Here is a 56,590-nt window from a genome sequence, read left to right as displayed (position 1 = left end):
GAACTTCCTCGGCGCGGGCCGCTGCGTGACCGACCAGGACGGCCGCTATCGCTTCCTCACGATCAAGCCCGGCGCGTACCCGTGGGGCAATCATCCGAACGCGTGGCGCCCGAATCACATCCATTTCTCGCTGTTCGGCGACTACTTCGGTTCGCGCCTCGTCACGCAGATGTATTTCCCCGGCGATCCGCTGCTCGCGTTCGATCCGATCTACCAGGGCACGCCTGCGGACGCGCGCGAACGGTTGATCTCGCGCTTCTCGCTCGACGTCACCGAAGAAGGCTTCGCGCTCGGCTACGAATTCGACATCGTGCTGCGTGGCCGCGACGAAACCCCGCTGGAGCGCTGAACATGACGACGCTGAAACAGACGCCCTCGCAAACCGTCGGTCCGTACTTCGCGTACGGCCTGTGTCCGCAGCAATACGATTTCGCTTTTCGCAGCCTGTTCACCGCGACGCTCGCCGACCGCGAAGCGAAGGGCGAACACATCACGATCGTGGGCCAGGTGTTCGACGGCAACGGCGAAGCGGTGTTCGACGCGATGCTCGAGGTGTCGCAGGTGGATAGCGACGGCCGCTATCCGGCTTCGCGCGAAGAGTGCATCGCGAGCGGCTTTCGCGGGTTTGCGCGCGTCGGCACGGGCACCGATCCGCAGCGGCGCTTTATCGTCGAGACGGTGAAGCCCGGCCGCACGGCACCGGACGAAGCGCCGCATCTGAATGTGATCGTGACGATGCGCGGCATGTTGCTGCACACGTTCACGCGCATCTATTTCGACGACGAGACGGCCGCGAACGAACGCGACCCGGTGCTGACGAGTGTGCCGGCCGAACGGCACGCGACGCTGATCGCGCGGCGCGAGCCCGGTGATGGAGCGGCGGTGTATCGCTTCGACATCCACATGCAGGGCGAAGGCGAGACGGTTTTCTTCGACCTGTGAACGCGGCGCAGCGGGATATTCAACCGCCGAACTTTTCACGAGGCTTTCACATGGATCGCCTACGATGCGATCTGCGATGAACTCGCAACTCCGGTAACAGTTCGGCCCGCTATCAAGCGGGCCTTTTTTCTGGCGCGTTCTTCGCATCCAGCGTGCGCAGGAACGTCCACGGATAGATACCTTGCGCGTGCCCGTCGCTGAACGCGATCTGCACGCCGTACCCCATCGGCTGCACGTCGACGATTGCAACGTCTTGCGGCACGTGCAATGTCCGATCGCCAGCAAGCCTTGCGCGCCGGCATGCTGCGCACGGACACTGCGCGCGCAGCAGCGCATGAGCGAGCGTCTGCGCGTACGCGTCGTCCCATTCGAGCGTCAGCGTGCGCGCACGCCCGTCGACGCTCACGCGCTGCAGCACAATCATCGCGCAGCTCCGTCGATCTGCGCGAGCGCAATGCGCACCGCTTTGCGCACCTCGGGGTCCGCATCGGACATCGCGGTTTCGAGCGCGGGCCGCGCTTGCGCGTCGCCTAGTTCGCCAAGCGCAAGCGCCGCCTCTTTACGCAGATTGCTGATCGCGTGCGCGAGCAGCGCGGCAACCTGCACGACCGCGCGCCCGTCGCGCAACTTGCCCAACGCACGTACGGCCTGCAGACGCACCTGCCAGTATTCATCGTCGAGCGCGGCGAGCAACGCGTCGCATGCATGCGGCGCGCGCAGTTTGCCGAGCGTCGTCGCAGCGGCTTCACGCACCTGCCACACGTCATCGCGCAACGCGCGCAGCAACGCACCGACCACCTGCACATCCGCCCCATCCGCTGCATCCGTCGCTCCGGCGAGACCGAGCGCGCCAGCCGCCGCACGCCGCACGTCCGCGTCAGGATCGTCGGCGGCGAGTTCGGTCAGCGGGCCGAGCGCTCGGCCATCCTTGAGCCAGCCAAGCACGCTCACGGCTTCGAGACGCACAGCCGCGTCAGCCGCATGCAACGCGGCGAGCGCGGGCTCGAACGCGCCTGCATAGCGCAATTCGCGCAATGCCCGCAGCGCAGCCGCGCGCACGAACGGCGCGTCGTGCGTGCTCCAGCGCGCGACGATCGGCGCATAGCGCACGTCCTTCAGTTGCGACAAGCTCAGCGCAGCGGCATCGCGCACGTCGTCGGCCGGATCGACGAGCGCCGCGCACAGCGCTTCGACGACGTCGTCGCGCTCCCACGCGCCGAGCACGTACGCGGCCTCCGCACGCACTTCGTCGGCAGGGTCCGCACGCAACAGCGCGACGATCGGCGCGAGTGCGCTTTCGTCTTCGAGATCCGCGAGCGCAAGCAGCGCGATGCGGCGCACCGCCGCATCCGTCGATGCGAGGCGCGGCAGCAACGCCGCCGCTTCGGGATCGAGCGAAGCAGGATCGAACAGCAGTGGAATCGATGCGCTATCGGTCATAGCAGTCATATCGGTCAGCGCAGCAGATAAGGAATCTCGACCTTCACCGCACCCGTCGGGCAATCCTTCTCGCACGGCATGCAGTACCAGCATTCGTCGAACTTCATGTACGCCTTGCCCTTCGATACGTCGATCGCGAGCAGATCGAGCGGGCACACGTCGACGCACACTGTGCAGCCCTTGTCCGCGATGCAGCGGTCTTCGTCGATCGTAACGGGCGCGGTGCTGCGCTGGAAAATGTCGTGCGGCGTGGTGGACATCGTGGGTTCCTCGTGTTTCTGGTCAAACGTCGGCAAGCGCGGACTCGCCGATACGCAGATTGCGGTAGGCGTCGCTGTCGCGTGCATCGAGCGGCACCACGTACGGTTCGACCGCGCGCTTCGCGCTCGTCATGCGGCCGGACGCGTCCTTTGTCAGATGCGTATGGCAAAACCAGTTTGCGTCGTCGCGCTGCGGATAGTCGACGCGATGGTGATAAAGCCCCCAGCGGCTCTCAGTGCGAAACAGCGATGCGTGCGCGGCCATCTCCGCGCAATCGCGGATCGCGCGCACTTCGGCGGCACGCATCAGCTCGTGCGGGTTGTCGGCCTTGATCGCGTCGATATCGTCGGCGATGTCAGCGAAGCGCTGCAGGCCGATCTCCATCTTGCGTGTGACCTTCGGCGGTTGCAGATAATCGTTCACCATCCGCCGCAGCTTGTATTCGACCTGGGCGGGTGCAAGGCCCGTCGTACGTTCGAGCGGTGCGTAGATGCGCGCGCGTTCGGCGGCGATCTGCGCGTCGTCGAGCGGCGCATGCTCGCGGCCCGCGACGTAGCGCGCCGCGTTCGTGCCGGCAAACCAGCCGTACGTGAACGCGCCGAGCATGTAGTTGTGCGGCACCGCGGCCATGTCGCCCGCCGCGTAGAGACCGGGCACCGTCGTCTCCGCGCGCTCGTTCACGTACACGCCCGATGCGCTATGCCCGCTACAAAAGCCGATCTCCGAAATGTGCATCTCGACCATCTGCTGCCGGTAATCGGTGCCGCGTCCTGCGTGGAAACGTCCGCGACTCGGACGTTCGTTGGTGTGCAGAATCTGCTCGATGGTCTGGATGGTCTCTTCGGCAAGATGGTCGAGCTTCAGGAATACCGGCCCGTTGCCACTCTGCAGTTCCTGATAGAACTCCCACATCATCTGCCCGCTCCAGTAATCGCATTCGATGAAGCGCTCGCCCTTGCCGTTCGCGGTAAACCCGCCGAGCGGCCCGGTCACGTACGCACACGCGGGACCGTTATAGTCCTTGATCAACGGATTGATCTGGAAGCACTCCAGATTCGCGAGCGCCGCGCCCGCGTGATAAGCCATCGCATAGCCGTCGCCAGCGTTGGTCGGGTTTTCATACGTGCCCATCAGATAGCCCGATGACGGCAGACCGAGCCGGCCGGCCGCGCCACAGCACAGGATCACCGCCTTCGCGCGAATCACATGAAACTCCGCGGTGCGGCAGTCGAAACCGAGCACGCCGCATACGTGCCCCTGCGCGTCCAGCAGCAGCCGCGTCGCGACGACGCGATTGGTGATCGCGACACGCGCGCGCTTCAGTTGCCGGTACAACACCTTCTTGATATCGCGCCCTTCGGGCATCGGCAGCACGTATGAGCCCATGTGATGCACTTTCTTCACCGCGTAGTCGCCGGTGCCGTCCTTCTCGAACTTCACGCCCCAGCGGTCGAGTTCCTCGATCGTCGCGAAGCTGTGCCGCGCGTACGCATAGACCGCCGACTGATCGACGATGCCGTCGTTCGCGATCGTGATCTCCTTCGTGTACTGCTCGGGTGTCGCGTGGCCTGGAATCACCGCGTTGTTCAGGCCGTCCATTCCCATCGAGATTGCGCCGCTGCGCTTGACGTTCGCCTTTTCCAGCAACAGCACCTTCAGCGACGGGTCCGCCTCTTTCGCCTTGATGGCCGCCATCGGGCCCGCCGTGCCGCCGCCTACCACCACGACGTCGTATTCGCTCACCTGCGTGTTCATCGTGCCGCCCTCGTGTTGCGATCCGCTTTCTGACGGTCGACGCGCAAGCGGTACTGGAATGCGTCGCCGCGAAAATACAGGTGCTCGTAGTCGACCGGTGTGCCGTCGGCCGTGTGCGTGAGCCGTTCGATGCGCAGCACGGGACCACCCTCCTCGATATTCAACGCATCGACGAGTTCGTCATCGGCGAGAATCGCATCGATCGATACATCGGCGTGACCGAGCGCGAGCCCGCAGTCGTTCTCGAGAATCAGGAAGATGTCGCGCGTGACGAGGTCCGCGTTCGCGAGCCGCTTGCCGAGTGCTTCGGGCACCCACGTGACCTCGAGCGACACCGGCTCGCGATTGAGCAGCCGCACGCGATGAATCTCCGCGACGCGCGCCCCTTCCGGCAACGCGAGCCGTTCAGCAATGCGGCGGTCCGCCTGCACGAAACGCAGCGAGCGCAACTGGTTGACGATCTCGTAGCCCATCGACGACATCGCCTCCGCAAAGCCTTGCAACGCGGTGACGTTCTGAAACGCCTTCGGCTTCGACACGAACGTACCCTTCCCGTGCAGGCGGAACACGAGCCCCTCCTTCTGCAGATCGCCGAGCGCCTGACGCACCGTGATGCGGCTCACGCCGAAGCTCGCGCACAGTTCGCTTTCGGACGGCATGCGGCTGTGCGGTGCGTAGGTGCCGTCGAGGATGCGCGCGCGCAGCGCCGTCTTGATCTGCTCGTAGAGCGGCGGCGGGGACAGCTGGATGAGGTTTGCGGAGAGGTTTGGCACGTTGTGCGTCAACTTGTTATGACAAGATGACGCACAGTGTAGGGAGCGAGGTCGGGCGGGCCAACGAAGTTTTCGTGCTATGTATTTCTGCAGAAAGGCTATGGCATGATGTAGCGGATACTCACCGGATCTCGTCTCATGCAGCGCCGCCCTACTCCCCACCTCGATTTCGACGACGCGACGCTAAAGGCCACATTCGCGATCGAAACGTTGAAGCTCCTGAACGACAGCAACGAACCTTGTTGATGAGCGACACTCCCTCGCAACTTACCCAACCAGTGCTGACGGGCCAACGTGTGGAACTCCGTCCACTGGAACGCGAACACGCACCCGGTCTGCTCGAAGCGGCTGCGGACGGCGAACTGTGGAACCTGAAGATCACGGTCGTGCCCAGCCCCGCCACCGTCGACGCATACATCGCGACCGCACTGGAAGGACAGCGTGCCGGCACGGTGATACCGTTCGTCATCGTCGATCGCAACAGCGGACGGATCGTCGGCAGCACGCGGTTCTGGAAGATCGATCGCGCGAACCGGAAGCTGGAAATCGGTCATACGTGGTTGAGTGCGTCGGTGCAGCGGTCCAGCGTCAATACCGAGGCCAAGTACCTGCTGCTGGCTTATGCGTTTGACACGATGGAATGCGTGCGCGTCCAGTTCACGACCGACGAACTCAACGAAAAATCGCGCACCGCGATTCTGCGCATCGGCGCGAAACAGGAAGGTATCGTTCGACACGAGCGCATCATGCCGGACGGGCGAAAACGCAATTCGGTACGCTTTAGCATCATCGATTCCGAGTGGCCCGACGTGAGGACGATGCTGCTGACGAGGCTTGCAGTTTCATGATCCGCACACCGAAGATCACGCTAGCGTACATCGACGAACCGCCGTTCGGCTGGACGCAAGCGGACGGCTCGGCCACCGGCGCCGACGTCGAACTGGCGGACACGATACTGCGTGCGATCGGCGTGACGACGATCGTCCATCGTCCGACGACGTTCGCCGAGCTGCTGCCCGGCGTGGCAAACGGACGGTGGGACATCAACGTGCCGCTCTTCATCACGGCGGAGCGCGCGACACACGTGAATTTCAGCCTGCCCGTGTGGGCGATCGGCGATGGCTTCCTGGTTCAGGCGGGCAATCCCAAACAGCTGACGGACTATGTTTCTCTGGCCCGTCGCAGCGACGCGCGGCTCGGCATCATCACAGGGCAGGTGCAGCATGACGCGGCGATACGTGCGGGCGTGTCTGCAGAACAGATCGTGCTATTGAGCGAACAGTCCGACGCGATCGACGCGCTACGCAGCGGCGCAATCGATGCATACGCGAGCACGGCGCTGGGCAATCGCATCGTCGCGGAGCGGATCGGCACGGACATCGTGGCCGCGATCGCGCACGACGCGAATCATGTCGAATGCTATTCGGCACCGCGCGGCGCCTTCTCGTTTTCGCAGCGAGATCGCACGCTGCTCGATGCGTTCGACCGGCAATTGCGGATCTATCTGGGTTCGGCGGATCATCGGGAGCGGATGGGGCGGTTCGGATTCACTGCGAGTGAAATAGATCCGGTGGTGCCGCGCTAACGCATACAAGGGAGTCAACCTCAGATGACGAAGCTCTCAAAAGTAAAGCGCCATCGTGGCGTATTCAGGACATTGGCCGCCTCGCTGGCAACAGGCGCAGTCCTGTCCGCGTCCGTTTCGACATCGGCATTCGCGCAGACGAACGACACAAACCCATCGATGGCGGCCGTGTTCGCGCCTGGCGGCACGTTGCGCGCATCGATCAATCTTGGCAACCCGGTCCTCGCGATGCTCGATCCAACGACGGGCAAACCGGTCGGCGTGTCCGTCGATCTCGCGACCGAACTTGCGAAGCGACTTGGCGTGCGGCTGGAACTCGTCGCGGTCAAATCGGCGGGCATGTCGGTCGAGAATGTGAATCAGAACAAGGCGGACATCGGGTTCTTCGCCATCGATCAGAAGCGCGGACAGGAAATCGCGTTCACCAAACCGTATGTGCTGATAGAAGGTTTTTATCTCGTGCGAGACGCTTCGCCGATCATGACCAACGACGAAGTCGATCGCTCCGGTGTGACGGTCGCGGTCGGTGCGGGCAGCGCTTACGATCTCTTTCTGACGCGTGAACTGCATCACGCCACGCTCGTCCGCATTCCGACTTCGCCCGCGGTCGTGCAGAGTTTTCTGGATCAGCATCTGGATGTCGCGGCGGGCGTCAAGCAACAGCTCGAACACGACGCCGCTAAAACGGGCGGACTGCGGATACTCAATCAGCGCTTCATGGTGATCCGTCAGGCGATGGGCGTGCCCAAGGCAAGAGGCGACGAAGCGGCTGCATACCTGTCGAAATTCGTCGAGGACATGAAGGCGTCGGGCTTCGTTGCGGCGTCGCTGGCGCGGCATCGCATTGCGGGTGCGGAGGTCGCGGGCGCCGACGACTGACGTGTGGCGCGCGCAGGTCAGTGAAGCATCAAGGGCACCACGTTATGGTGCTCTCCACCCAAACGACGCCCCGCTTTTTTGCTCCAATCGACAGCGCGAATCACGCAGTGTATAAACGCCTCAGACATAGAGAGGGACGCGCAATCCCAAGGAACCTGTCCGATGATTTCTCAATTGCTGAAGGTTTTCGGTGACTCGAACACGGAGGTACGAAGCAGGCTCTTTGGCATCTACGGCTTGTTGATCGCGATTAACGTCGTTGCGTGGATCTGGGCCGTCGTGGCATTCAGGAATCACCCCGTCCTGCTCGGAACCGCGTTGCTGGCTTACGGGTTCGGACTGCGCCATGCGGTGGACGCGGATCACATCGCCGCAATCGACAACGTCACGCGCAAACTGATGCAGGAGAAAAAGCGTCCGGTCTCGGTGGGTTTCTTTTTTTCGCTCGGCCACTCGACCGTCGTCGTGCTCGCGTCCGTCGCGGTCGCCGTTACCGCGTCCGCGATGGAGTCGCGTTTCAGTCACTACAGGGAAATCGGCGGCATCGTCGGCACGCTGGTGTCGGCGCTGTTCCTGTTTGCGATCGCGTTGATGAACCTCATCATCCTGAGGTCGATCTATCGCGCGTGGCGTCACGTCAGGAGCGGTGGCAAGTACGTCGAAGACGATTTCGACATGCTGCTGGCCGATCGCGGATTTCTGTCCCGGCTCTTTCGCCCGTTGTTCCGCCTGATCACGCGAAGCTGGCACATGTACCCGCTCGGTTTCCTGTTTGGGCTGGGTTTCGATACCGCAACCGAAATCGCGCTGCTCGGCATCGCCGCCACGCAGGCTTCGCACGGCCTTTCGCCGTGGGCCATCATGGTGTTTCCGGTGCTGTTCAGCGCCGGTATGTCGCTGGTCGACACGCTCGACGGCCACATGATGCTGGGCGCCTATGGCTGGGCGTACCTGAAGCCGATTCGCAAGATCTACTACAACATGACCATCACGATGGTGTCGGTGATCGTCGCAATCGTGATCGGGGGTATCGAAGCGCTGGGACTGCTCGCGGACCAGCTAAAGCTTCAAGGTCCATCGTGGGATGCGATCGGTGCGCTGAACGACCACTTCGGCACCCTCGGGTACGTCATCATCGGTATTTTTGCGCTGAGCTGGCTTGCGTCGGTGCTGATCTATCGGGTGAAGCGCTTCGATGAACTCGAGGTCAACCGCTAGTAGCCACTAGCAGCGACACAAAAAAACGGCCTTCCCCATCCGCAAGAACCGCCGCACGGGGAAGGCCCAATTAGCCTTGAACAACATCGAAAACCACTCCGGCCCACCGCGACCGGAGCGCGAAACTGCGGTCGATCAGAACTTGTGCGTCATGCCGATAATAGCGGCCAGCTGGTGGTTGTTCGACGAGTATGACGACCCGCTGAAGTCGGCCACTGCCTGCTTGCCCGTCGAATCGACGCCCGACGCGGTTTCGAAGAAGCCGATCGCGTAGAACGACGTGCGCTTCGACAGCGAGTAGATCGCGCCCAGGTTGAACTGGTTGTACTTCGCGCTACCCACGCCGTCCGCGCCGCTGTTGTGCGTGTAGATGTAAGCGCCTGCCAGCGTCAGTGCCGGCGTCAGGGCGTACTTCACGTTCAGTTCGCCCGAATTGAACGTCGCCGTGCCGCCGTTGTACTTCGTACCGAAGCTACCCACCGCGCTCACCGAACCGAGGTTCTGGAACTGCGTGTTCGAGTACAGCAGCGCGATCGTCGCCGGCCCGACCACGTACGAACCGCCAGCCGTGATGATCTGCTGCGAACCTGCCGATGCGTAGCCGCCGTAAATGCGGCTCGGCATGTTGTTGTTCGCGCCAGTCGCCGACGACGAAGGCGTCGCCGAATTGCCCTGGTCGCCGAACGTCGCGTAGTACGGGTTCTTCGTGAACATGTAGCTCGCGCCGAGCTTGATCGGACCGTTCGCATACGACACGCCCGTATCGATCACTTCGTTCTGCGAGAAGTGCCCCGCCTGACCGCCGAGGCTGTACAGCACGCCGACCTGCAGACCGCGGAAATTCGGGCTCGTGTACTTGATCGAGTTCTGGACGCGGTTCGACGTATCGACGTTATCGACGTCGCCCGCACGCGTGCCGTAGCCGAGACCCGACGCGGCCCAGTCGGCACCCGATGCGAACGTGGAGGTCGCGTCGTTGCTCGCCGAGTACTGGCGACCGGCGGTCACCGTACCCCACGTATCGCTCTTCAAGCCGACGAATGCTTTCCGGCCGAACAGCAGGCCACCCTGGCTCAACCCGCCCGTGCCGAGCGTGTAGCCGTTTTCCAGCGTGAAGATCGCCTTCAGGCCACCGCCGAGGTCTTCGGCACCCGTCAAGCCAAAGCGCGACGACGTGCCGCTGGAAAACGAATATAGCTTGCTGCCCTTGACGTTGTTGTTGAAGAGAATACCGCCGTCGGCGATGCCGTACAGCGTGACGCTGCTTTGCGCGTGCGCGACGCCCGCGAATGTGCCGATCACAAGGAGGGCGGCCGTGGTCTTTTGCATTTTCATCTGGTTTCTTCTTTCAGTTATCAGTGAGGCTCGAGCCTCGTTATTCACGCGAGAAAGGCCGAAGGATCCGGGAAACGCGCGATTATTCGGTCACCTCCTCGAAGGCGGCCAGCCAGAACTTACATAGCGGAAATAATTCGCATACCAAATCTTTCAGCGCACAAGCTACCCGTTCACAAGCGAGAGAATCGTCTTTTATCCCCGGGACGCAAGACAATCGAAGACCCATGAGCGTGCGGCTCCCCGCACGTTAGGGGTCGTCAGTTTCATTCTCGTGAAAACGTATTCAGTAGGCTTTATGCGTAGCGTATCCGGCCGGATGCGTCGGTTCCGGACAACACCTATTTTGAAAAGCTGGCAAATTTTCGGAAATTCAGGTGCGCGACGGCACGAGGACGACGGCTAGCCGAACGGTCGCACGCCGATCCACGAGCCGTGCAGCCAGAACGCGAACAGCGCCCAGGCGACGGCACCGATGATCACCGGCAGGACGTCGCGCGAGAGTCTGCCCGCTGGATACACGATGCTGTCGGCGAAATCGCGACGGCGCGCCGCGGCGAAATCGACGATCGTCCACACGAGAAACGCACCGAACAGCACGAGCGCGTTCAACGTGCCGTTCGCGAGCAGATGCGCGATTGCCCACAGCGCGATGCCGATCACCATCGGATGCTTGAGGATCGCCTTGAAGTGCGTCTCCGGGACGTACGCGGCCGTAAAGAGAATGAAGGCAAACAGTGTGAGCAGCCCGGCGAGATGCGGTGCCCAGGCGGGAGGAGCCCAGAGGACGACCGGTTCGCGCCGCGCGAGACCGTAGCCATAGATCAATACGATGAAGCCGGCGATCGACACGATCGAGTAGACGGTTTTCCAGAGGTTGGCGCCGTACCGCGCGATCTGCGCGCGGCGCCATCCCTCCGCGACAATCCGCACCGAGTGAACGCCCAGAAAAATCAGCAGCCCCAGTATCAGCACCGACATGACCTGCTCCTCGTGACTGGCGAACCCGGATGGCCGCGATTGTCGCCCAGGAGCCGGGGGTTGCCAAGACGCACGGCAACATACGCTTGACTGTTCAATCGGCGGACGGAATCCACGGCGCCTTTGCCGCGTCGCTGTCGCGGAACGCCGGAAACTTCGCGCCGAGTTCGGCGATCGTGTGGATATCGTTCTTCACGAGGTCGTCGCGCGTGATCAGCGCGGGCTTGACAGCGATCCGGCTGCCCGGGTTCTGCCCCGCGACCAGCAGGGCCGCCGCCCGCACCGACACCGCGCCGACCACGGCCGGGTTGGTCGCCGCGGTCGCAACCCAGGCGCTGCCCGGCGCACGGATCGCCTCGATGTCGGCGGTCGAGATGTCGGCGCTGTAGATGCGGATCTTCGACGACAGCTTCGCTTCGTCGGCTGCAAGCTTCGCGCCGCGTGCAAATTCGTCGTAAGGCGCGAACACGACACGAATGTCGGGATGCGCACGATACGCAGCCGCGGACTGATTCGCGACCGACTGCGCGATCGGATTGTCGACGGTGCCCCAGCGCGCCTTTTCCTGCACCTTCGGATGCGCTTCCTTGAAGCTGCGCCACACCGCGTCGCGCCGGTCGAGTGGCGCGAAACCGGCCACGTACACGTAGCCTGCCGAGAACGCATCGCCGTTATCCTTCACCGCGCGATCGAGCAACAGCGTCGCGAGATCGCGATCGCTCTGTTCGATCTGCGGCACTTTCGGGTTGTTCAGGTCGACGTCGAACGCGACGACCTTGATGCCCTTGTCGAGCGCGCGCTGCACGACGTCCTTCAACGACTCCGGCAACCCGTGATTGACGATGATCGCCGACACGCCGAGGCTGATCGCCTGCTGGATCTGCTCGCGCTGTTCGGCCGCGTCCTGACGGCCTTCGTAAATGCGCAGGTCGATGCCGAGCGCTTTCGCCTGTTTCTGCGCGCCGGCCTCGTACGCCTGGAAGAAATCGCCGGTCGACAGATAGTTGACCAGCGCGATCTTCACGCCGCCCTTGTCGAACGGCGCGGGTGCGCCTTGCAGCGAGGCCGCGTGTGCAACCGGTGTCGCGACGCCGAGCGCGGTCAATCCGAATACGGTCAGTACGGCCAATGCAGCAGCAATGCGTTGCGATGCGCGCACGCGGCGCGCAACACGGACGAGCGGTCTCATCGAGAGTCCTTTATGTGTGGGTTGACGCGAAAAAACAGAAAGAGCTATTCGTGCGCGGTCTGCGCTGTCCCTGCTGTATGCATCGCGCGATAGCGCGCGCCCGGATGTGGCTCGGCGAGCCGCGCACCGCCGCCGTGCAGTTTCTCGCGCAGCGTCCCCGGTGCGTAGTCGGTCTTGTAGACACCGCGCCGTTGCAGTTCCGGCACCACCAGGTCGACGAAATCGGTGAACGTTTCGTGCGTCAGCGCATAGGCGAGGTTGAAGCCGTCGACATCGGTCTCGTCGATCCACGACTGCAGTTCGTCGGCGATTTCCTGCGGGTCGCCGACCGACAGCGGCCCCAGCCCGCCAATGCCTCCCCACTTCGCGATCTCGCGCACGGTCCACACGCGCGTCAGGTCGGCGCTCGACAGCGCCTCCACCGCCGACTGCACCGCATTGCTCTCGATATGCCGCAGCGGTTCGTCGAGCGAGTACTTCGACAGATCGATGCCGGTCCAGCCGGACATCAGCGCGAGCGCACCTTCGTCGCTCGCATAGCGGCGATAGTCCGCGTGCTTCGCGTGCGCTTCCGCCGAGGTCTTGCCGGTAATCACCGTATGCAGGTTGAAGATCAGTACGTCGTGCGGATCGCGGCCGAACGACTTCACGCGCGCGCGGATGTCGGTGACGAAATTCTTCAGGATCGTGCGTGAAGGTGCCGCGATGAAAATACATTCCGCGTGCTGCGCGGCGAAGTCCTTGCCGCGTTTCGACGCGCCCGCCTGATACAGCACTGGCGTGCGCTGCGGCGACGGCTCGCACAGATGGATGCCCGGCACGTCGAAGTAGGTACCGTGATGACCGATCGGATGCACCTTCGACGGCTCGGTGAACACGCGACGCTCGACGTCGCGCACTACTGCATCGTCTTCCCACGACGATTCCCACAGCTTGTAGCAGACATCGAGGTATTCGTCGGCGAGCGCATAGCGTTCGTCGTGATTCGCCTGGCTCGGCAGCCCGATGTTGCGCGCCGCGCTGTCCAGATACGACGTGACGATGTTCCAGCCGACACGTCCACCGGTCAGATGATCGAGTGTCGACATGCGGCGGGCGAACGGGTACGGATGCTCGTACGACAGCGAGCACGTCACGCCCAAGCCGAGATGCTCCGTCACGTTGGCCATCGCGGAGACGAGCAGAACCGGGTCGTTGACGGGCACCTGCGCGGCCTGACGGATCGCCGCCTCGCCGCTGCCCTGGAACACGTCGTAGATGCCCAGCACGTCGGCGATAAACAGCCCGTCGAACTTGCCGCGTTCGAGCAGCTTCGCGAGGCTCGTCCAGTAGTCGAGATGTTTGTAGCGCCACGACGTGTCGCGCGGATGCGCCCACAAGCCGGGCGATTGGTGTCCGACGCAGTTCATGTCGAACGCGTTGAGGCGGATCTGTCGGGTCATCGTCGGAATCCAGACTGCGTTATAGCGCGCCATGACGCGGCGGCAGCGCGTCGTTCAGATAGTAGTTGCCGATCGCGATGTACTTCCAGCGCACCGGATCGTGCAGCGTATGCGTGCGCGCGTTGCGCCAGTGGCGATCGAGGTTATGCTCGGCGAGCGTCGCCTGCGTACCCGCGAGTTCGAGCAATCGCGTCGACGCCTGCAACGCGATCTCAGTCGTCGCCGCGCGTGCCTGCGCAACCGCGATCGACGCCGCCGCCACCGTGTGCTCGTCGGAATGCGCAGCCGCCGCATCGACGCTGCGGCCCGCGCGCTCGACAAGCGCATCGGCCGCGTGCAGTTGCAGCGCGAGCTTGCCGAACAGTTCGAGCGTCAGCGGATCGTCGCTGGCCCGTTCGACGCCGCTGTCGATCCACGGCCGCGACCGGTCGCGCACGAAGCGTCGCGCATCGGCGAACGCCGCACGCGCGATGCCGAGATCAACGGCCGCATGAATCAGCTGGCCGAGTGGGCCGACCGTCGTCGGCCGCGCATCGAACGCTGAACTGTACGGCACCACCGCCGCAGCCTCGACGTACACGTTGTCGAGCGTCGTCGTGCCGCTGCCGGTCGTACGCTGACCGAAGCCCGACCAGTCGTCGACGACCGACAGCCCCGGCGCATCGGCCGGCGTGAACGCGACATACAGCGTGTCGTCGGCCGCTTTCGCGACGACCGGAATCCATTGCGCGAACAACGCGCCGGTCGAGTAGTACTTCGTGCCGTTCAGCCGAAAACCGGCACCATCTAGCGTGAGCGTCGTGCGATAGTCGCGCACGGTCTTCGTGCCGCGTTCGGACAGCGCATTGCCGAAGCGATCGCCGGCGAGCGCGCGTTCGAAGTAGAACGCCTGCTGCTCGCGCGTGCCGTTCACGCGCAGCACGTCGAGCATGAAGAAATGGTTTTGCGGAATCTGGCCCAACGCGGGATCGGCAGCGGAGATGATCGCCGTCACTTCGGCGAGCGTCGCGAACGACACCTGCGGGCCGCCGAATTCGCGCGGCACCGCGATGCCCCATAGCCCACTCGCCGAATACGCATCGATCTCGTCGAACGGCAGACGCCGCTCACGATCGCGCTCCGATGCGCCCTGTGCGAACGTGTCCGCTAGCGAGCGCGCGACGTCGAGCGCGTGCGAGTCGTTTTCGATCCGCCCCGCTCGTTGATGTGCATGAGAAACCGGTTGTGGCAATGCGCTCATGACATCAGTTCCACGGATGACGCGCCGGTTTGACGCCGTTCAGATAGTAGTTGCCGACGAGGTGATACTTCCAGCGCACCGGATCGTGCAGCGTATGCGTGCGCGCATTGCGCCAGTGGCGATCGAGGTTGTGCTCGGCGAGCGTCGCCTGGGTGCCCGCCAGTTCGAACAGCTTCTCGCTCGCGAGCAGCGCGATTTCGGTGGTCAGCACCTTCGCCTCGCCGACCGCCACCGATGCGCGTGCGACGTCGTCTTCGCTCGTGTCATGTTGCGCGGCGATGTCGTCGAGCGTGCGCGCCGCGCGTTCGAGCAGCGCCTCGGCCGCATGCAGCTGGATGTGCAGGTGACCGATCTCGCGCAACGTCAAAGGATCGTCGCTTGCGCGTTCGACCTTGCTGTCGATCCACGGCCGCGAGCGCGTGCGTACGAACGTCAGCGTATCGTCGACCGCGGCGCGCGCGATGCCCGCGTCGATCGCGGCCTGGATGATCTGCGAGATCGGACCGTTCAGCGTCGGGAAGTCCGACACGCGATGCGCGGGAAACACATGCGAAGCCGGCACCCGCACGTTCTCCAGCACGACAGTGCCGCTCGCGGTCGTGCGCTGGCCGAAGCCGGACCAGTCGTCGATGACCGACAACCCCGGCGTGCCCTTCGGAATATAGGCGAGCCAGCCCTTGCGATCGTCGTCGAGTCCGAGCACCGGCACGTAGTGCGCGAACAGCGCGCCGGTCGAATAGAACTTCGTACCGTCCACTACGTATTGATCGCCGTCGCGCCGCACACGGGTCTTCAGATCGAGCACGTGCTTCGTGCCCTTCTCGGAGAAGCCGTTACCGAAGCGTCGACCGTTCAGGATCTCGCCGAAGAAGAAGCGCTTCTGCTCGTCCGTACCCGTCAGCGCGATCACGTCGACGAGCCCGTAGTGGTTCTGCGGCAGTTGCCCGAGCGACGGATCGGCTGCGGCGACGATCTTCACGACCTCGGTTAGCGTAACGAACGACACGCCCGCGCCGCCATAGACTTTCGGTACCGTAATCGCCCACAACCCCGACTGCGAGAACCACTCGATTTCCTCGTGCGGCAAACGGCGTTCGCGATCGCGCACCGCTGCATCTTTCACGAGCCGCTGCGCCAGCGCGTGTGCCGCTGCGATAGCGTCGGCGTCGTCTGCAATAACATGTGCCGTGCTAAGCGCATCGGTTCCCACCGCTTGCGACAAAGCCTTTTCGTCGAGCTCGGCCATGCGAATCTCCGCTGTAGTGACTGTGCGCTCAATCTATCAGCGGGGGTCGCGGGCGCAAACTGAACGTTTCGGCAATGAATATTCCTTGCACGGGCAAGGCGGCTTGCATGTGCGCTTATCGTTGCGCGCACGGAACGAGCAAAGATGAATGCTCGAGAGCATAAAAAAAACCGCACGCGTTGTATAACGCGTGCGGTTTTTGCTGACACGACAAACCCGGCGCTTGGCCGGGCCGTGCAATCAGAAGATGTTGCGCAGGCCGATCGCGACGCCGGTCTGGTTGTTGCGGCCCGGGTAGTCGGCGAGGAACGCGCCGTTGCCGCGGGTGAAGTCGACCGTGCCATACACTTCGGTCCGCTTCGACAGCGAGTATTCGGCGAGTACCGTGGCCGAGTAGTTGACGCCGACGCCGAGCGAGCCGTCGAGCTTCGCCGCGTTGCGGGCGTGATCGTAGTAGCCGGCGAACGTCAGCGCCAGCGGCGGCGTGACCTGCCACGTCGAACCGACGTAGAAGCTGTCGTCGATGCGGTTCGGGCTCACGCGCGGCAGCGTCGGCGCGCCGGACTGCTGCATATCGAGGTCGGCGAGACCGGTGTTGTCCTGCGAATGCAGCCAGCCTGCCAGCAGCTTCAGGGTCGGCGTGATCGAATAGGCCGTGCTCACGTTCACGATGTTGAACTTCTTGCCGGAGACGTCGTTCTGCTGGAAGCCCACGTCGGCCGACAGCGGGCCAAACGCGTACGACGCGGTCAGGCCGTACATGCTGTTCTCGCCGGTGCTGCCCGCGACGCCGCCGAAGCCGTACATGCCTTCCACGTGCAGGCCGCCGAACTGGCCGGTGTACTTGACGGAGCTATTGGTGAACAGGAACGGGCCGACCGGGTTGTAGACGTAGCTGTCCTGCCAGTAGTCGGCGACGGTCAACGGGTCATAGACGTTGCCCATCATGTCGAAGAACGGCGTCTGCTGGCGACCGAGGGTCAGCGTGCCGTACTTGTCGTTCGACAGCCCGACGTAAGCATTACGTTGGAAAAGTGTGTTGTTGCTGTTATCGAATTTGCCGGACCACAACTGGAACTGATTCTCCAACTTGAAGATCACCGACGTGCCGCCGCCGAGATCTTCACTGCCTTTCAAGCCGAAGCGGCTGGGTGTTTCAACGCCCTCGCCCATCGAAACCTGACTGTCGTTCTTCGAATTGGCATTGGTCAGATAACGGATGCTCGTATCGACCAGGCCATACAACGTTACTGAACTCTGTGCAAAAGCCGATTGTGCGGAAAGGGTAAGCAGAGCGACGCCAAACGCCGCAGTAGTCTTTTTCATTAATGTCCCCATCATTTTGTTCAGGCCGGCGATGCGCAGAAGCATAAGCGCACGCATTGTGATGAAATTCGATACGCCAGGAGAAATCAGCGCATGAAGTGTGGCGATGATATTTCCGACAAATTCAATTGTTTTATGAATTCGCTTCAATGTTGCCCGACCGCAACATGGAGTTGACTTCTCGACGATGACGCCGTTGATCGACGCAGTTATAACGGGGTGCCGGCGGTTGCCGGCAGATGGGAACGAGCGGGAACGAGCGCTTTTTTTCTAATACTGCCGGCCGATACCCACCGGGCATAAGCGCACTCGCTTAAATCGCCGGCCAATATCGGCCGGCGATGTCCGGTTTATTTTATTTGTCTGTCGTCAGTACGACCCTGAAGCGCGCCTTGCCGCTCATCATCCGGTCGTAGGCCTCTGCTGCACGGGACAGCGGATATTCCTCGATCATCGGCTTCACGCCGGATAACGCGCTGAACGCGAGCGTCTCCTGCGAATCCGCCGCGGTACCGGACGGCCAGCCCTGAACCGAATTGCGACCCATGACGAACTGCGTGACAGGGACTTCGACAGGCTCCTGCGATACACCGACCATGATCAGCTTGCCGTTGCGACCGAGGCCGCCGAGCGCGGCGCTCATCGCCTTGCCGCTCGTGACTGTCGCAAGAATGACGCGCGCGCCGCCGAGTGCCTGCAACGCTTCGCCGACGTTCTGCGATTCGCTGTCGACGTAATGATGTGCGCCGAGCTGTTTCGCGAGCGGCGCCTTGTCCTGTCCGCGCGCGATGGCCACCGTGACGAAGCCCATCTTGCGCGCGAACTGCACGCCGAGATGGCCGAGTCCGCCGATCCCGAGTATCCCAACCACATCGCCCGCGCGCGCTCCGCTATTGCGCAACGCGTTGAACGTGGTGATACCGGCACAAAGAAGCGGCGCGGCATCGACGTCGGACAGATCGTCGGGAATGCTCGCCAGCGCTTCCTGCGGCGCCACCATGTATTCCGCGTACCCGCCGTCGTAGCTGATGCCGGGTATCAGCGCGGTCTTGCACAGGACAAAGTCGCCGTGCCGGCAACTGTCGCAATGGCCGCAGTGGCCACCGTGCCAGCCCACGCCGATCCGTTGTCCGACCCGCCACTCTTCGACACCCTCACCGAGCCGGTCGATCACACCCGCGATCTCGTGCCCCGGCACACGCGGAAACTGCAGACCGGGCCAGTGGCCTTCCTTCGTAAGCGAGTCGCTATGGCAAATTCCGCAGGCCTGCACCTTGATCAGCACATGCCCTTCGGGCGGTTCCGGCACGTCGCGTTCGACGAGTTCCAGAGGACCGTTCGCTTTCGCTACCTGAACTGCGCGCATCGTTCGCATCGATTGCTCCTTGATATGGAAGAAATCCCTGCGGTGTGCCTGGGGGTGTCTGAAACTGCCCGCATCCGATGAAACCCGGACACCGTTTGTAGTGAAGTCGCGGCGCGTCGAAACCTGGATGGCGAACGGTAGGTCGGCGCCTTGCGCGGGCGGCTCTCATTGTAATGCTCGAATATGGCCGATCGATCCGCGACGATTTCAGTTCTCGTGTGTTGCGCCGGCGAGCGACTGAACCTCTTTGACGCGTTCGGCCTGGAGCTTCTGCCGCATGCCCTTCGCGGCCACGATCATGTTGATCAGCGCGGCTTCGGTCTCCGGCCAGCCGCGCGTCTTCAGGCCGCAATCCGGGTTGACCCAAAGACGCTCGGCGGGGATCACGTTGCACGCACGCTCGAGCAGGAGCTGCATCGTGTCGACGCTGGGCACGCGCGGCGAATGGGTGTCGTAAACACCGGGACCGATGCCGTTCGGATACGCGAATGCGCCGAAGCCGTCGAGCAATTTCATCGACGAACGCGACGTCTCGATCGTGATGACGTCCGCGTCGAGGGCCGCGATCGACGGCAGGATGTCGTTGAACTCCGAATAGCACATATGCGTGTGGATCTGCGTCGCGTCCGACACGCCGCCCGCGGCAATCCTGAACGCGCGCGTCGCCCATTCCAGGTACGTCGCCCAGCCGTCCTGGCGCAACGGTAGCCCTTCGCGAAACGCGGGCTCGTCGATCTGGATGATGCGGATGCCAGCCTTTTCGAGGTCGATGACCTCGTCGCGAATCACCAGCGCCAGTTGCAGCGCGGTGGTCCAGCGCGGCTGATCGTCGCGCACGAACGACCATTCGAGCATCGTCACCGGGCCGGTCAATACGCCCTTCAGCAGCCGGTCCGTCAACGACTGCGCGTAACAGGCGGCATCCACGATCATCGGCTCGGGCCGGTAGACGTCGCCATAGATGACCGGCGGCTTCACGCATTGCGAACCGTAGTTCTGAATCCAACCGTTTTCCGTCGACGTGCAGCCCCACAGCTTGTCGGCGAAAAACTCGATCATGTCGTTGCGTTCCACCTCGCCGTGCACGAGCACATCGAGGCCGAGTTCTTCCTGCTTGCGCAATATCGTCGCGGTTTCCGCGCGCATGCGTTCAAGGTAGTCGAGCGCACTCAGTTCGCCGCGCCGATAAGCCGCGCGCGCCTGCCGGATCGCGGACGTCTGTGGGAACGAGCCGATCGTGGTGGTCGGCAGCAGCGGCAACTTCAGCGAATGACGCTGCACCCTGCTGCGGTCTTCGAAGGGGCTCTTGCGGCTGGCCATCGCGTCCGTCACGGCCGCGGCCCTTCTTTGCACGAGCACGTTAGTCACCGCGCTCGACGCGCGCCGCGCGTCCAGTACGCGATCCGCGGCCGCGAGCGCAGGCTCCGCCGCGGCCGGATCGCGCAGCGCGAGCGCGATCGTGCCGATCTCATCGAGTTTTTCCGTCGCGAATGCTAGCCACGACTTCAGGTCGGGATCCAGCTTCTTTTCCGACTCGAGCGTAACCGGCACGTGCAGGAACGAACACGACGGCGCAACCCACAGACGGTCACCGCGTTCCGCATGCATGACCCGCAGCGACTCGACGATGTCGGCCAGATCCGCGCGCCAGACATTCCGCCCATCGATCACACCGGCCGACAGCACCGTGTCCACAGGCAGCGCCTTGTGCCACGTATCGAGTTGCTGCGGCGCTCTGACGAGATCGATATGCACGCCGTGGACCGGCAGTTTCGCAACGAGCGGCGCACGATCGGCGGCCGTGTCGAAATACGTCGCCAGCAAAACCTTCACGCCCAGCGTGCCCAGTACGTCGTACGTCGCGGAGAACGCTTCAAGCCATTCCTCGTCGAGGTCGAGGCAAAGCGCGGGCTCATCGAACTGCAGCCACTCGATACCGCGTTCCTTCAGCGTCTCGACGAGGCGCATGTAGCGGACCACGAGCCTCGGCAGCAACGACAGCCGATCAAGGCCAGCGATATCGCTCCTGGACAGCCATAAATAAGTGATCGGTCCGATCAGCACGGGCTTGACCGGCAGATTCAGCGCGAGTGCTTCGTCGATCTCGTCGAAGAACCAGTCGACCCCACCGTTGAAAGCGGTCTGCGGTCCAAGTTCCGGCACGAGGTAGTGGTAGTTGGTATCGAACCACTTGGTCATTTCCATCGCCGGCTGCGCAGCGTTGCCACGCGCGAGGTCGTAGTACTGCGCCAGCGTCAGCGTCGCGGGCTCGAATCCGAAGCGCTCCGGCAGCGCACCGAGCAGCGCGGTCAGATTCAGCATCTGGTCGTAATACGCGAAATCGCCGACCGTCACGAAGTCCAGCTTCGCCGCCCGCTGCTGTTCCCAATGACGGGCGCGCAATTCCTTTGCGACGCTTCGCAGACAGGTATCGTCGGACTCGCCACGCCAGAACGATTCCTGCGCGAACTTGAGCTCGCGATGCGCGCCAATGCGCGGAAAGCCGTGTATGTGAGTGCGAACCATGATGAATCCCCGAATGAATGGTCGACAGTTTGAAAGTCGCGCTATGATTCATCAAGCGACATGTTTTCATCATCCTATGAAGCATATTCATGTCTTCCATAGGGCGATGCCCACCCTCCCCGAACCACACCATGCTTGAACTGCGTCATCTCCGGCCACTCATTGCGATCTCCGGGCCCGACAAGCGGGTCGCCGCCGAGTGCGCCGATCAATGAAAAAAATCCTGATCATCGGAATCGGCGCCGGCAATCCGGACTACCTGACCGTTCAGGCGATCAATGCGCTCAACCAGGCCGACGTGTTCTTCGTGATGGATAAAGGCGTCGCGAAAGAGAAACTGATCGCGCTGCGCAAGCAGATCATCGAACGGTTTGTCGACGGCGATCGCTATCGCATCGTCGAGGCGACCAGCCCCGAACGCCGGCGCGACGAGATCGAATACAGAGCGGCGGTCGACGAACTGAACCGCGACAAGCAGGCGATATTCGAACGCCTGATCTCGGACGAGATGAGCGACGGGGAAATCGGCGCTTTCCTGGTGTGGGGCGACCCGTCGCTGTACGACAGCACGATCCGCATCGTCGAAACCATCGCAAGAGACGGCACGCACGCGTTCGACTACGACGTGATTCCCGGCATCAGCAGCGTCCAGGCACTCGCGGCGCAGCACAAGATTCCGCTGAATCTGATCGGCCGTTCGATCGAGATCACCAACGGCCGCACGATCGCCGAAGGATTCCCGGACAACGTCGACAGCGTGGTGGTGATGCTCGACTCGCAGAACGCGTACCGGCATCTCGCGGATCAGGACCTGGACATCTACTGGGGCGCCTATGTGGGAACGCCCGACGAAATTCTCATTGCAGGAAAGCTCTGCGACGTGATGGACGAAATCGAACGCGTCAGAGCCGACGCGCGCCGCACCCATGGCTGGATCATGGACACCTATCTGCTGCGCAGGCGCAACGGCACGTGATGCGGTGCCGTGCGCCACGCACTCCGAAAGGAGCATTGCGCAAGCCTCAGACGGAAGCCCGCAACGTCTTCGCAGCCGCCACCATGTTCGTCAGTGCCGGAATGACTTCTTCCCACTGACGCGTCTTCAGGCCGCAGTCCGGATTCACCCACAAGCGCTGCGCCGGAATGCGTTCGGCGGCCTTCTTCATCAGTTGCACGATGTGCTCCTGCGTCGGGATGTTCGGCGAGTGAATGTCGTACACGCCCGGCCCGATCTCGTTCGGATAGTTGAAGTTGTCGAACGCGTCGAGCAGCTCCATATCCGAGCGCGACGTTTCGATGGTGATCACGTCGGCGTCCATGTCGGCGATCGACGCGATGATGTCGTTGAACTCCGAATAACACATATGCGTGTGGATCTGCGTCTCGTCTTCCACACCGTTCGCCGTGATACGGAACGATTGCACGGCCCAGTCGAGGTATTCCTGCCACTGCGATTGCCGCAGCGGCAAACCTTCGCGCAATGCGGCCTCGTCGATCTGGATCACGCGCACGCCGGCCTTTTCGAGGTCGAGCACTTCCTCGCGGATCGCCAGCGCGAGCTGGTAGCACGACACCGACCGTGGCTGGTCGTCGCGCACGAACGACCAGTTCAGAATCGTGACCGGGCCGGTCAGCATGCCCTTCATCGGCTTGCTCGTGAGCGACTGCGCATACTTGATCCACTCGACGGTCATCGCCTTCGGACGGCTGATGTCGCCGAACAGGACAGGCGGCTTCACGCAGCGCGAGCCATACGACTGCACCCAGCCGAACTGGCTGAACGCGTAGCCGTCGAGCTGCTCGCCGAAGTACTCCACCATGTCGTTGCGCTCGGCTTCGCCGTGCACCAGCACGTCGAGACCGAGGGCTTCCTGCTCGCGCACGCTGCGTTCGATCTCGGCTTGCATCGCGGCCTTGTAGCCGGCTGCATCCAGTGCGCCGCTCCTGAACTGGCTGCGCGCATGGCGGATTTCGCGGGTCTGTGGGAACGAACCGATGGTCGTCGTGGGGTAAGCCGGCAGGTTCAGCAACGCAGCCTGCTTGTCGGCGCGCGACGGATAGGGATGCTTGCGCTGACCCAACGCCGGATTGATCTTCGCGAGCGCGGCCTTGACCGTCGGGTTGTTGACACGCGAAGAACCGCGGCGCGCGGCAATCGCTGCGCTGTTCGCGGCCAGCTCTGCCTTGACCGCCTCGCGGCCCTGGTTCAACGCCGTGGCCAGCACCTTCAATTCACCCAGTTTCTGCAGCGCGAACGCGAGCCATGAGCAGACTTCCGCATCCAGCTTCTGCTCGCTGTCGAGATCGACCGGCACGTGCAGCAGCGAGCATGACGGTGCGATCCACAGGCGATCGCCCAGGCGCCTGGCAACCGGTTCGAGCCAGTCGAGTACGCTCGCCAGATCGGTCTTCCAGATGTTGCGACCGTTGATCACGCCCAGCGACAGCACGCGATCCTGCGGCAGTTGAGCCATCACCGCATCGACTTCGGCGCGGGCATTGATCGCATCCAGATGCAGGCCCTGCACCGGCAGTTTGCAGGCCAGCGACAGGTTGTCGAGCAACGGGCCGAAGTACGTTGCCAGCAGCAGCTTCACGTTGCCGTTGGCGAGCGCCTCGTACGCAATGGTGTATGCCTGTTGCCATTCGGCGGACAGCTCGGTGACGAGAATCGGCTCGTCAATCTGAACCCATTCGACGCCTTGCGCGGCCAGCATCGCCAGCAGTTCCGCATATACCGGCAGCAGGCGCGGCAGCAGCGCCCGCTTGTTCGACTCGTCCTTAGCCTTACCGAGCGCCAGATAGGTCACCGGGCCGACGATCACCGGCTTGGCCTTCACACCCTGCGCCGTGGCTTCCGTCAGTTGTTCCAGCAGGCGCGACGCATCCAGTTTGAATTCGGTCGTGGCACTGAATTCGGGGACGATGTAGTGGTAGTTGGTGTCGAACCACTTGGTCATCTCGCCGGCGGCCACGCCGCCGCAGCACGCGTTGTGGTCTTCGGCACCCTTGGCCGAGCGGCCGCGGGCGACGCGGAAGGTGTTGTCGAGCGCGTCGCCGTGAAAACCTTGCACTCGTTCCGGCAGGTTGCCCAACGTGAAGCTCATGTCCAGCACCTGGTCGTAGAACGCGAAGTCGCCCACCGGCACGTGGTCGAGATTCGTCTGGTTTTCCCAATGACGTTGACGCAACTGCGCGCCGAGCGCCTTCAGTTCGCCAAGCGAGGATTCGCCTTTCCAGTACGACTCCAGCGCGAATTTCAGTTCGCGCTTCGCGCCGATACGGGGGAAGCCGAGATTGTGTGTCGTTGCCATCAGGTCGCCTTGATTCGGTCAGGTTGCGGATCTGCCGATCGTAGCGAAGGCCACATATGAAGTAAAATGGTGTTAATTCAACAACGCATTAGTTTCACTCATACACCATGCTCGAGAGAATTCATCTGTCGATCGTTCAGGCAGTGGACAAGCACGGCTCGCTGACGGCCGCGGCGGAGATCCTCTGCGTGACGCAGTCCGCCCTCAGCCACTCGATGAAAAAGCTGGAGCAGCAACTAGGCACCGACATCTGGTTACGCGAGGGGCGCAGTCTGCGGCTGACCCAGGCCGGTGAATACCTGCTTGCCGTCGCCAACCGCGTACTGCCGCAACTCGATCTTGCCGAAGAGCGTCTGGGCCAGTACGCGCAGGGCGAACGCGGCTCGCTACGCATCGGAATGGAATGCCATCCGTGCTACCAGTGGCTGCTCAAGGTCGTGTCGCCCTATCTCGCGCGCTGGCCGGATGTCGATGTCGACGTCAAGCAGAAATTCCAGTTCGGCGGAATCGGCGCGCTGTTCGGCTACGAGATCGATCTGCTCGTGACGCCCGATCCGCTGCTCAAGCCGGGCTTGCGCTTCGAACCGGTGTTCGACTACGAGCAGGTGCTGGTGGTGAATCGCGAGCATCCGCTTGCGACGGTCGAGTACGTGAAGCCCGATCAGTTGACGCAGGAGGTGCTGGTCACCTATCCGGTGGAGACCGACCGGCTCGACATCTACAACCAGTTTCTGATGCCTGCGGGCATCACACCGCGGCGGCACAAGACGATCGAGACCACCGACATCATGCTGCAGATGGTCGAAAGCGGCCGGGGCGTCGCGGCGCTGCCTCGCTGGCTCGTCGAAGAGTACGCGGGCAAGATGAACCTCGTCCCGGTACGCCTCGGACGCAAAGGCATCGCCAAGCAGATTTTCCTCGGTGCCCGTGAGACCGACATTGAAATCGATTACCTGAAGGCGTTCGTCGACCTGGCGCGCAAACCGGCGCCGGCCTCAAACAACGTCGTGCCACGACAGACACGACCGGCACGACGAACCCGCTAACCGCGCGCCGCTGCATCGCGCCCCACGCCGAACGTCAGCGCGAGCGCACCGACCAGCAGCACGCCCTTGATGAAATCCTGCATGTAGTACGGCGCATTGAGCATCGTCAGGCCATTCAGCAGCACGCCGACGAACACTGCGCCGACAACCGTGCCGAAAACGTTCGGCCGCTTCGCGCCCCACACCGCATAGCCGACGAGCGCCGCGGCCACCGCGTCGAGCAGCATCGAATGGCCGGCGCTGACGTCGCCGCGCCCTACCCGCGCCGCGATCAGCACACCGCCCAGCGATGCGATCGCGCCCGACGCGACATACGCCGCGATACGGTAGCGCGCGGCCGGTGCGCCCGCGAGCCGCGCCGCGGTCTCATTGCCGCCGATTGCGTAGATCACGCGGCCCCAGCGCGTCGTTTCCATCACGACGCACGCGATCACCGTCAACACCGCAAGCAGCACGACCGGCACCGGCACGACGTCGAATAGACGCAGCCGGCCGAGCGCGAGAAACGCATCGGGAAACGTGCCCGTGGTTTCAGTGCCGTCGGGCAGCACCGTGCCCGTCGCGAGCGAGCGGCCGCCGGTCGGAATCAGCTGCAGACCGGCGAGCAGGAACAGCGTGCCGAGCGTCGCGAGCTGATCGGGCACGCGCAGCCGCGTGATCAGTAGACCGTTGAAGAGCCCCGCGCCGATACCGAGCGCGAGGCATGCGCCGACCGCTGCCAGCGCGTTGCCATGCCAGACGATCAGCACGTAGCTCGCGGCCATCTGCGCCGATGCCGCGACGCTGCCCACCGACAGATCGAAACCACCCGCGGCGAGCGTGATCGTTACGCCGATGCCGAGCAGCGCGACGATCGACACGGCCTGCAGGATGCTGAACAGGTTGTCGACGTTGAGGAACGCTGGCTCCTTCGCGGTGAAGACGACGACCAGCAGCGCGAGCACGATCAGCATGCCGGTGCGCTCGAGATGCACGCGCCATGCGACGCGTGGTCGACGTTCAGTCAGACCGGACGAAGCGTCTGGAGGGGTCGCGGAAACCAGGTCAGTCTTCATGATGGAACGGGGTGAACGGATTCGGAAAGCGCCGCGGGATCGATCGTGCCGCGGTCGAAGTGCACGACGCGATCGGCAATCTCGAATGCTTCTTCGAGGTCGCTGACGAAGACGAGCGTCGCGCGTTCGCGCGCATGGGCGCGCAGCGTGTCGACGATATCGGCGCGGGCGCCGGCGTCGACACCCTGAAACGGTTCGTCGAGCAACAACAGCCGCGCGGGCTGCGCGTGCCAGCGCGCGAGCACGACCTTTTGCTGGTTGCCGCCGGAGAGCTTCGTCAGGCGATCGGCGGGGCCGGTGCAGCGGATGCCGAAGCGCACGATCGCGTCGGTTGCCGCGCGTGCTTCGACCGCACGCCGCACGGTGCCGCGCGGAAACCAGCGCGGCAGGAACGGAAAGCTGATCGTGCCGGCGATCGACGCGAACGGCACGCTGTCCGCGAACAGCGACGTGCGCCAGCGGTCCTCGCCGGCGAGAAACACGCCCGCGCGAATCGCCTGCGCAGGCGAGCGCGGCTGCCACGGCTCGCCGTCGAGCGACATGCGGCCGGCCGCGAGCCGTTCAGCGCCGAAGATCGCGCGCGCAAGACGCGACTTGCCGCCGCCGACCGGTCCCGCGATCGCGACGATCTCGCCGCGTCGCACATCGAGATCGAACGGCACCGCACGCGGCGTGAGCTGCAGACGGTGTGCGCGAAAGCCGGGCGCGGCGGCGTGGGCTTCGCTGGCTGATTGCCGCGTTTCGGCAGCACGTTCATGAGCGTCGCGCAACGGCCGACCGATCATCGTTTCGACAGCCGCATCGAAATCGACCGGCGGACGTAGATCGGCGACGATGCGCCCGTCGCGCACGATCGTGACGCGGTCGGCGAGCCGGCGCAGATCGCCGAGACGATGCGACACCAGCAGGATCGCGACGCCCTCCGCGCGCAACGTGTCGAGCAACGCGAACAGACGCTCGGCTTCGGGCGCGGACAGGCTCGCGGTAGGTTCGTCGAGGATCAGCAGCGCGGGCCGCGTGGCGAGTGCGCGCGCGAGCGTGACGAGTTGCTGCGCGGCAAGCGGCAGCGACGCGAGCGGCGCCGACAGATCCACGTCGAGCCCGACGCGCGCGGCAAACGGCGCCGCGCTGCGCAAACGTGCAGTCGGCGGTGTATGCCACGCGGAGGCCGCATCGCACAGCCGGTCGAGCAGCAGATTGTCTGCGATCGACAGCGACGGCACGACCGCGTCGGCGATCGATTGATGCACGGTCGCAACGCCGAGCCGCTTCGCGGTCTGCGGCGAGTCGGGCGCGAATGGGCGACCCGCAAGCGACAACGTACCCGCGTCTGCGCGATACACGCCGCTCAGAATCTTCACGAGCGTCGACTTGCCCGCGCCGTTCGCGCCCATCAATGCAACGATCTCGCCGGCGCCGATCGACAGATCGACGTGATCGAGCGCGACGGTCGCGCCGAAGCGCTTCGCGAGGGCGGAAACGGTGAGAACGGGAGGTGTCATTGGGGCAGGCTCGGCCTGAAGGTCGACCGGTCATGCTAGCGGTGCGTGCGGAGGGGGCCAACGAAGTGTTGGTCATATGGTTATCAGGCAAAATCAGCAATCGCCTGTTCACCGCAAATTTATCGTCCTATGCTCCCGCCTGCCCCTCCATTTTCGCCCCCGCACGATGACCGACTCCATCCACGCCGCGCTGCTCAACGATCGCCTCGACTGGAACCTGCTGCGCACGTTCCTCGTCATCGCCCGCGAGCAGAGCGTGAGCCGCGCCGCCGCCCGGCTGCACATCACACAGCCCGCGGTGAGTCATGCGCTGCGGCGCCTCGAGGAACAGCTTGGCCGAAAACTCGTGCAACGCAACGGGCCGCGTATCGAAATCACGCCGGCCGGCGAAGAAGTGCGCGAACTGGCCGAGGAAATCTACGGCAGCATCTCGCGGCTCGCCGACGAACAACGCAGCCCGCTCGAAGAAACCCGGCGCGACATCACCGGACACGTGCGGCTCATCACCGTGAGCGGCGTCACGTTTCCGCTCTACGACGAATTTCTCGCGCAGTTTCATCGCCGTTATCCGGGCATCGATTTCGACGTGCAGGTGCTGCGTAGCGCCGATATCGTCAGCGCGCTGCTGCAGCGTACAGCCACCGCGGCGCTCGCGCTGACGCGTCACATGGTCAAGCGCATCGAGCATCAGGTATTCATGCGGGAGCGCTATGCGCTCTATTGCGGCAAACATCATCCGCTGTTCGGCCGCAGCGGACTCACCACCGCCGATCTGCTGAGCGAGAACGTCGTGTCGTTCGCCGCGGATCAGATTGGCAATTCGCTGTCGGCACTTACGTGGTTTCGCGACAAGCACGGCTTCGCGGGGCGCGTCGTCGCGACGTCCGCAAGCGTGACCGAAGTGCGGCGACTGATTTACGCGGGGTTCGGAATCGGCTGTCTGCCGGAGCACGTCGCACTCGACGAAGTGGAGCGCGGCCGGATGATGCGTCTGCCGCCCGACGAAGGCGTCGCCGATGTCGACGTCGTGCTGATGTGGGTCGGCGATCAAAAATTCCGCGCGGCCGAGCAGGTGTTTCTCGACGAGATGCGGGAATTTGCCCGGGAATATCTGGAACGTCGATGACGAGTGCCGGATGCGCGCATCGAGCTAGCGCGCGGCGATATTTACTCCCCCGGCAGCACCGACTTGCCGCGCCGTTTGCGCGGCTTCGGCTCGACGCCCACGCGCGGGTCGCGTGCGAGCACGAGTGCGGTCGTCGTTTCCGCGATGTCTTCGAACGCGGGATCGCCCTCGGCGACATAAAGCCATTTACGCAGCATCGGATGCGGCTGCAACGCAGGCATTTCATCGATCAGCGAGGCTTGACGCTCCTGCGACGTGCACACCAGCAAGCCGTTGAATGGCGCCGCGCGATCGGCGGCCACCAGACACAACCGGCCATCGATATACGCGGCATCGCAGCCGAACATCCGCTTGCAGATGTAGGTCGGATCGCGCTCGAATGCGTCGAAAATCCAGAGGAGCGAATTGCGGACGGAGGAAGGCATCGGCGTGAGGGTCGTTAGCGACTAGACGCCGATGAGCTTACCTTTTATTCACCGGTTCTGGCAGCCGGATCCGGGATTGCTCGTGCCTGCCCTGTCGTCTCGCCGCCAGGCACTCACGCCGTCGACGTCAATGGCTGGCCCACCACTCCGTCGCTTTCTGTTTGTCCCATGCGGGCAACACGTCGCGATCGACGGACGCATTGCTGAGCGCCGGGAAGTCTTTCTTGAACGCCGACATGTCGTCGTCGAACTGGTCTGACACAGTGATGTCCCACGTCCCCCCGCTAAAGCCCGTCGCCGCCTGATCGATCAGCGGAATCAGCGGTCCGGCACGCAGTTCGCCATCCTTGCGTTCGATCACGGTCGCGTCGACGTGCCCCAGGTATACGACCGTGTGCGGCTTGATTTCGACGACGTCGTGCAGCGGCGCGAAGAACATCCCATGGAACGGGAATATGCCGCTCTGCCCGGTGATGCCAACCATCGTGTACTTGCCCGGCGCCAGCGGCAGGCGAACGAAATAGTGGTTGCCGGCGTCGCCGGTGGTGGTCGCCTGGTCGTCGAACTTGAAATTCAACCGGTCTTCGCGACTGTCGGCCGCGCCGCGTTCGAGGTTCAGTACGATCGGACTCGGCTGATAGCTGGTGTGATACGCGTTCTTCAGCGTCACCGTCATCAGCGCATACGAGTTTTGTGTCGTGTCAACGGAACCGGTGCTTGTCGTCGGCGACATCGGGACAACGGTCGCACAGCCGGAAGTCAGGAGGGTGCCCGCGATAGCGCAGATTGCGAGGGTCTTTTTCATGGGAGGTCGGATTGGAATTGGTTTTTAAAACGTAAATCCGGGACATCAGTCGACGCGAATGCACCGAAGCTCGCCGCGTATTGCTACAACGGCAGCTTCAACGGCATGCAAAAGGAAAACTTGAGTGAGCAATTCCTCTAATTGCATCGCGTAGCGCTAATGCCCTAGTACCCCCGCCTCCGATCCACCACATGCCGCAACGCTCCCCCATCGAGCAGCTGCCGCACGTTATACGCAACCTGCTCGCCGATGCATTCGTAGCTCGCCACCGAAGCCATATGCGGTGTCACGATCAGGTTCGGCGCATGCCAGTACGCGTCGTCAGCCGGCAGCGGTTCGACGTCGAACACGTCGACAATCGCGCCGCCAAGCTGCCCGTCCGCGAGCGCCGCGAGCAGGTCCGCCCGCACGACGTGTTCGCCGCGTCCCGCGTGAATCAGCCGTGCACCGCGCGGCAATGCATCGAATGTCGCGCGGCCGAGAATGCCGCGCGTCTGTTCGGTCAACGGCAGCAGGCACACGACGATGTCGAGGTCCGCGCAGAACGCGTCGAACTCATCGGCAACGAACGTCGCGACACCCGGCAGCGATTTGCGTTCGCGCGACCAGCCGCGCACGTCGAAACCGAACCGCTGCAACTCGACCGCGACACGCGCGCCGAGCGTGCCGAGTCCCATCACACCCACCCTGCGACGCGCCGCATGCGTCTGCGCGGGTCGCCACCACAATGCCTTCGACTGGTTCGCGAGCACCGCATCGAAGTGCCGGTGAAAATGCAGCACGCCCCACATCACGAACTCGGTCATCCCCTGCGCATGCGACGGATCGACGACGCGGCATAGCGGAACGTCCGGCAGCGTCGGATCGCTCAGGATGTTGTCGACGCCCGCGGCAATGCTGTGCACGAGCCTGAGTTTCGGCAACGTCGCGAGCGCGCCGGCAGGCGGGTTCCAGCACACGGCGATCTCGGCGTCGGCGGCATCGGGGTCGCCCGGCAGGCAGATACGCAGATGCGGCGCGTGCGGACGCAGCTGCTCCTCAAGCGGGCCGGCGAGGGCCGACATGTCGAAGTCGGCGAGCAGCAGAAGGCGTGTCATGAGCGAAGCGAAGTGGTTTTAACTGCGGGTTTTAACTGCGGTAATCGGACAGACCGTCGTCGATCAGGCGCAACGCGGACTCCCACGCGAGCTGCGTGATGTCGTCCGCCGCTTCGCCGCGGAACTGGCTTGCGGTCAACCGGCATACGTCTTCCGGCGGCAGCGTGAGTTCCGCGCCGCCCGCGAGTGCATGCACCTGGATCTGACACGCGCGCTCGAGAAAATAGATCTCCTGGAACGCGGCGGCCACCGTCGCGCCGCCCGCGAGCAGCCCGTGATTGCGCAGGATCATCGCATTGTTTGCGCCGAGATCGGCGATCAGCCGTTCACGCTCGCCGAGGTCGAGCGCGATGCCTTCGTAGTCGTGATACGACAGGTTGCCGTAGAACTTCAGCGCATGCTGGCTGATCGGCAGCAAGCCCTGCTTTTGTGCGGACACCGCCGAGCCCGCCGACGTATGCGTATGCACGACGAAGTGCAGATCGGGCCGCGCCATATGCACGGCGGAATGGATCGTGAAGCCGGCAGCGTTCACGCGATGGCGCGCATCGTGCGTGGCGCTATCGTCCGCATCAGGTTCGACGACGCGGCCGCTGCCGTCGATCTTCACGAGATCGGACGCACGCATTTCATGAAACAGCACACCGTAGCGGTTGATCAGAAAATGATGCTCGGGGCCTGGCACGCGCGCGGTGATGTGCGTGTCGATCAGGTCGGTCATCCGGAAGTGCGCGACGAGCCGGTACAGCGCGGCCAGTTCGCAGCGAACAGTCCATTCGTCGCTGCTGTAGCGGTGCGCGGCAGCGGCAACGGGGGCGGTTGAAAGTACGGTCATCGAGGGTGTCTCCATGAAGGTGTCGACGCTGCGCATCAGGCTTCCGCCTGTATGACGGCGTCGGGTACATTGCGCAGCGCCACCTGATTCTGATAGCGCGCGAGTCCGACGATACCGCCGAGCGATACCAGCGACAGCAGCGAGAAGAACATCGCGAGCGGCAGCCATTGTCCCTGGTAGCGCTGCGCGATCATCGTGCCGATCAGCGGCGTCGTGCCCGCGGCAACGGTCGCGCACAGCTGGTACGCCATCGAGATACCGGAATAGCGTACCCGCGTCGGGAACGCCGCGCTCATGAAGCCGGCGATCACCGCGTAGATCGCGGACAGCGTGACGACCGCAATCGAAATGCCGATGACGATCGCCACCGGCTGCTGCGTGTTGACGAGCACGAACATCGGGTACGGCGTGAAAATCGACACGCACGCGGCCAGCGTCAGGAAGCGCGCGTCGCCGATCCGCGTCGCGATCAGCGCGGACACCGGTTGCGACAGCAGCTGGATGATCGTCACGACGAACAGGCAGTCGAGAATCAGCGTCTTCGGGATCGTGAGCCACGTCGTCACGTACGAGATCATGAACGTGTTCGTGAAGAAGAAGCCGGCCGCGCCGATCGTCGTGGCCGCGGCGCCGAGCAGGATCGGTCGCAGATGCGAACGCAACGCTTCGCTCACAGGCGCGGTCGCGAGTTGCCGTGCGGCGCGCGCACGCTCGAATTCCGGCGATTCCTCGACGCCGAAGCGGATCGCGAGCCCGATCAGCAGCAACACGAAGCTCGCGAGAAACGGCAGACGCCAGCCCCACGCAATGAAGCTCGCGTGATCGAGCGACGTGACGATACGGAACGCGATCAGCGTGAGCAACAAGCCGGCGGGGCTGCCCATCTGCGGGAACGACGCGAAGAATGTCTTACGGCCCTGCGGCGCATGCTCGCTCGACATCAGCACCGCGCCGCCCCACTCGCCGCCCGCCGCGATGCCCTGCACGATGCGCAGCGCGACGAGCAGCACCGGCGCCCACACGCCAACCGATGCATAGGTAGGCAGCAGGCCGATGCCGGTCGTCGCGGCGCCCATCAGGAACATCGTCAGCAGCAGCATTTTCTTGCGGCCGAGCCGGTCGCCGAGATGACCGAACACCATCCCCGACAGCGGTCGCGCGACAAAGCCGGCGAAGAACGTCGCGAACGACGCAAGCGTGCTCGCGAAGCGGTTCGTGCCGGGAAAGAAGATCTCGCCGAGCACCAGGGCCGCGGCGGTCGCATACGCGTAGAAGTCGTAGAACTCGACGGTGGTGCCGATGAAAGCGGCAGCCGCCGCGCGGACCGGCTGGCGGGTTTGAACCGGATGACTAACCGGATGAGTCATGGCGCCTCACTATCGTCGGATGAACTGCGGTCGGATGAACTGCGGGGAACCGTGCAGTTATCCGGAGCCAATATTCGTCCGGCAAATGCCGTTTTTTTATGATCAGTATTACTGGCGTTAATGAGGCTGTTTCAAGGGTCGGTCGAGGCCACGGCTCAGTGCAGTGAACGGGAAAACCAGCGGTGGATCCGCGCGTGCGCCCCGATGCGGCGGGTCGTGACGAGGCCGTATGACGCGGCAGGCGCGCGGGGAGCGCCCGCGCTATTCAGCCTTGGCTCAGCCTTGACTCAACATCGAAAGTGCTCGATGTCCTGTCCCGCGTTGATCGCCCGTTTGATCCAGTCCGGCCGCTCACCCTGGCCGTCCCATTCGTTGCCGTACGCATCGCGATACTTCGGGATAGAGGCTTCCGCGAGCAGCGCCGCGGCCAGATCCTCTATCGAGATCCCGTACTCTTCCATCCGGTGCCGGATCCAGAGGACCAACCGCTCGCGCGCCTGTCCGTCGAAGTCCAATACCCGTTGTTCTGCTCGTGCTTTCATGACGTACCGGTTTTGCCGCGCCGGCCGGCCGGCTGTGCGCGCTCGAATAATCAACGACGTCGCAATGGACGACGAAGCCTTGGTCTTCAAACAGAACGGCCAGGACGAATAAATCCCGGCATGCTTCCACGGGGGAAACGGCACCTGACCGATCAATGGGTTACGAAACCACGTCCGCGGGGCGGCACGCGCTTCGCTGGTGGAACCCTCATGCAAGGGCTGCTTTTCGATATAAGAGGGATTTTAACATTCATTTTTTTGCTTTCCGCATCGATATTAACGATGGCGGTCCAGCAGACAGATGCGTCGCCGGGCGCATCGCGGTCAATCCCGTCACACCGTTTCAAGACTCTCGCGTGACCGCCTGACCGCCCCCGGCGAGCGTCCAGCCGCACGTTTGAACGCCGCCTCCGATCCGTAGCCGTGCCGTGCGCCCTCGTCGCGCAGCCATGTCAGCGCGGCCGGCGGGTGGACACCGGGCGCTAAAGCCTAGATCGCGGGTAGATCGTCGATGGATTTTTCGATGTGACCGTCGGGGATGTCGGTGTCGATGCCGTCGTTGCCGTCCATGTGCGCGACGGCCTTGATCTTCGGCCCGAGGAAATTCATCCCGCCGAGTGTGAACAGCGACCAGACCAGATTGCCCGCGTGCATCGCGTCGACGACGGCCTTCACCTCGACGATCTCGTGCGGCGACAGCAGCTCGTTGGTCTTCGGATTAACGAGCGCCCATCGCACGTGTGTGATGCGGCCGGTAACGTGATCGATGCGAACGCCGTCGATAGCATACGTCGCCATAAAGGCCTCCCTCATCCTGCGTCCTGGTCAGGGCATCGTAACACTTCCGCCGGCGGGGTCCGGTTCAATGTGCGCTCAACGCATCGGGCGCGGCCTCGGCGGGCCGGTCAGGATGCGCCCCCACAGAAGCCCAGAATCGCGCTCGCGACTTCGTCGGGGGCCTCTCTTTGCGGGAAATGCCCGACGCCATCGAGCAGTACACGACGATAAGCGTCGCTGAAAAAGCGCTCCTTGTTCGCCGAACTGTCCGGATGATTGCAGGCGTCGGCAGCGCCGTGCAGCACGAGTACGGGAACCGCGAGGACCGGCGCGGGGTTCAGACGCTTTTCGTCGACCTCGTAGGCGGGATCGCCGGGTTCGAAACCCCACCGATGACGATACGAATGCAGCACCACGCTCGCCCAGTCCGGATTGTCGAACGCTGCGGCGGCTTCATCGTAATCGGCTGGCGTGTACCAGCCGGCAGGCGACCAGGTGTCCCACATCTGACGCGTAAAGCCGCGCCGGTCCCGCTCGACGGCATGCTGTCCGCGCGACGTCGCCATGAACCAGTGATACCAGTAGTTCCGCGCCTGCGGGTAGCTCAGCGCCTGTTGCGGATCGTTCGTGCCGTAGCCGACCGACAGCATCACCAGATGCGACGCCGCGCGTTCGCGCAGGCCGCATGCATTGGCGACCGCACGCGCGCCCCAGTCGTGCCCCACCAGCGCGGGCTGATGCAGGTCCAGCGCGTCGATGAACTCCAGCAGATCGCGTCCGAGCGCGGCAAGCTGACCGCTGCGCGGGGTGTCCGCATCGCGAAAGCGCGTCGGACCAAAGCCGCGCAGCGCCGGGCACAGCACCCGATAGTCCGCCTGCGCGAGGCGCTCCGCGACCGGTCGCCAGCCCTCGGGGCTGTCGGGCCAGCCGTGCACGAGCACCGCGGTATGCGAGCCGCCCGGGTTCCACTCCAGATAACCCACTTCGAGCCTTTGCGTGCCGATAAACGCGTACTTCTCCATCGCTTTCCTCCTTCATCTCAAACGGGCCTGAAAGAGATAAAGTACGCCGCTTACCTGCGTGAATTGATGAAGAATTCCGTGCTATTTTTCACGTTTCACAATCAATTCGGATGCGGTGGTGAACATGGAATCGGCTAACGTCGGACTGGACATCGTGTTGTTGCGGACCTTCCTCGAAGTGGTCGACACCGGCGGCTTCGCGCTCGCCGCCGAGCAACTGGCGTTGACCGCACCGGCGGTCAGCGGACACATCAAGCGTCTCGAGCAGGCGGCCGGAACCCGCCTGCTGTCGCGGACCACCCGCAGTTTCCGGCTCACGCCGGCTGGCGACATGCTGTACGCGTACGCGCGCAACATCGTCCATCTGGAACAGGAGGCGCGCGCCCGGCTTCGCCATGCGCCGACTGCCGAACGTCTGCGGATCGGCGCGTCGGAAGACTTCACAGGCGCGTGGCTGCCGCACGTGCTGCAGACCTTCAGACGAACCCACCCCGGCGCGAGCGTGCAACTGAAAGTGGGCGTGACCGGGGATCTGACGAAGGAACTGGAACTCGGCCAGCTCGATGTCGTGTTCGGCAAACAATGCACGCAGGTGCCGTCCAACGGCACGTTGCTATGGGAGGAGGAACTGGTTTGGGCCTTCGACAGCCACAGCGCATTCGATCCCGACGCCGACGTGCACATCGCCGTATTTCCGGAGCCTTGCGTTTATCGCGAAGCCGCGATAAACGCGCTGACGCAGGCGGACAAGACGTGGCGCGTGGTATTCGAGAGCAGCAGCATGGCGGGGTGTCTGTCAGCGGCACAAGCCGCCTTCGCGGTCGCACCGGTCGCGCGCAGCCAGTTGCGCGATGGACTGCGCATCCTCGACGCCGCCAACGGTATGCCTGCGTTGCCGCACACGCAGTTCTACGCGTTCTCGAACGGCGCGTCGCACGCCGCGCGCGAACTGATCGCCGCCGTCGAAAAGACCGGCAGAGTCCGCGGGTTCCGCGCGCCGGCGCTTCCCACATGACTTTGATCGCCCGTTGAGCGCTTCGTGAAAAAGTTTTCGAAAGCCTCTTGCTTATCTACTAATCGATAGATAGACTGCTGTTCATGGAAACGCAAACCGTCCGCGAACAGCTTCTGCAACACGCCCAGACCCTGCTGATGACCCGAGGCTATAACGGGTTCAGCTACCGGGATCTTGCCGGTCTCGTCGGCGTGAAGACATCGAGCATCCACTACTACTTCCCCACCAAGGAAGATATGGCGCTCGAAGCCGTGAACGCCTACAGCGACACAGTATTGACTGCCATACGTGGTATAGATCCAGCGTTGCCCGCCGAAAAAAAGCTCGAGCGGTATGCGAAGCAGTTCGGCCTCGTGCTCGGTAATGGCGACCAGATCTGTTTGTGCGGTATGCTGGCAGCGGACATCGAATCGCTGCCGGACAATGTACGGCAAGCCGTGCAAAGTTTTTTCAAGGCTAACGAAAGCTGGCTGGCGAAGGTGCTGGCCGAAGGCGCCGCACGCGGCACGCTGCGTGTGAGCGGTAAAGTGGAAAGCGCGGCGCGCGCGCTGTACGCGTCGTTTCAGGGCGGTGTGCTGGCAAGCCGCCTGTTTCATTCGAAGGCTCGCCTCGAAGATGTCGTGAATTCGGTGCGGGTCGGGTAACGCGAGCAGGTTGTTTCGAAGCCTGTCCGCGATGCAACAGAGCAGTCCGTTTTTTTAACCCGGTGTCTATCTATTAGTAGATACCTAATCATCGAATTTTCTACAGGAGCCTCAACATGTCGATCGAAAAAGTGCTGTATCGCGCTCATGCTCGTGCCACCGGCGGCCGTGACGGCCGTGCGACCTCGTCGGACAACATACTCGACGTCGCATTGACCACGCCGCGTGAACTAGGCGGTTCCGGCGCTGCGGGCACGAACCCGGAGCAGCTGTTCGCCGCGGGCTACTCCGCGTGCTTCCTTGGCGCGATGAAGTTCGTCGCCGCACGCGAAAAGATCGCGTTCCCGGCCGACGGTACAGTGGAAGGCAGCGTGGGTATCGGCGCAATCCCGACGGGCTTCGGCATTGAAGTCGAACTGAAGATCACGCTGCCGGGCCTCGATCGTGCACAAGCCGAACACATCGTCGAAGCAGCACATATCGTGTGCCCCTATTCGAACGCGACGCGCGGCAACATCGATGTGAAGCTCTCCCTGCAGTAACGCAGCAAACGCCGTTTCGACGGCGTTTTATTTTGCCTCGATATCTATCTATATGTAGATAGAAAAAAGATCGCCCTCATCTCTCGAAGGAGCAGGATCATGCAAGGATTGAAGAAGCTCATCGTCGCCGCCTCTATCGGAACCGCGCTCGCATCGGGCGCGTATGCCGCGCCGGTTCTCGAACCCACGACGCAGGCGTTCATCGACGGCCTCGCGGCTCACGGCGGCCCGCCGATCTACACGCTGTCCCCCGCCGATGCGCGCAACGTACTGGCCGGCGCACAAGCGCAGCCGGTGGCGAAGCTGCCCGCGCACATCGAAGACCGCGTGCTGCCGATCGGCCCGACGGGCAAGGTGGCGATCCGCATCGTCAAACCCGAAGGCGCGAGCGGCACACTGCCCGCAGTGATTTACTTCCACGGCGGCGGCTGGGTGCTCGGCGACAGGAACACGCATGACAGGCTCGTTCGTGAGATCGCGAACGGCGCGCACGTGGCGGTGATTTTCGTCGACTACGATCGTTCGCCGGAAACGAAGTACCCGGTGCCGATCGAACAGGCGTACGCGGCAACGACCTACGTGGCGGCCCATCCGAAGGAATTCGGCATCGACGCGAATCGCATCGCGGTCGCAGGCGACAGCGTCGGCGGCAACATGACGGCTGCGGTCACGCTGCTCGCGAAGGAACGTGGTGGCCCGAAGTTCCGCTATCAGGTGCTGTTCTATCCGGTCACCGACGCGAATTTCGACGACGGCTCGTATAACGAATTCGCGAACGGCCCGTGGCTCACGAAGGCCGCGATGAAGTGGTTCTGGGATGCGTATGCACCGAACGTCGCCGACCGCGAAAAGATCACGGCGTCGCCGCTGCGCGCAACGCTCGACGATCTGAAGGGTCTGCCGCCGGCACTCGTGATCACCGACGAAAACGACGTGCTGCGCGACGAAGGCGAAGCGTATGCCCGCAAGCTGTCGCAAGCCGGCGTGCGCGTGACTGCAGTGCGCTACGAAGGCACGATCCACGACTTCGTGATGCTCAACGCGCTCACCGACACCCCGGCCACGCGTGCGGCTATCGCACAGGCCAATGCCGCATTGCGCGGCGCGCTGGCGAAGTAACGAACCGGTAGCCCTGAAGCAGAAAAGCCTGCACGTGTGCAGGCTTTTCTGCCGTGAACGATACAGCGATATAGCGATACAGCGTCAGGCACGACCATCCATCGTGACGGCCGCACCGCCAGGCAACGGCGCATCCGCTGTGACGCCGCTGTCTTTCGGCAGCGCCCATTGCAGCCAGCGTGCGCGATGCAGTACGACCAGCGCGAATGCCAGCGCCGACAGCACACCGAACGTCGCGAAACCCATCTGGTAGCTGCCCGTGCTTTCCTTCGCAATGCCCATGATCACCGGCAGATAGAATCCACCGATCCCGCCGGCCGCACCGATAATGCCCGACATCAACCCGGTCTTGCCCTTCCAGCGTTGCGGTACGAGCTGAAACGTCGCGCCGTTGCCAAGCCCGAAGCACAGATAGGTGACGACGAGCAGCGCAATGCCTGCGGACAGCGGCGGCATCCATGCGGCAAACGCGAAATCGCATAACGAAATGGCGGCCAGCAGCAGCACGAGCGCACGCACGCCGGAGATGCGGTCGGCGACGAGTCCGCCGATCGGCCGCACCAGCGCGCCGATGAACGCGAGCAGCGACATGAACAGCCCCGCTTCGAGACGCGGCATCTGGTACAGCGAAACCAGCAGCGTCGTCACATACGACGACATCCCGACGAAACCGCCGAAGGTAATGCTGTAGACGAGCATCACGACCCACGTGTCGCCTTCCGCGAGCACCGCACGATAGTGCGACGGCAGCACGGCGATCGCGAGCAGCGCACCGAGCACCGGCAGCAGCAGTACGCCTGTTTTGCCTCCGCCAAGGACGCCTGCATGGACCACGAGCACGAGCGCGAGCAGACCCACGAGCGTCACGCAGAAGCTGCGAAGCGCCTTCGGCGCGCTGCCGGATTTCGGCCCGAGATCCTGCGCCCAGAAAAACAGCGCGACCGCGGCGAGCGCGAGCAGCGGCAGAGCGGCGCCGGCCGCATGTGCCCAGCCGAAGCGTTCCGCGAGACTCGGAAACATGAAGCCGTCGAGCACCGCGCCGATGTTGCCCGCCGCCGCGAGACCCAGCACCAGGCCCTGCACCTTCGGCGGATAGTTGCTGCCCGCCATCGGCAACGCCACCGCGAAACTCGCGCCGCCGACGCCGAGGAACACACCCAGTACGAGCAGCAACGTGTACGACGGCGCACCCTGCATCAACAGCAACACGACCGACGGAATCGCCGACAGCGCGACGCCGAGCAGCGCAATGCGCCGGCCGTCGTAGGCCTGATAGAGATTGCCGAGGGTCACCCGCAGGATCGCCGCGCCGAGCACCGGCACCGCGACCAGAAAGCCGAGCTCCGCCGGCGACATCGCGATGTCCTTATGGATGAACGGCGCGAGCGGCCCGAACATCACCCACACGGTAAAACCCGTGTCGAAATACAGAAAGCACGCGAGCAGCGCGCGCCAGTTTCCGCTCTTTAGCGAATTCAGCAGATGGGTCATAGGTCACTCTCACAGGGCGTAGCGATGGCGATGGCGACGACGGCGAGATCGCGACGGAGCAACGAAGCCGCAAAAAAAAGCGTCCCGAATCGCGGATGCTTACCAATCGCTCGGTAAGCACGCCGCGGTTCGGGACGCCGTTGCCCCTCGGGCCGTCGCAGTGCGCTTCGCGGCCCAGTCGAAATCCGGTATGTCGAGGTCTCCGTTGACCTCGGGCCCGACAATGCAATAGCCATGCCACGCGTGCTGCGTGTGCGTCAGGGGTGGCGCACGGCACCGGGCAGCATGAGCCGAACCGGCCGCGCGGGCCTTGTGCGGCGAGGCATTCGCCTCCGGGTGCCCACCTCGCTCCGCGTGCGTCGATAAACGTCGCGTCGACCGCATGCGAATTGGCGAGCGCAGCTTCCAGGCGCCTGAATGTCGCTTTACGAATAGGTTTGGTGCAGTGCGATGGAGCGTCGCACCATCGCCGTGCGGTCTACCGCGCATCGCCTCTTTTCGACGACGTCTGCGCGACCTCGCCGACGATCGCCTCGCAGTCTCTCACTAGCGCCATGTACTACCATGCTACGGTACGCGATTCCTGGTGCGACGTAGTTCGGGCAGGAGGACAAACCATGACAGACGGCCCCGACCGGCCCGACGAGACCATCGCCAGCAAGACGCGGCGCGTAAAGGTTGCACCTCTGCAGCCACACCCGGCGACACATGCCGACGAAGAAACTCCCATACCGATCGCGCTATACGGGCTGTGCGTTCTCGCTTTCGTAGTGGGTATCGTAACGGGGTTCGGCGCTGTCGTTTTCCGCGGCCTGATCGGGTTGGTACACAACGCCTTCTTTCTCGGCCACTTTTCCTTTGCCTACGATGCGAGCCACTTTACGCCGGCCTCCCCGTGGGGCGCATTCGTCATCCTCGTGCCTGTCGCAGGCGGCCTCGCGGTCACCTGGATCGTGAGCAATTTCGCGCCTGAGGCAAAAGGTCACGGTGTGCCAGAAGTGATGGACGCCATCTATTACAAGCACGGCATCATCCGTCCAGTGGTTGCCGTCGTGAAATCGATTGCGTCGGCGCTGGCGATCGGCTCCGGCGCGGCAGTTGGACGCGAAGGGCCGATCATCCAGATAGGCTCCGCGCTCGGTTCGACTCTGGGCCAGGTCGTGCGGATGACAGCCGGCCAGCGCATCACGCTGGTGGCAGCCGGCGCGGGTGCCGGCATCGCTGCGACGTTCAACACACCGATTGGCGGCGTGCTGTTCGCCACAGAACTGATGATGCCTGAAATCAGCGTCAACACGTTTCTGCCCGTAGCCATTGCCACGGGCACGGCAACCTTCATCGGCCGTCTGTTCTTCGGGGTCGCGCCAGCCTTCTTCGTGCCCGCCCAGCTCGGTGCAATTCCGAACCAGCCAGGCAGCGCGTTCACCCTGGTGCTCTATGCGCTGCTCGGTGCGGTGACAGGTGCCGCCGCCGCTCTGCTGATTCGCTCGCTGCACTGGGCCGAAGATGCTTTCGACCGTCTACCTGGCCGCTACACGCGGCACGCCAGCGGCATGCTGATTGTCGGCCTGACCATGTATCTGCTGTGGCGCTATGCAGGCCACTACTACGTCGAGGGCGTCGGCTACGCGACGATTCAGGCGACACTCTACGGTCAACTGCAAGGCGGGGTATTCCTGCTGGTGCTGGCCCTGTGCAAAACGCTGGCGACCTCGGTCAGTCTCGGTTCCGGCTCGTCGGGTGGCGTGTTTTCGCCGTCGCTCTTCGTCGGTGCGACGCTTGGGGCATCATTCGCGTCGCTCGTTTCGATGGCGTTGCCTGGGGCTCCAGTGAGTCCAGCCGCGTTTGCGATGGTCGGAATGGGCGCCATGGTCGGCGGCGGCACGGGGGCCGCCATGACGGCCGTGGCGATGATCTTCGAGATGACCCGCGACTACGACATCGTGCTGCCGATGATCATCGCCGTGGCGGTCAGTCTGGGCATACGTAGACTGCTGACGCCCGAGAGCATCTATACGCTCAAGCTGGCACGACGGGGGCATCCGATCCCCAATGCGCTGCATGCCAACATGTTTCTCGTACAGAACGCTGCGCAGGTGATGGAAACCGACGTCTTCGTACTCGACGAAAAGGTCCCCTTCCGGGACACGCTCGCACGCGCGGAAGGTCCGCCGTTCCGGCACGTCGTGGTCACGAGGGAGAACGAGATCTGCGGCGTGCTGCGGATCAACACAGGATTGCGGCGTGCCGTCAGTCAGAGCGATGCGGACGTGACGCTTGGCATTCTTGCGCAACGCAACTTCATCGTCGTGCGGGAAAGCGAAGTTGCATTCGGGGTAATTACCCGGCTCTGGAAACAGCATGCCGTCATGGCAGTCGTGGTTGGACTCGAGGAGGGTCATGGTCCCGTTCGCGTGCTCGGCGTGATTGCGAAGGAGCACATCGCCGACGCCGTCGCGAGCAGCATCAGGATATTTCCGGGGTAGATCGACCCCGGACCCGGCCACTGCATGGTTTTTGCCCATGCAGCCCGCGCATGCGGAACGCGGCTTCCGTCGCCATCAGCACAAGGAGTGAAATGAAACTGCCCCATGGGCTGGATGTCGCCCGTAAGCGCATCGCCAAGGTACTGCACCTCGACGAACTGGAGGACTCACTCCGGTCCTGGTCGACGGCTCGCAGCGATGCTATCCCGCAGTGGGTAATCGTCTATCGCACAGCGCAAGGATTCTGCTGCCTTTACGACGGCGTTGCTGTCGATTTTCAGGACATGCTCGACGTGCAGATATGGGCCGAGGAAATGGACGTACAGACGTACTACATCGGCCTGTGAAGCAGCCGCACCATGCCCGGCTGGCGAGCCTCGCCTGACAACCCGCCGGCCGCAAACGCCGCGACTTCAGGGCCGCTTTGTGGAATGGTCGCCGTAGCGCTCCGACAGCGCCTCGTAGAGCGGTGGAGCGAAAAGTCCTGATACGCGGCTCGCGATCAGCGCAGTCGCCATCAATGAAATCACGAGTGCGTGCCCGTTGATCATCTCGATCACGATGACAAACGCCGTGATGGGACTCTGCGTGACAGCGGCCAGATAGCCCACCATGCCGAGTGCAATCAACATCGGCAGCTGCATCTGCGAAAGCAGGAGATGAATCGCATTGCCGATGCCCGCGCCAATTGCAAGCGACGGAGCGAACAGACCGCCCGGGGAGCCCGGCAGGTACGAACCGACCATCGAAGCGATCTTGAACACCGGATAAAGAACGGTCAGGTGCGCGCGACCTTCCAGCATCCCTCGCGCTTCCGCGTAGCCGCTGCCGAACGTGTGCCCTCCCGAAAGCACGCCGATGATGGCAACCAGCAGGCCGCATGCGGCACCGAAGGCGATGGGTTGCCGCATGCGCCAGCTCGACAGGACATCCGGCATCCAGCGCTGTGTATTGAGCAGGAGCCAGCAGAAGATGCCTCCCGCGACGCCTGCGATAACCCCGATCAGGACAACCGCGAGCGCGAGCAGATCGGGGAAATGCGAGCCGACGTCGATCGTTCCGAAATACGTGTAGTTACCTTGAAGTCCGAGAGACACGACGCCTGCGAAGACGATCGCCGTAATCGTCACCCCGCTTGTCCGCTCCTCGAAGCTGCGGGTCAGTTCTTCGATGGCGAAGACCACGCCCGCCAGCGGAGCATTGAACGCGGCCGACAGACCCGCGGCTGCGCCGGCAAGCGCCAGCCTGCGTTCGAGCGCTCCCCCGCGGATCGCGCGAAAGCGGGCGGGATAGAAAACCCGCAGATTGAACATGAGCGCGGAACCCACGTGAATGGTCGGCCCCTCGCGGCCGATCGTGAAACCGCCCAGGATCGCAAGGAAGGACACGAGGATCTTGCCCACCAGGATCCTGATCGTCAGAAGGCGCTGACCGAGTTCGCGGGAGCCATGCAGGCTGGCAATGACCTGCGGGATGCCACTACCCTCCGAGCCCGGGAAAAAACGGCGTGTGAGCCAGACGCACGCGGCGCCGATAGCCGGCGTGACCAGTAGCGGAAGCCAGCGATATTGCGCGGCATACCGGAGGAACGTTTCATATCCGGCATCGATCAGTCTCGCATAGGCCACCGCGAGCAGCCCGACGACGATCGTGCCCAGCCAGAACACTCCGTAGTGCAGCCACAGTCGATGCGCATGCTGAAATGTACGTCTGTCGATGAACCTGAGCATGCGTATCACGGTGCGTCCTCGAAAAAAAGCCAGTATAAACGGTAAGGCACGATGTGACATAAATGCCTGCACGCCGGCGCAAGGCTTTCGCCAGTCTGAAGCGATTCGCTTCGGCCCGGCGAGGCACTACCTTCCCAACGCGTCTCGCCGAACGACGCGCTGCGCTGAAACCTGGCGTGATCCACTGTGAGGATGTGCCCGCCGGGAGGCAACTCTCATGACCTGGTCGACGCGGCGAACAGCCAGCCAGCCGAAACAATCTCCGATTTGTGCAGCGCTGCCAGCTTCAGCAGGCAACGCTCGCCTCTCGATGTCAGGTGCACCTGAATCTGCCGCCGGTCTGTGTCGCTTGGGCGCCGAACGACAAGCCCTGCTGCCTCGCAACGGGAAACCAGTGCAGCGGTTCCATTGGGTGCCGCCTGCAATCGCTCGGCGAGTTCTCCGACTGTTGCCCACTGACGACCGCGAAATCCCCGCACATGCAGGAGCAGCTGATATTGCAGCGATGTAATTCCTTCAGCGTGCGTCACTTCTTCTGAAAACCGGAGAAATCGTCGCAGCTGATAGCGAAATTCCGACATGGTTTCCAGATCGTGCTTCTGTGGACCCTGCGAGGTTGCACTTTTGCGTGGACTCATCGAAGCTCCTCCAGGATTTGAACATCGGGTTGAAAATATGTCATACCGTGCCTAGACTAGGTTCACAATAGCAGTGCCCACCTGCTTCCGCGAGCAGGCATGGGGCTGGTAGTGTAACCGCCACACTACCTCGACCCAGGGCCGGACAAAGGTGTTGGATCGTGCCGGGTATTTGTGCGGGTATACCGGTGTTTCGACGGCAAGAGGAGAATGGCTGCGCGGTGTTGATGCGGTAGCTGGAATCAGATGACACAGCACAAATGACGAACTGCTTCAGTTTCGCGCTGGCCTTGGGTCTTGCGACCTTCGCGTGGGGCAACGCCTACGCGCGGGCTCCGTCGTACGTACAGGTTGCGATGAACGAACATGACGCAGCCGTCGTGCCCTCGCCGCGTCCACTGCTCCGCGTCCGCAGCAGCGACAACGCACGGTACCCTCGCGCTATCTATGGAACATTGCCGGTCATTCACAGCCCGGCCTATTTTCCGCTGCCGTCGGGGTACGGCAATCAACGGATTCAGTTGCGTCAACGCCTGCAGGGAAACGGCTTTAACGCTCGCTGAACCCCTCGCCCGGAACAAACAGCCGCCGGGCGTGGCGATCGATCGGGTCGAATACGCGCCGTGCGTCACCGCATACAGACCGATGGATTATCATTGAGCGGTCCGCCAGCCGCCTTTCGATCATGCCGTCACGACCGCCGTCCCGGGAAAAAAACGCCGTACCTCACGCCTCGTCGACCGACTGGCCGGAACGCCTGCGCACCGCCGGCCTGCGCAACACAGCGCTGACCCTCGCGGTATTGCGCCGGCTCGAAACGTCGGGCCAGCCGTGCTCGCACGATGAACTCGTCCACGGTCTCGCCGCCGACGTGCCGGCCGGCAAGGTCGATCGCGTTACGCTGTACCGCATCCTCGACCGGCTCACCCAGGTCGAACTGCTCAAGAAGATCCAGGGCTCCGACCGCGTGTCGCGCTACACACTCACGCACGCATCGGCACCGGGCTATTTCGAATGCGACCAATGCCATTCGATCACCGCGCTGCCGAGCGATCCCGCGCTGGACGACGTGCTGGCGCGCCTCGGCCGCCGCATCAACCGCAGCGGCGCACACAGCACGAAGGCTTCGCTGACGCTACACGGCACCTGCAAGAACTGCGTGCATCCGGGGCGCTGACGAACGGCAATCGTTAGGCGTCTGCGTTACTCGTGCGCCATAGAGGAAACGGATCCGGCAAACGCTGCCACGCCCGCGGACCCAACGCCATTTCAGCATCGTTCAGCAGGCACGCATCGAGCCGTGCGCGCAGCGCCGGCTCGTCCATGTCGATACCGATCAGCACCAGCTCCTGCCGCGCATCGCCGACCTGCGCGTCCCACGTCGCGTCGATCATGCGCAGCGCGTCCGGGTCTTCCGGCCAGTACGCCTTCGGCACGGCGGCCCACCACAGGCCCGCGGCACCGTGCCGGCACACGCCGCCCGCCTGCGACCACGAACCCGCGAAAGTCGGCCGGCTCGCGAGCCAGAAGAAGCCCTTCGAGCGCACGACGCCCGGCCATTCGCTTTCGATCAGCGCCCAGAAGCGCACCGGATGGAACGGCCGCCGCGCGCGATAAACGAAATTCGCAATCCCGTACGCGTCGGTTTCCGGTGTGTGCTCGCCGCGCAGTTCCTTGAGCCAGCCCGGCGCTTTCGACGCCTCGTCGAAATCGAACAGCTTCGTGTCGAGCACGCGCTCGAGCGGCAACTCGCCGAACGCCGCGATCTCGATGCGCGCACGCGGATTGAGCCGCCGCAGGATCGCGATCAGCCGCTCGCGGTCGTTCTCGCTAACCAGATCGGCCTTGTTGACGACGAGCACGTCGCAGAACTCGATCTGCTCGATCAGCAGGTCGACGACCTTGCGACGGTCTTCGTCGCCGAGCGATTCGCCGCGCGCCTGCAGGCTGTCGCTCGAACCGTAGTCACGCAGGAAATTGAACGCATCGACCACCGTTACCATCGTGTCGAGCCGCGCGATGTCGGACAGGCTTTGTCCGTGTTCGTCGGCGAACGTAAACGTTTCCGCGACCGGCAGCGGCTCCGAAATACCGGTCGACTCGATCACCAGATGATCGAAGCGGCCCTCCTTCGCGAGACGGTTCACTTCGAGCAGCAGATCTTCGCGCAGCGTGCAGCAGATGCAGCCGTTGCTCATCTCGATGAGCTTTTCGTCGGTGCGCGACAGTTCGGCGCCGCCGTCGCGCACCAGCGCGGCGTCGATGTTGACTTCGCTCATGTCATTCACGATGACGGCGACGCGCCGCCCTTCGCGGTTGTTCAGGATGTGGTTCAGCAAGGTCGTCTTGCCCGCGCCGAGAAAACCGGACAGCACGGTGACGGGTAACCGTTCGTTCATGGATGCGCCCCAGGTTCGTTAAACCGCAACTGGATTGCATTATATCGATAACGCAACGATGTGGCGTTTACAACGATCCATGCGCCGATCACCCCCGTCGACCATGCTCGCCTTTCTGCTCGATCCGTTCTACGAAGCTGCCCGGCAACGCAGCGTGACCGTCGCGGCGAAGGTGCCTGGAGTCAGCCCGCCGACCGTCACCGCGCACATCCTGTCGAAGCGGGCGCGGGACTGATGCCGCCGGTGCAGCGACTGCTGCAAAGCGAGCGTGATATCGATTTCGCGCTGTGCAACGCGAGCCGGCTCGCAGGTCATCTATGCGCGGGGCGGCTAGAAACCGGGCAGGACAGTACGAGCGATCCAGCTGCTTCGCGTGGCTGCACGAGTCAGCATGCGGCAAACGCGGTGCAGCTAGCGCTGCGCCGCGCGCCGGAACTCGCGTGGCGACGCGCCGAAGCACGCGCGAAAGCGCCGGCTGAAATGCGCGGCATCGTTGAAGCCGTTGCGATACGCGATGCTTTCGATCGACTGCGCGAGCCGGAATGGATTGGCAAGATCAGCGTGCGCACAAACGAGGCGCTGCTGCAGCACGTAGTTGCCGTAGCGCGTGCCCATCGATTCGAACAGCTTGTGCACATAGCGCGTCGACACACCGAGCGCGCGGGCGCACGACTCGACGTTCAGTTCCGGGTCGCGCAACGTCGCACCGATGTAGGTGGTCAGTTGCGACCAGCGCAGTGGATTGCAGGCATCGGCTGCTTCACGGTCCTCACGGTCGGTGGCGGGTGCAAGCTCCATCGCTTCGAGGTACGCCGCGCCGAGCAGCGCGATCAGCGATTCTTCGGCGGCGGGGATCGCCGCCGCGCTCATCCGCGCAAAGCCTGGCAACGCGGATTCGACGAAGCAACGGATTGTTCTGACGAGACCGGAGTCCGCATCGGCGCGGCCCGGCAGCGGCATCGCATGACGCGGTGGCGCGTTGCGCAGCAAGCGCGCGAAAGGCAGACGCAGCATCACGAGATTCGAGGGCTCGTCGATGCGCGCGACGGATGGCATCCGCGCGCGGCGAAACGTGATGTCGCCGCGCTTGAACGGCAGCGTGCGGCCCTGCTGTGTCACCGCACCCTTGCCGTCCATCGCAATCAGTACGATCACGTCGTCGCCGGCAAGGCCGCTCACGTGCGCGCGGTCGTGGCGTACCTCCTGATGATCGAGCTGCACGGTGGCGAGCACGCCGCCGCCCGTCAGACGGCATGCACGCAGATGGCCGGACGCGTCCCCGCGTGCGTGCAGAAGGTCGCCGGGCGTGACGATGTCGTCGAGCGAACGTTTTAGCTGGGCGAGGCCGGCAGCGGGCATCTCCTGCAGCGCGGGCGCATAAGGCAGGTTCTGACAGGCGGTATCGCGCATGACGGGTCCCTCGTGCAACGCGCGACGGTCGCGCGGATAGCACGGCGCGCGCGGCGCCGGCCAGTTCCGCGCATTATGTGCCGCCGAAAATCGCGGCGCCATAGGGCGATGCGGTACATGCAAGCGCATTTACGCTCGCCGCGGACACACTGACGCCTAGAACAGCACCTCCGGTTCACGCCGGATCACACGTCGGGCGAACAGCGCGAAGCTCGCGTTGACGATGCTCGGCAGCAGCAGAAAATCATGCGATTCCTTCGCACGCGCCGCATCGACGCGGCGCAATTCGCCCGCCGACTGCGCGATCAGCTGGCTGCGCGCCGCGCGCTCGATCAGCATCGCCAGGTATGCGGATTCTTCGAGCGAGCCGGTCGCCGCGAGAAAGCCGTGATTCGCGAGCAGGATCGTGCGCTTCGTGCCGAGCGCCGCTGAAATGATCTCGCCCTCGCTGTCGCCGATCGGCAGGCCGGGCCATTCGCGCAGGAACGCGCAGTCGTCGAAGAACGGCGTCGCGTCCATGTGCGCGACCTCGAGCGGCTTGCCGATCATCGACAGCGCGTTCACGTACGGTGGATGCGTATGCACGATACAGCGCACGTCCGGCCGGCGCCGGTATATCCACAGATGAAAGCGGATCGCCGGATTCGCCATGCCCTTGCCTTCGATCACCCGCATCTCGTCGTCGATACGGATGACGTTGCCACGCGATATCTCGTCGAAGCCAATGGCCATCGCGGTCGTGAGAAACGTGCCGTCGGGCTGGCGGACCGTGACCTGCCCCGCCAGCGTTTCGGAATGCCCTTCGTGCGCCAGCATCCGGCAGGTGAGCGCGAGCTTCTGCCGGTTATCCCATGCGCCCAGGTCGAGCTTCTCGCTCATTTGTCCTGCGACCTGGTGGTTCAATCCTTCGCGATCTTCCTCGCTCATGCATTACTCCATTCGAATAGCAGGCACGCAGCACGTCACGACGGCCGGCTTGCGGTAACGGGTGTTTCGTCGGCAGCCTGAAGAAGGTGCGCAGACGGCCCGGCACGAGTCCTCGCACGCGCGACGAAGCACGCGGCGACCAGCACACTCGCGGCAACGTACAGCGCGACGTTGCGCGGATCGCCGCCGCGCTGCGCGAGCAGCGACGAGCAGATCACCGGATTGAGGCCGCCCCCGACCACCGCGCCGATCGCACCGATCGACACGCCCGAGAAGCGGACGTGCGTATCGAACATATCGGCGAACAGGCCGCCCTGCGGTCCGTACATCAGCGGATGCACGAGACCGAGCGCGATCACGATGGCGAGCGTGACGAGCATCGGCTGGCGCGTATTCAGCAGACTGAAATACGGCCACACGTACAGCGCGCAGACAAGCAGTCCCGTCAGATACATCGGCTTGCGGCCGATACGGTCGGACAGCGCGGCGAACAGCGGCACGGTCAGCACACCGAGCGCCGCGCCCGACATGATCGCGCCGAGGATCACGGACTTCGGCAGATGAAGTTGCACCGTGACGTAGGCCACCGTGAACAGCAGCACGAACACCGACCACGTGATCTCGCCGAGACGCGCCATGAACACGATCGCGACGTCGCGGAACTGATTGCGCAGCAGATCGCGCAGCGGAAACCGCGCGACCCCGCGCGTCGCCTGCAATTGCGCGAATTCTGCGGTCTCCGGCAACTTCGCGCGACCGACGAGGCCGATCACCACCAGTACCGCGCTGAACAGGAACGGCACGCGCCAGCCCCACGCGAGAAACGCGGGTTCGGGCAACCAGGACGTCATCAGCAACGCGCCGGTCGACAGCAGCGCGCCGCCGTAGCTGCCCGAATTGCTCCAGCTGCCGTACAGCCCGCGTCGATGCGACGGCGCGCTCTCGACACCAAGCACGATCGCGCCGCTCTGTTCGCCGCCGATCGCAAAGCCCTGCAGCACGCGCAATGTCGTCAGCAGCACCGGCGCCCACAGGCCGATCGTCGCGTACGTGGGCAGGCAGCCGACCGCTGTCGACGCAATGCCCATCACGAGCAGCGTCGCAAGCAGCAGCTTCTTGCGGCCAATCCGGTCGCCGAAGTGGCCGCAGATCAGTGCACCGGCGCCGCGCGCGAAATAGCCGGCCGCATAGGTGCCGAGCGACGCGATGGTGCCGGCGAGCGGATCGAGATTCGGGAAGAACAGCTTGTTGAAAACGAGTGCGGATGCGGTGCCGTACAGCAGAAAATCGTATTGTTCGATCGCCGTGCCGAGAAACGCGGAGATGAACACATACGGCCATCGGGAGCGGGATGGAGCGGGCGCGGCGGACATGGCAGTCTCGATGGTGGGGACGAATGCGGCCAGTATCGATTTTGTCCACCGAGCGCATTTGTCCGTGCGCGAACCGATGTCTTGACTGGAAGCGAAGTGCGCGCCAGGTCCAGCGGAGGTTTGATGTCGAAGCGGGGATGCGCGGACGCTGTTGGTCGAGTCAGGAAACCGCGGTTGGCGCCGCGGCTTACTCGGTTAGCGCCGCCGTACCCGTCACGCCGCTTCGCGAATCTTGCGCACGTAGGTTTCCACGGGCTTCACCAGCGAGCCGTCCTCGCGTGCGATCGGGATCTTGCGCAATGCGCGGCCGCTCGCGCGGTCAATCAGCACCGAATGCTTTTCGCCACGCTGGAACAAGTTCGCTTCGCCCCATTGACGCAGCATCACGATCACCGGGAACAGCGCTTCGCCGCGCGAGGTCAACTGGTATTCCTGGTAGGCGGAACCATCGGACGCGGGCACGAGTTCGAACACGTTCTCGTCGACAAGCCTGCGCAGCCGGTCGGTCAGCACGTTGCGCGCGATGCCGAGACTGGCTTCGAATTCGCCGAAGCGCCGAATGCCGTCGAACGCGTCCCGCACGATCAGCATCGACCAGCGGTCGCCGACGATATCCAGTGTGCGTGCAACCGGACAGGCCGAATCGGCCAGGCTCTTTCGCTTCGCCATTACATTCACCTTTTCTGCGTGTGTCGGGTCAGTTGTATTTTAAAACACGTCCGCGGAGTGTGCAGCGGATTTCGGCTCGCATCCTGCGAATGTGCAGATGAAAGCATCGCACGAGGTGCGACATGCTAGGCTGATCCGATTCGCTACCCATACCGGCTTCCGGAGACACCTCGCCATGCCCACGCCTTCCGTTCTCGCCCATCTTCCCGCTGACCTCGACGACGCGCTGCTGATCGGACGCGTCTGGCGTCCAGCACCCGTCGACGGTCCGTCGGTGATCGTCGTGCGGCACGGCGAAGCATTCGACATCACGCACGTCGCGCCGACCACCGCTGATCTCTTCGATCGCCCCGACGCGGCCGAAATCGCGCGTCACGCGCCGGGCGAATCGCTCGGTTCCGCCGATGCGCTGCTGCACGCAGCGCTAGATGCGTCGACGCCTGCCGCCGTGCCGTCACGTGCGCCGCGTCTGCTTGCACCATGCGACGTGCAGGCGGTCAAAGCCTGCGGCGTGACGTTCGCGGTGAGCCTGCTCGAACGCGTGATCGAGGAACATGCGGGCGGCGACGCGGCGAAAGCCGACGAGACTCGCGCGATGATCAACCAGCTGATCGGCGCCGACCTGTCGAAAATCGAACCGGGCTCCGACGCCGCCACGAAACTCAAGGAAGAACTGCAGCGGCGCGGCGCCTGGTCGCAATACATGGAAGTCGGCATCGGCCCGGATGCTGAAGTATTTTCGAAAGCGCAGCCGATGTCGTCAGTCGGCTTCGGCGCGAACGTCGGCCTCTACCCGACGTCGCAATGGAACAACCCCGAGCCCGAGATCGTCCTCGCGGTGAACAGCCGCGGCGAGATCGTCGGCGCGACGCTCGGCAACGACGTGAATCTGCGCGACATCGAAGGCCGCTCCGCGTTGCTGCTCGGCAAGGCGAAGGACAACAACGGATCCTGCGCGATCGGGCCGTTCGTGCGTCTGTTCGACGGCGCGTTCACGCTCGACTCGGTGCGCACGGCGAGCGTGTCGCTGCGCATCGACGGCATCGACGATGGCTTCGTGCTCGACGGCGTGAGCCACATGAGCGAGATCAGCCGCGATCCCGCGGACCTCGTGCAGCAGACCTGCGGCGCGCATCATCAGTACCCGGACGGCTTCATGCTGTTTCTCGGCACGATGTTCTCGCCGATCAAGGACCGCGACACACCGGGCGGTGGTTTCACGCATCACCTCGGCGACGTCGTGACGATCTCGACGCCGACGCTCGGCGCGCTCGTGAACACCGTGCGGTTGTCGACGCAGATCGAACCGTGGACCTTCGGCGTACGCGCGCTGTATCGCAATCTTGCGCGACGTGGTCTCGGTGGCGATATCGCGGCAACCGCTGCATAACCGGCAGGCGACAAGGCCGGCATCCATCACGCGAATCGCATCGCCGGAGGCGGTTTTCCGCCGCCGCGGTGCGATTCGCGTGTATGATAATGATTCTCATTAAGATGCCAGTCGTTCTCGACGCCCCGTGCGTCCGCCGGATCATGAAAGACCTGTTGATCGTCGCATCGGCGCTCGCCGGTGCGCTGCTGTTCTACTTCAGCGCGCCTCATCAGCGCTGGTTCCGCGCGCCGTGGCGCGCGCGCCCGAGCCGTATAGCCGCCGCCGTCTGCTCGATCGCTGCGTTCGCGACCGGCGCGGATGCGCTGCATCCGGCCACGTCGCTGTCGCTCGTCGTCTCGACGATGATGGCGACGCTCGTCGCGTGTCCGCTGCTCGGCGCGCTGATCGAACAACGCCGTCTCGCCGCGCGTGAACCCGCAAAAAACTCAATGCGGGAGCCCGCGCGGTGACGCGCGCCGCGTCGATCGAACGCGACTGGCTGACCAAAACGCTGGCGGGCACCGTAGGCGGTTTCGGTCTGGGCATTGCCGCGAGCGCGCTGCTCGCGTGCCTGTCGCCCGGTGGCCTCGCGATGCCGAACAAATTCCAGGTCGCGATGTGGCTCGTGCCGCCGGTGTGGATCGCGGTGATCGCGGGCAGCTTCATGTTCCGCAGCGGCATGCGCGCGTGCGTACGGCTCGGCGCCGCGAACGTCGCTGCGTTCGCGCTCGTGACCGCATGCCGGCACATCGTTTCCTGATTTCCCGATTTCTCCGATTTCTCTCGACGGACCCACCGGACATGCGCAGCGAGGTTCTTCGCGTCTACAAAAGCGTGCATACGTGGACCGGCATCGCCGCCGGGCTGCTGCTTTTCATCGCGTTCTACGCCGGCGCGATCACGATGTTCAAGGATTCGCTCACTGCATGGACCACGCCGCCGCAAGCCGACGCGCTCACGGTCCCGCTCGATCGTGCGGACGCGCTGATCGACGCGACGCTCGCCGCCCACCCCGCGGCACGCCGGCAATTCACGCTCGCGCTCGAAGATGGCGGCGCTCGCCTCAGGTGGCAGCCGAAACCAGGCGAGCGCTGGAGCGCATCGTTCGACGACGCGGGACGGCTGGTCGCACAGCAGAGCCGTCCGTCGGATGCCGCGCGTTTCATCGACGTGCTGCACATGACCGCCGGCGTGCCCGGCAGCTACGCAGTCGGGATGGGCGTGATGGGCGTCGTCTCGATGCTCTATGGGCTTGCGCTGGTGTCCGGCGTGATCGTGCTACTGCCGACGCTCGTCAAGGATCTGTTCGCGCTGCGCATCGGCAGGAACCTGAAACGCATGTGGCTCGACGCGCACAACGCGATCGGCATCCTGAGCTTGCCGTTTCATGTCGTGATGGCGCTGTCGGTCGTCGCGTTCGGTCTGAAGGACAACATCTACGACGTACAGGACAAGGTCATCTATAGCGGCACGCTGCAGCCAATGATGGTCGCGCAGAATCCATTCTTCGCGAAGGCGCCATCCGCACAGGATACGTCCGCTGCAACGACGCGCGTGCCCGTGCGCGCACTGCTCGACAGCGTGCACGCGCGTGCACCGCACTTCGTTCCCGAGACGCTCTCGTACCGTCATGCGGGCGAACCGGGTGCGACGGTGTTCGTCGGCGGTGACGATCCGCGCTTTCTCGCGCGTTCCGGCGGCTTCGCGCTGATGAACCCCGCGAACGGGCAATTCCTGAACGCCGAGTTCCTACCCGGTGAAGGTAATGGCAACGCGTGGTCCGCCGCGACGAGCGCGTTCTATGCGCTGCATTTCGGCAGCTACGGCGGCAGTCCGATTCGCTGGAGCTACTTTCTGCTCGGCCTCGCGGGCGCGTTCCTGTTCTATTCGGGCAACCTGCTGTGGATCGAGAGTCGCCGCAAGGCCGCGCGACGCGACGGTCTGCCGGTATCGCAGCGGCGCGCGACGTTCGTGATGGCCGCGCTGACCATCGGCGTGACGCTCGGCTGCATCGTCGGCATCTCGTCGACGCTCGCTGCGGCCAAACTGCTGAACGGCCGCGTCGGCGATCTACACGCGTGGCACATCGGCCTTTACTACGGCGCGTTTCTCGCGAGCATCGGCTGGGCGTTGCTGCGCGGCGCGGCGCGCGCGTCGGTCGAACTGCTCGCGCTCGCGACGCTTACGACCGTGGCGATTCCGAGCGCGAGCGTGCTCGGCTGGCTCGCGCCGTCGACTGGTCTGTGGGGCTCCACGAGCGCCGATACGCTCGGTGTCGATATCGGTGCGGCGCTCGGCGCACTGTGCTTCGCGTGCCTGTGGCGCAAGACCGCACAGCGGGTCGCGTCGGGCCATACC

The 56,590-nt window shown here is 63.7% G+C and carries 54 protein-coding genes (2 of these 54 only partly in view); 21 read left to right on the top strand and 33 right to left on the bottom strand.

Translation table 11 applies throughout. The features are described from left to right. Together pcaH and pcaG are read left to right on the top strand one after the other, a co-directional pair. Positions 1-349 carry the final stretch of a protocatechuate 3,4-dioxygenase subunit beta gene (pcaH, locus tag ACREXZ_RS13805; RefSeq protein WP_431764643.1) on the top strand. Its footprint begins 356 nt before the window's first position, so only the last 349 of its 705 coding nucleotides appear in the window; its start codon lies beyond the left edge, outside the window; it ends in the stop codon at positions 347-349. Between the two features lie 2 nt (positions 350-351). Further along, the gene (gene pcaG / locus ACREXZ_RS13800) at positions 352-942 is read left to right on the top strand and encodes a protocatechuate 3,4-dioxygenase subunit alpha (protein WP_431764642.1); all 591 of its coding nucleotides are present in this window, start codon (positions 352-354) and stop codon (positions 940-942) included. A 112-nt stretch (positions 943-1,054) separates the two neighbouring features. Here pcaG and ACREXZ_RS13795 read toward each other — a convergent pair whose 3' ends face one another. The 5 genes from ACREXZ_RS13795 to ACREXZ_RS13775 are packed head-to-tail and all read right to left on the bottom strand — an operon-like array spanning position 1,055 to position 5,171. Then, positions 1,055-1,366 (bottom strand): gamma-butyrobetaine hydroxylase-like domain-containing protein, encoded by a 312-nt coding sequence (locus ACREXZ_RS13795; protein WP_431764641.1) that lies wholly within the window; start codon positions 1,364-1,366, stop codon positions 1,055-1,057. Beyond that, positions 1,363-2,391 carry a HEAT repeat domain-containing protein gene (locus ACREXZ_RS13790; RefSeq protein WP_431764640.1) on the bottom strand — a complete coding sequence of 343 codons (1,029 nt, stop codon included), beginning with the start codon at positions 2,389-2,391 and terminating at the stop codon, positions 1,363-1,365. The genes ACREXZ_RS13795 and ACREXZ_RS13790 overlap by 4 nt, the downstream gene beginning before the upstream one ends. A 5-nt stretch (positions 2,392-2,396) precedes the next feature. Next, entirely contained in the window at positions 2,397-2,642 is a 246-nt protein-coding gene (locus tag ACREXZ_RS13785) for a 4Fe-4S dicluster domain-containing protein (protein WP_431764639.1), read from the bottom strand. Positions 2,643-2,664: 22 nt separating this feature from the next. Next, on the bottom strand, positions 2,665-4,398 hold the full coding sequence (locus ACREXZ_RS13780; RefSeq protein ID WP_431764638.1) for a fumarate reductase/succinate dehydrogenase flavoprotein subunit: 1,734 nt from the start codon (positions 4,396-4,398) through the stop codon (positions 2,665-2,667). Then, a complete protein-coding gene (locus ACREXZ_RS13775) occupies positions 4,395-5,171 on the bottom strand; it encodes a GntR family transcriptional regulator (protein ID WP_431764637.1) in 777 nt (258 codons plus the stop codon). Before ACREXZ_RS13775 ends, ACREXZ_RS13780 begins: the two co-directional genes overlap by 4 nt. Before the next feature lie 245 nt (positions 5,172-5,416). Here ACREXZ_RS13775 and ACREXZ_RS13770 point away from each other — a divergent pair, with 245 nt between their 5' ends. From ACREXZ_RS13770 to ACREXZ_RS13755, 4 genes are all read left to right on the top strand, one after another. Continuing rightward, the gene (locus ACREXZ_RS13770) at positions 5,417-6,019 is read left to right on the top strand and encodes a GNAT family N-acetyltransferase (RefSeq protein WP_431764636.1); all 603 of its coding nucleotides are present in this window, start codon (positions 5,417-5,419) and stop codon (positions 6,017-6,019) included. Continuing rightward, positions 6,016-6,756 (top strand): transporter substrate-binding domain-containing protein, encoded by a 741-nt coding sequence (locus ACREXZ_RS13765; RefSeq protein ID WP_431764635.1) that lies wholly within the window; start codon positions 6,016-6,018, stop codon positions 6,754-6,756. Before ACREXZ_RS13770 ends, ACREXZ_RS13765 begins: the two co-directional genes overlap by 4 nt. A 159-nt stretch (positions 6,757-6,915) precedes the next feature. Beyond that, entirely contained in the window at positions 6,916-7,635 is a 720-nt protein-coding gene (locus tag ACREXZ_RS13760) for an ABC transporter substrate-binding protein (RefSeq protein ID WP_431764746.1), read from the top strand. Positions 7,636-7,797: 162 nt separating this feature from the next. After that, entirely contained in the window at positions 7,798-8,853 is a 1,056-nt protein-coding gene (locus ACREXZ_RS13755; RefSeq protein WP_431764634.1) for a HoxN/HupN/NixA family nickel/cobalt transporter, read from the top strand. A 135-nt stretch (positions 8,854-8,988) separates the two neighbouring features. Here ACREXZ_RS13755 and ACREXZ_RS13750 read toward each other — a convergent pair whose 3' ends face one another. From ACREXZ_RS13750 to metE (ACREXZ_RS13710), 9 genes are all read right to left on the bottom strand, one after another. After that, positions 8,989-10,188 carry a porin gene (locus ACREXZ_RS13750; protein ID WP_431764633.1) on the bottom strand — a complete coding sequence of 400 codons (1,200 nt, stop codon included), beginning with the start codon at positions 10,186-10,188 and terminating at the stop codon, positions 8,989-8,991. 402 nt (positions 10,189-10,590) lie between these two features. Then, the gene (locus ACREXZ_RS13745; protein ID WP_431764632.1) at positions 10,591-11,169 is read right to left on the bottom strand and encodes an NnrU family protein; all 579 of its coding nucleotides are present in this window, start codon (positions 11,167-11,169) and stop codon (positions 10,591-10,593) included. A 94-nt stretch (positions 11,170-11,263) separates the two neighbouring features. After that, complete coding sequence (locus ACREXZ_RS13740) at positions 11,264-12,358, bottom strand: substrate-binding domain-containing protein (RefSeq protein ID WP_431764631.1); 1,095 nt, start codon at positions 12,356-12,358, stop codon at positions 11,264-11,266. A 44-nt stretch (positions 12,359-12,402) separates the two neighbouring features. After that, complete coding sequence (locus ACREXZ_RS13735) at positions 12,403-13,800, bottom strand: LLM class flavin-dependent oxidoreductase (RefSeq protein WP_431764630.1); 1,398 nt, start codon at positions 13,798-13,800, stop codon at positions 12,403-12,405. A gap of 19 nt (positions 13,801-13,819) precedes the next feature. Further along, complete coding sequence (locus ACREXZ_RS13730) at positions 13,820-15,040, bottom strand: SfnB family sulfur acquisition oxidoreductase (RefSeq protein WP_431764629.1); 1,221 nt, start codon at positions 15,038-15,040, stop codon at positions 13,820-13,822. A 4-nt stretch (positions 15,041-15,044) separates the two neighbouring features. Further along, positions 15,045-16,286 carry an SfnB family sulfur acquisition oxidoreductase gene (locus ACREXZ_RS13725; protein ID WP_431764628.1) on the bottom strand — a complete coding sequence of 414 codons (1,242 nt, stop codon included), beginning with the start codon at positions 16,284-16,286 and terminating at the stop codon, positions 15,045-15,047. A 240-nt stretch (positions 16,287-16,526) separates the two neighbouring features. Further along, positions 16,527-17,612 carry a porin gene (locus tag ACREXZ_RS13720; protein WP_431764627.1) on the bottom strand — a complete coding sequence of 362 codons (1,086 nt, stop codon included), beginning with the start codon at positions 17,610-17,612 and terminating at the stop codon, positions 16,527-16,529. Between the two features lie 355 nt (positions 17,613-17,967). Continuing rightward, positions 17,968-18,987, bottom strand: coding sequence for an alcohol dehydrogenase (locus ACREXZ_RS13715; protein WP_431764626.1), 1,020 nt, complete (start codon positions 18,985-18,987; stop codon positions 17,968-17,970). A gap of 198 nt (positions 18,988-19,185) precedes the next feature. Next, positions 19,186-21,504 (bottom strand): 5-methyltetrahydropteroyltriglutamate--homocysteine S-methyltransferase, encoded by a 2,319-nt coding sequence (gene metE / locus ACREXZ_RS13710; protein WP_431764625.1) that lies wholly within the window; start codon positions 21,502-21,504, stop codon positions 19,186-19,188. A 211-nt stretch (positions 21,505-21,715) separates the two neighbouring features. On the opposite strand from metE (ACREXZ_RS13710), the gene cobF reads away from it, so the two are divergent. Next, positions 21,716-22,480: a precorrin-6A synthase (deacetylating) gene (cobF, locus tag ACREXZ_RS13705; protein ID WP_431764624.1), complete on the top strand. Its 765-nt coding sequence runs from the start codon at positions 21,716-21,718 to the stop codon at positions 22,478-22,480. A gap of 46 nt (positions 22,481-22,526) precedes the next feature. On the opposite strand, the gene metE (ACREXZ_RS13700) is transcribed toward cobF, so the two are convergent. Then, the gene (metE, locus tag ACREXZ_RS13700; protein WP_431764623.1) at positions 22,527-24,818 is read right to left on the bottom strand and encodes a 5-methyltetrahydropteroyltriglutamate--homocysteine S-methyltransferase; all 2,292 of its coding nucleotides are present in this window, start codon (positions 24,816-24,818) and stop codon (positions 22,527-22,529) included. Positions 24,819-24,925: 107 nt separating this feature from the next. Here metE (ACREXZ_RS13700) and ACREXZ_RS13695 point away from each other — a divergent pair, with 107 nt between their 5' ends. Then, entirely contained in the window at positions 24,926-25,864 is a 939-nt protein-coding gene (locus tag ACREXZ_RS13695) for a LysR family transcriptional regulator (RefSeq protein WP_431764622.1), read from the top strand. On the opposite strand, the gene ACREXZ_RS13690 is transcribed toward ACREXZ_RS13695, so the two are convergent. Together ACREXZ_RS13690 and ACREXZ_RS13685 are read right to left on the bottom strand one after the other, a co-directional pair. After that, positions 25,861-26,817, bottom strand: a complete 957-nt coding sequence (locus ACREXZ_RS13690) for an ABC transporter permease (protein ID WP_431764745.1) — start codon at positions 26,815-26,817, stop codon at positions 25,861-25,863. The genes ACREXZ_RS13695 and ACREXZ_RS13690 overlap by 4 nt on opposite strands. Positions 26,818-26,915: 98 nt before the next feature. Next, positions 26,916-28,421, bottom strand: coding sequence for a sugar ABC transporter ATP-binding protein (locus tag ACREXZ_RS13685; protein WP_431764621.1), 1,506 nt, complete (start codon positions 28,419-28,421; stop codon positions 26,916-26,918). 166 nt (positions 28,422-28,587) lie between these two features. On the opposite strand from ACREXZ_RS13685, the gene ACREXZ_RS13680 reads away from it, so the two are divergent. Next, the gene (locus ACREXZ_RS13680; RefSeq protein ID WP_431764620.1) at positions 28,588-29,547 is read left to right on the top strand and encodes a LysR family transcriptional regulator; all 960 of its coding nucleotides are present in this window, start codon (positions 28,588-28,590) and stop codon (positions 29,545-29,547) included. A 41-nt stretch (positions 29,548-29,588) separates the two neighbouring features. On the opposite strand, the gene ACREXZ_RS13675 is transcribed toward ACREXZ_RS13680, so the two are convergent. The 8 genes from ACREXZ_RS13675 to ACREXZ_RS13640 form a co-directional block, all read right to left on the bottom strand. After that, positions 29,589-29,972 carry a hypothetical protein gene (locus ACREXZ_RS13675; RefSeq protein WP_431764619.1) on the bottom strand — a complete coding sequence of 128 codons (384 nt, stop codon included), beginning with the start codon at positions 29,970-29,972 and terminating at the stop codon, positions 29,589-29,591. A gap of 127 nt (positions 29,973-30,099) precedes the next feature. Next, a complete protein-coding gene (locus tag ACREXZ_RS13670) occupies positions 30,100-30,705 on the bottom strand; it encodes a hypothetical protein (RefSeq protein WP_431764618.1) in 606 nt (201 codons plus the stop codon). Between the two features lie 236 nt (positions 30,706-30,941). After that, positions 30,942-31,874: a 2-hydroxyacid dehydrogenase gene (locus ACREXZ_RS13665; protein ID WP_431764617.1), complete on the bottom strand. Its 933-nt coding sequence runs from the start codon at positions 31,872-31,874 to the stop codon at positions 30,942-30,944. A gap of 31 nt (positions 31,875-31,905) precedes the next feature. Then, complete coding sequence (locus ACREXZ_RS13660) at positions 31,906-32,709, bottom strand: class II aldolase/adducin family protein (RefSeq protein ID WP_431764616.1); 804 nt, start codon at positions 32,707-32,709, stop codon at positions 31,906-31,908. 35 nt (positions 32,710-32,744) lie between these two features. Beyond that, on the bottom strand, positions 32,745-34,076 hold the full coding sequence (locus ACREXZ_RS13655) for an MFS transporter (RefSeq protein WP_431764615.1): 1,332 nt from the start codon (positions 34,074-34,076) through the stop codon (positions 32,745-32,747). A 287-nt stretch (positions 34,077-34,363) separates the two neighbouring features. Further along, on the bottom strand, positions 34,364-34,708 hold the full coding sequence (locus ACREXZ_RS13650) for an H-NS family nucleoid-associated regulatory protein (RefSeq protein ID WP_431764614.1): 345 nt from the start codon (positions 34,706-34,708) through the stop codon (positions 34,364-34,366). Between the two features lie 399 nt (positions 34,709-35,107). Further along, positions 35,108-35,416 (bottom strand): hypothetical protein, encoded by a 309-nt coding sequence (locus ACREXZ_RS13645; protein WP_431764613.1) that lies wholly within the window; start codon positions 35,414-35,416, stop codon positions 35,108-35,110. A 107-nt stretch (positions 35,417-35,523) separates the two neighbouring features. Continuing rightward, a complete protein-coding gene (locus tag ACREXZ_RS13640) occupies positions 35,524-36,417 on the bottom strand; it encodes an alpha/beta fold hydrolase (RefSeq protein ID WP_431764612.1) in 894 nt (297 codons plus the stop codon). A gap of 124 nt (positions 36,418-36,541) precedes the next feature. Here ACREXZ_RS13640 and ACREXZ_RS13635 point away from each other — a divergent pair, with 124 nt between their 5' ends. The 4 genes from ACREXZ_RS13635 (at position 36,542) to ACREXZ_RS13620 (ending at position 39,737) form a co-directional block, all read left to right on the top strand. Continuing rightward, positions 36,542-37,432 carry a LysR family transcriptional regulator gene (locus ACREXZ_RS13635; RefSeq protein WP_431764611.1) on the top strand — a complete coding sequence of 297 codons (891 nt, stop codon included), beginning with the start codon at positions 36,542-36,544 and terminating at the stop codon, positions 37,430-37,432. 83 nt (positions 37,433-37,515) lie between these two features. Then, positions 37,516-38,076 (top strand): TetR/AcrR family transcriptional regulator, encoded by a 561-nt coding sequence (locus tag ACREXZ_RS13630; protein WP_431764610.1) that lies wholly within the window; start codon positions 37,516-37,518, stop codon positions 38,074-38,076. A 116-nt stretch (positions 38,077-38,192) separates the two neighbouring features. Beyond that, positions 38,193-38,618 (top strand): organic hydroperoxide resistance protein, encoded by a 426-nt coding sequence (locus ACREXZ_RS13625; protein WP_431764609.1) that lies wholly within the window; start codon positions 38,193-38,195, stop codon positions 38,616-38,618. 99 nt (positions 38,619-38,717) lie between these two features. Next, entirely contained in the window at positions 38,718-39,737 is a 1,020-nt protein-coding gene (locus ACREXZ_RS13620; RefSeq protein WP_431764608.1) for an alpha/beta hydrolase, read from the top strand. Between the two features lie 84 nt (positions 39,738-39,821). Here the strand turns inward: ACREXZ_RS13620 and ACREXZ_RS13615 are convergent, their stop codons facing one another. Beyond that, complete coding sequence (locus ACREXZ_RS13615) at positions 39,822-41,228, bottom strand: MFS transporter (protein ID WP_431764607.1); 1,407 nt, start codon at positions 41,226-41,228, stop codon at positions 39,822-39,824. A gap of 617 nt (positions 41,229-41,845) precedes the next feature. Between ACREXZ_RS13615 and ACREXZ_RS13610 the strand changes: the two genes are divergently transcribed. After that, the gene (locus ACREXZ_RS13610; protein ID WP_431764606.1) at positions 41,846-43,714 is read left to right on the top strand and encodes a chloride channel protein; all 1,869 of its coding nucleotides are present in this window, start codon (positions 41,846-41,848) and stop codon (positions 43,712-43,714) included. A 92-nt stretch (positions 43,715-43,806) separates the two neighbouring features. Continuing rightward, positions 43,807-44,061 carry a hypothetical protein gene (locus ACREXZ_RS13605; protein WP_431764605.1) on the top strand — a complete coding sequence of 85 codons (255 nt, stop codon included), beginning with the start codon at positions 43,807-43,809 and terminating at the stop codon, positions 44,059-44,061. Between the two features lie 66 nt (positions 44,062-44,127). Here ACREXZ_RS13605 and ACREXZ_RS13600 read toward each other — a convergent pair whose 3' ends face one another. After that, entirely contained in the window at positions 44,128-45,444 is a 1,317-nt protein-coding gene (locus ACREXZ_RS13600) for a chloride channel protein (RefSeq protein WP_431764744.1), read from the bottom strand. 215 nt (positions 45,445-45,659) lie between these two features. Then, a complete protein-coding gene (locus ACREXZ_RS13595) occupies positions 45,660-46,082 on the bottom strand; it encodes a MarR family winged helix-turn-helix transcriptional regulator (RefSeq protein ID WP_431764604.1) in 423 nt (140 codons plus the stop codon). 685 nt (positions 46,083-46,767) lie between these two features. On the opposite strand from ACREXZ_RS13595, the gene ACREXZ_RS13590 reads away from it, so the two are divergent. After that, complete coding sequence (locus ACREXZ_RS13590; protein ID WP_431764603.1) at positions 46,768-47,259, top strand: Fur family transcriptional regulator; 492 nt, start codon at positions 46,768-46,770, stop codon at positions 47,257-47,259. Positions 47,260-47,272: 13 nt separating this feature from the next. Here ACREXZ_RS13590 and zigA read toward each other — a convergent pair whose 3' ends face one another. Next, entirely contained in the window at positions 47,273-48,481 is a 1,209-nt protein-coding gene (zigA, locus tag ACREXZ_RS13585) for a zinc metallochaperone GTPase ZigA (RefSeq protein WP_431764602.1), read from the bottom strand. Between the two features lie 79 nt (positions 48,482-48,560). Between zigA and ACREXZ_RS13580 the strand changes: the two genes are divergently transcribed. After that, positions 48,561-48,716, top strand: coding sequence for a helix-turn-helix domain-containing protein (locus tag ACREXZ_RS13580; protein ID WP_431764601.1), 156 nt, complete (start codon positions 48,561-48,563; stop codon positions 48,714-48,716). 176 nt (positions 48,717-48,892) lie between these two features. On the opposite strand, the gene ACREXZ_RS13575 is transcribed toward ACREXZ_RS13580, so the two are convergent. The 4 genes from ACREXZ_RS13575 to ACREXZ_RS13560 all read right to left on the bottom strand — a co-directional run bounded on the left by ACREXZ_RS13575 (position 48,893) and on the right by ACREXZ_RS13560 (position 52,860). Beyond that, positions 48,893-49,891 carry a helix-turn-helix domain-containing protein gene (locus ACREXZ_RS13575; RefSeq protein ID WP_431764600.1) on the bottom strand — a complete coding sequence of 333 codons (999 nt, stop codon included), beginning with the start codon at positions 49,889-49,891 and terminating at the stop codon, positions 48,893-48,895. 156 nt (positions 49,892-50,047) lie between these two features. Beyond that, the gene (locus ACREXZ_RS13570) at positions 50,048-50,818 is read right to left on the bottom strand and encodes an aldolase (protein WP_431764599.1); all 771 of its coding nucleotides are present in this window, start codon (positions 50,816-50,818) and stop codon (positions 50,048-50,050) included. A gap of 35 nt (positions 50,819-50,853) precedes the next feature. Further along, positions 50,854-52,191 carry an MFS transporter gene (locus ACREXZ_RS13565; protein WP_431764598.1) on the bottom strand — a complete coding sequence of 446 codons (1,338 nt, stop codon included), beginning with the start codon at positions 52,189-52,191 and terminating at the stop codon, positions 50,854-50,856. A 213-nt stretch (positions 52,192-52,404) separates the two neighbouring features. After that, entirely contained in the window at positions 52,405-52,860 is a 456-nt protein-coding gene (locus ACREXZ_RS13560) for a winged helix-turn-helix transcriptional regulator (protein WP_431764597.1), read from the bottom strand. 175 nt (positions 52,861-53,035) lie between these two features. On the opposite strand from ACREXZ_RS13560, the gene ACREXZ_RS13555 reads away from it, so the two are divergent. From ACREXZ_RS13555 to ACREXZ_RS13540, 4 genes are all read left to right on the top strand, one after another. Further along, positions 53,036-54,250, top strand: coding sequence for a fumarylacetoacetate hydrolase family protein (locus ACREXZ_RS13555; protein ID WP_431764596.1), 1,215 nt, complete (start codon positions 53,036-53,038; stop codon positions 54,248-54,250). 143 nt (positions 54,251-54,393) lie between these two features. After that, positions 54,394-54,702: a hypothetical protein gene (locus tag ACREXZ_RS13550; protein ID WP_431764595.1), complete on the top strand. Its 309-nt coding sequence runs from the start codon at positions 54,394-54,396 to the stop codon at positions 54,700-54,702. Further along, on the top strand, positions 54,699-54,992 hold the full coding sequence (locus tag ACREXZ_RS13545; protein WP_431764594.1) for a hypothetical protein: 294 nt from the start codon (positions 54,699-54,701) through the stop codon (positions 54,990-54,992). The genes ACREXZ_RS13550 and ACREXZ_RS13545 overlap by 4 nt, the downstream gene beginning before the upstream one ends. A 41-nt stretch (positions 54,993-55,033) precedes the next feature. Next, positions 55,034-56,590, top strand: the 5' portion of a protein-coding gene (locus ACREXZ_RS13540; protein ID WP_431764593.1) for a PepSY-associated TM helix domain-containing protein. Its footprint extends 78 nt past the window's final position; 1,557 of the gene's 1,635 nt are visible here — the first part of the coding sequence; the start codon lies at positions 55,034-55,036; the stop codon falls past the right edge of the window.

It is taken from the genome of Paraburkholderia sp. (assembly GCF_050742655.1).
Lineage (GTDB): Bacteria > Pseudomonadota > Gammaproteobacteria > Burkholderiales > Burkholderiaceae > Paraburkholderia.
This window is presented reverse-complemented; position numbering and strand designations above follow the sequence as displayed.

Bases quoted from the DNA above. Each gene is read 5' to 3' on its own strand.
- ACREXZ_RS13730 (WP_431764629.1), bottom strand. From the start codon at position 15,040: ATGAGCGCATTGCCACAACCGGTTTCTCATGCACATCAACGAGCGGGG.
- ACREXZ_RS13575 (WP_431764600.1), bottom strand. From the start codon at position 49,891: ATGCGCGATACCGCCTGTCAGAACCTGCCTTATGCGCCCGCGCTGCAG.
- ACREXZ_RS13755 (WP_431764634.1), top strand. From the start codon at position 7,798: ATGATTTCTCAATTGCTGAAGGTTTTCGGTGACTCGAACACGGAGGTA.
- ACREXZ_RS13680 (WP_431764620.1), top strand. From the start codon at position 28,588: ATGACCGACTCCATCCACGCCGCGCTGCTCAACGATCGCCTCGACTGG.
- pcaG (WP_431764642.1), top strand. From the start codon at position 352: ATGACGACGCTGAAACAGACGCCCTCGCAAACCGTCGGTCCGTACTTC.
- ACREXZ_RS13740 (WP_431764631.1), bottom strand. From the start codon at position 12,358: ATGAGACCGCTCGTCCGTGTTGCGCGCCGCGTGCGCGCATCGCAACGC.
- ACREXZ_RS13765 (WP_431764635.1), top strand. From the start codon at position 6,016: ATGATCCGCACACCGAAGATCACGCTAGCGTACATCGACGAACCGCCG.
- ACREXZ_RS13750 (WP_431764633.1), bottom strand. From the start codon at position 10,188: ATGAAAATGCAAAAGACCACGGCCGCCCTCCTTGTGATCGGCACATTC.
- ACREXZ_RS13555 (WP_431764596.1), top strand. From the start codon at position 53,036: ATGCCCACGCCTTCCGTTCTCGCCCATCTTCCCGCTGACCTCGACGAC.
- ACREXZ_RS13615 (WP_431764607.1), bottom strand. From the start codon at position 41,228: ATGACCCATCTGCTGAATTCGCTAAAGAGCGGAAACTGGCGCGCGCTG.
- ACREXZ_RS13690 (WP_431764745.1), bottom strand. From the start codon at position 26,817: ATGCTGATCGTGCTCGCGCTGCTGGTCGTCGTCTTCACCGCGAAGGAG.
- ACREXZ_RS13630 (WP_431764610.1), top strand. From the start codon at position 37,516: ATGGAAACGCAAACCGTCCGCGAACAGCTTCTGCAACACGCCCAGACC.
- ACREXZ_RS13770 (WP_431764636.1), top strand. From the start codon at position 5,417: ATGAGCGACACTCCCTCGCAACTTACCCAACCAGTGCTGACGGGCCAA.
- ACREXZ_RS13725 (WP_431764628.1), bottom strand. From the start codon at position 16,286: ATGGCCGAGCTCGACGAAAAGGCTTTGTCGCAAGCGGTGGGAACCGAT.
- ACREXZ_RS13685 (WP_431764621.1), bottom strand. From the start codon at position 28,421: ATGACACCTCCCGTTCTCACCGTTTCCGCCCTCGCGAAGCGCTTCGGC.
- ACREXZ_RS13795 (WP_431764641.1), bottom strand. From the start codon at position 1,366: ATGATTGTGCTGCAGCGCGTGAGCGTCGACGGGCGTGCGCGCACGCTG.
- ACREXZ_RS13620 (WP_431764608.1), top strand. From the start codon at position 38,718: ATGCAAGGATTGAAGAAGCTCATCGTCGCCGCCTCTATCGGAACCGCG.
- ACREXZ_RS13595 (WP_431764604.1), bottom strand. From the start codon at position 46,082: ATGAGTCCACGCAAAAGTGCAACCTCGCAGGGTCCACAGAAGCACGAT.
- ACREXZ_RS13670 (WP_431764618.1), bottom strand. From the start codon at position 30,705: ATGTCGCCGACGACAAGCACCGGTTCCGTTGACACGACACAAAACTCG.
- ACREXZ_RS13715 (WP_431764626.1), bottom strand. From the start codon at position 18,987: ATGCGAACGATGCGCGCAGTTCAGGTAGCGAAAGCGAACGGTCCTCTG.
- ACREXZ_RS13655 (WP_431764615.1), bottom strand. From the start codon at position 34,076: ATGACTCATCCGGTTAGTCATCCGGTTCAAACCCGCCAGCCGGTCCGC.
- ACREXZ_RS13720 (WP_431764627.1), bottom strand. From the start codon at position 17,612: ATGAAAAAGACTACTGCGGCGTTTGGCGTCGCTCTGCTTACCCTTTCC.
- ACREXZ_RS13610 (WP_431764606.1), top strand. From the start codon at position 41,846: ATGACAGACGGCCCCGACCGGCCCGACGAGACCATCGCCAGCAAGACG.
- ACREXZ_RS13605 (WP_431764605.1), top strand. From the start codon at position 43,807: ATGAAACTGCCCCATGGGCTGGATGTCGCCCGTAAGCGCATCGCCAAG.
- metE (WP_431764625.1), bottom strand. From the start codon at position 21,504: ATGGTTCGCACTCACATACACGGCTTTCCGCGCATTGGCGCGCATCGC.
- ACREXZ_RS13645 (WP_431764613.1), bottom strand. From the start codon at position 35,416: ATGGCGACGTATGCTATCGACGGCGTTCGCATCGATCACGTTACCGGC.
- ACREXZ_RS13580 (WP_431764601.1), top strand. From the start codon at position 48,561: ATGCGCCGATCACCCCCGTCGACCATGCTCGCCTTTCTGCTCGATCCG.
- ACREXZ_RS13695 (WP_431764622.1), top strand. From the start codon at position 24,926: ATGCTCGAGAGAATTCATCTGTCGATCGTTCAGGCAGTGGACAAGCAC.
- ACREXZ_RS13635 (WP_431764611.1), top strand. From the start codon at position 36,542: ATGGAATCGGCTAACGTCGGACTGGACATCGTGTTGTTGCGGACCTTC.
- ACREXZ_RS13745 (WP_431764632.1), bottom strand. From the start codon at position 11,169: ATGTCGGTGCTGATACTGGGGCTGCTGATTTTTCTGGGCGTTCACTCG.
- ACREXZ_RS13790 (WP_431764640.1), bottom strand. From the start codon at position 2,391: ATGACTGCTATGACCGATAGCGCATCGATTCCACTGCTGTTCGATCCT.
- ACREXZ_RS13625 (WP_431764609.1), top strand. From the start codon at position 38,193: ATGTCGATCGAAAAAGTGCTGTATCGCGCTCATGCTCGTGCCACCGGC.
- ACREXZ_RS13590 (WP_431764603.1), top strand. From the start codon at position 46,768: ATGCCGTCACGACCGCCGTCCCGGGAAAAAAACGCCGTACCTCACGCC.
- ACREXZ_RS13760 (WP_431764746.1), top strand. From the start codon at position 6,916: ATGGCGGCCGTGTTCGCGCCTGGCGGCACGTTGCGCGCATCGATCAAT.
- metE (WP_431764623.1), bottom strand. From the start codon at position 24,818: ATGGCAACGACACACAATCTCGGCTTCCCCCGTATCGGCGCGAAGCGC.
- ACREXZ_RS13675 (WP_431764619.1), bottom strand. From the start codon at position 29,972: ATGCCTTCCTCCGTCCGCAATTCGCTCCTCTGGATTTTCGACGCATTC.
- ACREXZ_RS13785 (WP_431764639.1), bottom strand. From the start codon at position 2,642: ATGTCCACCACGCCGCACGACATTTTCCAGCGCAGCACCGCGCCCGTT.
- ACREXZ_RS13600 (WP_431764744.1), bottom strand. From the start codon at position 45,444: ATGCTCAGGTTCATCGACAGACGTACATTTCAGCATGCGCATCGACTG.
- ACREXZ_RS13780 (WP_431764638.1), bottom strand. From the start codon at position 4,398: ATGAACACGCAGGTGAGCGAATACGACGTCGTGGTGGTAGGCGGCGGC.
- ACREXZ_RS13735 (WP_431764630.1), bottom strand. From the start codon at position 13,800: ATGACCCGACAGATCCGCCTCAACGCGTTCGACATGAACTGCGTCGGA.
- ACREXZ_RS13550 (WP_431764595.1), top strand. From the start codon at position 54,394: ATGAAAGACCTGTTGATCGTCGCATCGGCGCTCGCCGGTGCGCTGCTG.
- ACREXZ_RS13560 (WP_431764597.1), bottom strand. From the start codon at position 52,860: ATGGCGAAGCGAAAGAGCCTGGCCGATTCGGCCTGTCCGGTTGCACGC.
- ACREXZ_RS13640 (WP_431764612.1), bottom strand. From the start codon at position 36,417: ATGGAGAAGTACGCGTTTATCGGCACGCAAAGGCTCGAAGTGGGTTAT.
- ACREXZ_RS13570 (WP_431764599.1), bottom strand. From the start codon at position 50,818: ATGAGCGAGGAAGATCGCGAAGGATTGAACCACCAGGTCGCAGGACAA.
- ACREXZ_RS13565 (WP_431764598.1), bottom strand. From the start codon at position 52,191: ATGTCCGCCGCGCCCGCTCCATCCCGCTCCCGATGGCCGTATGTGTTC.
- ACREXZ_RS13660 (WP_431764616.1), bottom strand. From the start codon at position 32,709: ATGACCGTACTTTCAACCGCCCCCGTTGCCGCTGCCGCGCACCGCTAC.
- zigA (WP_431764602.1), bottom strand. From the start codon at position 48,481: ATGAACGAACGGTTACCCGTCACCGTGCTGTCCGGTTTTCTCGGCGCG.
- ACREXZ_RS13665 (WP_431764617.1), bottom strand. From the start codon at position 31,874: ATGACACGCCTTCTGCTGCTCGCCGACTTCGACATGTCGGCCCTCGCC.
- cobF (WP_431764624.1), top strand. From the start codon at position 21,716: ATGAAAAAAATCCTGATCATCGGAATCGGCGCCGGCAATCCGGACTAC.